Origin of the sequence: Lysobacter gummosus (assembly GCF_001442805.1) — a bacterium.
Lineage (GTDB): Bacteria > Pseudomonadota > Gammaproteobacteria > Xanthomonadales > Xanthomonadaceae > Lysobacter > Lysobacter gummosus.
Genome location: NZ_CP011131.1, coordinates 3,267,976 through 3,322,555, shown reverse-complemented (window position 1 = coordinate 3,322,555; position 54,580 = coordinate 3,267,976). Strand labels below are relative to the sequence as shown.

At 66.2% G+C, this 54,580-nt stretch carries 55 protein-coding genes, 1 tRNA gene and 2 pseudogenes (2 of these 58 running past the window's edge); 24 read left to right on the top strand and 34 right to left on the bottom strand.

The genetic code is table 11. The features are described 5' to 3' along the window. Positions 1-245: the beginning of an energy transducer TonB gene (locus tag LG3211_RS13525; RefSeq protein WP_057943298.1), read on the bottom strand. Its footprint begins 421 nt before the window's first position; the window shows 245 of its 666 coding nt (coding positions 1-245); it begins with the start codon at positions 243-245; its stop codon lies off the left edge, out of view. A gap of 172 nt (positions 246-417) precedes the next feature. On the opposite strand from LG3211_RS13525, the gene serS reads away from it, so the two are divergent. Next, a complete protein-coding gene (gene serS, locus LG3211_RS13520; protein ID WP_057943297.1) occupies positions 418-1,710 on the top strand; it encodes a serine--tRNA ligase in 1,293 nt (430 codons plus the stop codon). 286 nt (positions 1,711-1,996) lie between these two features. Here serS and LG3211_RS13515 read toward each other — a convergent pair whose 3' ends face one another. Beyond that, positions 1,997-2,575: an FMN-dependent NADH-azoreductase gene (locus LG3211_RS13515; protein WP_057943296.1), complete on the bottom strand. Its 579-nt coding sequence runs from the start codon at positions 2,573-2,575 to the stop codon at positions 1,997-1,999. A gap of 120 nt (positions 2,576-2,695) precedes the next feature. On the opposite strand from LG3211_RS13515, the gene LG3211_RS13510 reads away from it, so the two are divergent. The 6 genes and pseudogenes from LG3211_RS13510 (at position 2,696) to LG3211_RS24905 (ending at position 7,696) form a co-directional block, all read left to right on the top strand. After that, complete coding sequence (locus LG3211_RS13510) at positions 2,696-3,709, top strand: LysR family transcriptional regulator (protein WP_083512526.1); 1,014 nt, start codon at positions 2,696-2,698, stop codon at positions 3,707-3,709. A gap of 69 nt (positions 3,710-3,778) precedes the next feature. After that, a tRNA-Ser gene (locus LG3211_RS13505) sits at positions 3,779-3,868 on the top strand. Positions 3,869-3,937: 69 nt separating this feature from the next. Beyond that, positions 3,938-4,685, top strand: a pseudogene (locus LG3211_RS27070) (transposase); the annotation flags it as partial. 81 nt (positions 4,686-4,766) lie between these two features. Further along, positions 4,767-5,111 (top strand): annotated as a pseudogene (locus LG3211_RS13495) (phage portal protein); the annotation flags it as partial. A 247-nt stretch (positions 5,112-5,358) separates the two neighbouring features. Next, positions 5,359-6,500 (top strand): IS3 family transposase gene (locus LG3211_RS13485; RefSeq protein WP_148648703.1). Its coding sequence is split into 2 segments (ribosomal slippage): positions 5,359-5,596 and positions 5,596-6,500, totalling 1,143 coding nucleotides; the frame shifts between segments, so codons are not numbered across the junction. Positions 6,501-6,596: 96 nt separating this feature from the next. Continuing rightward, positions 6,597-7,696 (top strand): IS3 family transposase gene (locus LG3211_RS24905; protein ID WP_148648896.1). Its coding sequence is split into 2 segments (ribosomal slippage): positions 6,597-6,858 and positions 6,858-7,696, totalling 1,101 coding nucleotides; the frame shifts between segments, so codons are not numbered across the junction. On the opposite strand, the gene LG3211_RS24900 is transcribed toward LG3211_RS24905, so the two are convergent. The 10 genes from LG3211_RS24900 to gcvA all read right to left on the bottom strand — a co-directional run bounded on the left by LG3211_RS24900 (position 7,657) and on the right by gcvA (position 15,066). After that, entirely contained in the window at positions 7,657-7,911 is a 255-nt protein-coding gene (locus tag LG3211_RS24900; protein WP_083512524.1) for a phosphoribosyltransferase family protein, read from the bottom strand. The genes LG3211_RS24905 and LG3211_RS24900 overlap by 40 nt on opposite strands. Before the next feature lie 113 nt (positions 7,912-8,024). After that, positions 8,025-8,675 carry an aquaporin gene (locus LG3211_RS13470; protein ID WP_057943294.1) on the bottom strand — a complete coding sequence of 217 codons (651 nt, stop codon included), beginning with the start codon at positions 8,673-8,675 and terminating at the stop codon, positions 8,025-8,027. Continuing rightward, entirely contained in the window at positions 8,672-9,175 is a 504-nt protein-coding gene (locus LG3211_RS13465; protein ID WP_057943293.1) for an arsenate reductase ArsC, read from the bottom strand. The genes LG3211_RS13470 and LG3211_RS13465 overlap by 4 nt, the downstream gene beginning before the upstream one ends. A gap of 21 nt (positions 9,176-9,196) precedes the next feature. After that, positions 9,197-9,517 (bottom strand): ArsR/SmtB family transcription factor, encoded by a 321-nt coding sequence (locus LG3211_RS13460; RefSeq protein WP_057943292.1) that lies wholly within the window; start codon positions 9,515-9,517, stop codon positions 9,197-9,199. Between the two features lie 222 nt (positions 9,518-9,739). Next, positions 9,740-10,753 (bottom strand): saccharopine dehydrogenase family protein, encoded by a 1,014-nt coding sequence (locus tag LG3211_RS13455; RefSeq protein ID WP_057945476.1) that lies wholly within the window; start codon positions 10,751-10,753, stop codon positions 9,740-9,742. Between the two features lie 507 nt (positions 10,754-11,260). Further along, positions 11,261-12,022 carry an ABC transporter permease gene (locus tag LG3211_RS13450; protein ID WP_057943291.1) on the bottom strand — a complete coding sequence of 254 codons (762 nt, stop codon included), beginning with the start codon at positions 12,020-12,022 and terminating at the stop codon, positions 11,261-11,263. Continuing rightward, positions 12,019-12,834, bottom strand: a complete 816-nt coding sequence (locus LG3211_RS13445; RefSeq protein WP_187313014.1) for an ABC transporter ATP-binding protein — start codon at positions 12,832-12,834, stop codon at positions 12,019-12,021. The genes LG3211_RS13450 and LG3211_RS13445 overlap by 4 nt, the downstream gene beginning before the upstream one ends. Continuing rightward, positions 12,831-13,181 carry a DUF1048 domain-containing protein gene (locus LG3211_RS13440; RefSeq protein ID WP_057943290.1) on the bottom strand — a complete coding sequence of 117 codons (351 nt, stop codon included), beginning with the start codon at positions 13,179-13,181 and terminating at the stop codon, positions 12,831-12,833. Before LG3211_RS13440 ends, LG3211_RS13445 begins: the two co-directional genes overlap by 4 nt. A gap of 14 nt (positions 13,182-13,195) precedes the next feature. Further along, entirely contained in the window at positions 13,196-13,513 is a 318-nt protein-coding gene (locus LG3211_RS13435) for a PadR family transcriptional regulator (RefSeq protein ID WP_057943289.1), read from the bottom strand. Positions 13,514-14,121: 608 nt separating this feature from the next. Continuing rightward, the gene (gene gcvA / locus LG3211_RS13430) at positions 14,122-15,066 is read right to left on the bottom strand and encodes a transcriptional regulator GcvA (RefSeq protein WP_187313013.1); all 945 of its coding nucleotides are present in this window, start codon (positions 15,064-15,066) and stop codon (positions 14,122-14,124) included. Between the two features lie 136 nt (positions 15,067-15,202). On the opposite strand from gcvA, the gene LG3211_RS13425 reads away from it, so the two are divergent. Both LG3211_RS13425 and LG3211_RS13420 read left to right on the top strand, forming a co-directional pair. Beyond that, a complete protein-coding gene (locus LG3211_RS13425) occupies positions 15,203-16,027 on the top strand; it encodes an MBL fold metallo-hydrolase (protein WP_057943287.1) in 825 nt (274 codons plus the stop codon). Continuing rightward, complete coding sequence (locus LG3211_RS13420; RefSeq protein WP_148648894.1) at positions 16,024-16,899, top strand: MBL fold metallo-hydrolase; 876 nt, start codon at positions 16,024-16,026, stop codon at positions 16,897-16,899. Before LG3211_RS13425 ends, LG3211_RS13420 begins: the two co-directional genes overlap by 4 nt. Positions 16,900-16,925: 26 nt before the next feature. On the opposite strand, the gene LG3211_RS26425 is transcribed toward LG3211_RS13420, so the two are convergent. Then, positions 16,926-17,195 carry a hypothetical protein gene (locus LG3211_RS26425; protein ID WP_057943286.1) on the bottom strand — a complete coding sequence of 90 codons (270 nt, stop codon included), beginning with the start codon at positions 17,193-17,195 and terminating at the stop codon, positions 16,926-16,928. A gap of 36 nt (positions 17,196-17,231) precedes the next feature. Here LG3211_RS26425 and LG3211_RS26420 point away from each other — a divergent pair, with 36 nt between their 5' ends. The 5 genes from LG3211_RS26420 to LG3211_RS13390 all read left to right on the top strand — a co-directional run bounded on the left by LG3211_RS26420 (position 17,232) and on the right by LG3211_RS13390 (position 21,063). After that, positions 17,232-17,504 (top strand): helix-turn-helix domain-containing protein, encoded by a 273-nt coding sequence (locus LG3211_RS26420; RefSeq protein WP_057943285.1) that lies wholly within the window; start codon positions 17,232-17,234, stop codon positions 17,502-17,504. Between the two features lie 62 nt (positions 17,505-17,566). After that, entirely contained in the window at positions 17,567-18,295 is a 729-nt protein-coding gene (locus LG3211_RS13405; RefSeq protein WP_057943284.1) for a hypothetical protein, read from the top strand. 75 nt (positions 18,296-18,370) lie between these two features. Further along, a complete protein-coding gene (locus LG3211_RS13400) occupies positions 18,371-19,192 on the top strand; it encodes an AraC family transcriptional regulator (RefSeq protein ID WP_057943283.1) in 822 nt (273 codons plus the stop codon). A gap of 156 nt (positions 19,193-19,348) precedes the next feature. After that, positions 19,349-19,855 carry a GNAT family N-acetyltransferase gene (locus tag LG3211_RS13395; RefSeq protein ID WP_057943282.1) on the top strand — a complete coding sequence of 169 codons (507 nt, stop codon included), beginning with the start codon at positions 19,349-19,351 and terminating at the stop codon, positions 19,853-19,855. A 158-nt stretch (positions 19,856-20,013) separates the two neighbouring features. Continuing rightward, positions 20,014-21,063 (top strand): saccharopine dehydrogenase family protein, encoded by a 1,050-nt coding sequence (locus LG3211_RS13390; protein WP_057943281.1) that lies wholly within the window; start codon positions 20,014-20,016, stop codon positions 21,061-21,063. Between the two features lies 1 nt (position 21,064). Here the strand turns inward: LG3211_RS13390 and LG3211_RS13385 are convergent, their stop codons facing one another. The 11 genes from LG3211_RS13385 to LG3211_RS13335 all read right to left on the bottom strand — a co-directional run bounded on the left by LG3211_RS13385 (position 21,065) and on the right by LG3211_RS13335 (position 29,575). After that, a complete protein-coding gene (locus LG3211_RS13385) occupies positions 21,065-22,396 on the bottom strand; it encodes an ATP-binding protein (protein WP_057943280.1) in 1,332 nt (443 codons plus the stop codon). Beyond that, entirely contained in the window at positions 22,393-23,133 is a 741-nt protein-coding gene (locus tag LG3211_RS13380) for a response regulator (RefSeq protein ID WP_057943279.1), read from the bottom strand. Before LG3211_RS13380 ends, LG3211_RS13385 begins: the two co-directional genes overlap by 4 nt. A 104-nt stretch (positions 23,134-23,237) precedes the next feature. Further along, positions 23,238-23,795 carry a thioredoxin family protein gene (locus LG3211_RS13375; RefSeq protein WP_057943278.1) on the bottom strand — a complete coding sequence of 186 codons (558 nt, stop codon included), beginning with the start codon at positions 23,793-23,795 and terminating at the stop codon, positions 23,238-23,240. A 19-nt stretch (positions 23,796-23,814) separates the two neighbouring features. Next, positions 23,815-24,537 carry a cytochrome c biogenesis CcdA family protein gene (locus tag LG3211_RS13370; RefSeq protein ID WP_057943277.1) on the bottom strand — a complete coding sequence of 241 codons (723 nt, stop codon included), beginning with the start codon at positions 24,535-24,537 and terminating at the stop codon, positions 23,815-23,817. Positions 24,538-24,540: 3 nt separating this feature from the next. Then, positions 24,541-25,332 (bottom strand): alpha/beta fold hydrolase, encoded by a 792-nt coding sequence (locus tag LG3211_RS13365; RefSeq protein WP_057943276.1) that lies wholly within the window; start codon positions 25,330-25,332, stop codon positions 24,541-24,543. Positions 25,333-25,493: 161 nt separating this feature from the next. Beyond that, positions 25,494-25,919, bottom strand: a complete 426-nt coding sequence (locus LG3211_RS13360) for an organic hydroperoxide resistance protein (protein WP_057943275.1) — start codon at positions 25,917-25,919, stop codon at positions 25,494-25,496. 68 nt (positions 25,920-25,987) lie between these two features. Beyond that, positions 25,988-26,644, bottom strand: a complete 657-nt coding sequence (locus tag LG3211_RS13355) for a ferric reductase-like transmembrane domain-containing protein (RefSeq protein WP_057943274.1) — start codon at positions 26,642-26,644, stop codon at positions 25,988-25,990. Next, positions 26,641-27,429, bottom strand: a complete 789-nt coding sequence (locus LG3211_RS13350) for an HvfC family RiPP maturation protein (RefSeq protein ID WP_057943273.1) — start codon at positions 27,427-27,429, stop codon at positions 26,641-26,643. Before LG3211_RS13350 ends, LG3211_RS13355 begins: the two co-directional genes overlap by 4 nt. Then, positions 27,422-28,279: an HvfB family MNIO-type RiPP peptide maturase gene (locus tag LG3211_RS13345; protein ID WP_148648893.1), complete on the bottom strand. Its 858-nt coding sequence runs from the start codon at positions 28,277-28,279 to the stop codon at positions 27,422-27,424. The genes LG3211_RS13350 and LG3211_RS13345 overlap by 8 nt, the downstream gene beginning before the upstream one ends. 67 nt (positions 28,280-28,346) lie before the next feature. Next, entirely contained in the window at positions 28,347-28,772 is a 426-nt protein-coding gene (locus tag LG3211_RS13340; RefSeq protein WP_057943271.1) for an HvfA family oxazolone/thioamide-modified RiPP metallophore, read from the bottom strand. A 116-nt stretch (positions 28,773-28,888) separates the two neighbouring features. After that, the gene (locus LG3211_RS13335) at positions 28,889-29,575 is read right to left on the bottom strand and encodes an HvfX family Cu-binding RiPP maturation protein (protein ID WP_057943270.1); all 687 of its coding nucleotides are present in this window, start codon (positions 29,573-29,575) and stop codon (positions 28,889-28,891) included. Positions 29,576-29,879: 304 nt separating this feature from the next. Here LG3211_RS13335 and LG3211_RS13330 point away from each other — a divergent pair, with 304 nt between their 5' ends. Next, positions 29,880-30,491, top strand: a complete 612-nt coding sequence (locus LG3211_RS13330) for a 3'-5' exoribonuclease domain-containing protein (protein ID WP_057943269.1) — start codon at positions 29,880-29,882, stop codon at positions 30,489-30,491. Between the two features lie 38 nt (positions 30,492-30,529). Here LG3211_RS13330 and LG3211_RS13325 read toward each other — a convergent pair whose 3' ends face one another. Beyond that, positions 30,530-31,159, bottom strand: coding sequence for a LysE family transporter (locus LG3211_RS13325; RefSeq protein WP_057943268.1), 630 nt, complete (start codon positions 31,157-31,159; stop codon positions 30,530-30,532). 65 nt (positions 31,160-31,224) lie between these two features. On the opposite strand from LG3211_RS13325, the gene LG3211_RS13320 reads away from it, so the two are divergent. After that, positions 31,225-32,142: a LysR substrate-binding domain-containing protein gene (locus tag LG3211_RS13320; protein ID WP_057943267.1), complete on the top strand. Its 918-nt coding sequence runs from the start codon at positions 31,225-31,227 to the stop codon at positions 32,140-32,142. A gap of 13 nt (positions 32,143-32,155) precedes the next feature. On the opposite strand, the gene LG3211_RS13315 is transcribed toward LG3211_RS13320, so the two are convergent. Continuing rightward, positions 32,156-33,091 (bottom strand): AraC family transcriptional regulator, encoded by a 936-nt coding sequence (locus LG3211_RS13315; RefSeq protein ID WP_057943266.1) that lies wholly within the window; start codon positions 33,089-33,091, stop codon positions 32,156-32,158. A 230-nt stretch (positions 33,092-33,321) separates the two neighbouring features. Here LG3211_RS13315 and LG3211_RS13310 point away from each other — a divergent pair, with 230 nt between their 5' ends. Next, on the top strand, positions 33,322-34,065 hold the full coding sequence (locus LG3211_RS13310) for an SDR family oxidoreductase (RefSeq protein ID WP_057945473.1): 744 nt from the start codon (positions 33,322-33,324) through the stop codon (positions 34,063-34,065). Between the two features lie 126 nt (positions 34,066-34,191). On the opposite strand, the gene LG3211_RS26415 is transcribed toward LG3211_RS13310, so the two are convergent. Together LG3211_RS26415 and LG3211_RS13300 are read right to left on the bottom strand one after the other, a co-directional pair. Beyond that, on the bottom strand, positions 34,192-35,670 hold the full coding sequence (locus LG3211_RS26415) for a TIGR04222 domain-containing membrane protein (protein WP_057943265.1): 1,479 nt from the start codon (positions 35,668-35,670) through the stop codon (positions 34,192-34,194). Between the two features lie 501 nt (positions 35,671-36,171). Continuing rightward, entirely contained in the window at positions 36,172-36,984 is an 813-nt protein-coding gene (locus tag LG3211_RS13300; RefSeq protein WP_057943264.1) for an isocitrate lyase/PEP mutase family protein, read from the bottom strand. A 479-nt stretch (positions 36,985-37,463) separates the two neighbouring features. On the opposite strand from LG3211_RS13300, the gene LG3211_RS13295 reads away from it, so the two are divergent. Beyond that, a complete protein-coding gene (locus LG3211_RS13295) occupies positions 37,464-38,111 on the top strand; it encodes a response regulator (protein ID WP_057943263.1) in 648 nt (215 codons plus the stop codon). A gap of 142 nt (positions 38,112-38,253) precedes the next feature. Here the strand turns inward: LG3211_RS13295 and LG3211_RS13290 are convergent, their stop codons facing one another. After that, complete coding sequence (locus LG3211_RS13290) at positions 38,254-41,823, bottom strand: Rne/Rng family ribonuclease (protein WP_057943262.1); 3,570 nt, start codon at positions 41,821-41,823, stop codon at positions 38,254-38,256. Between the two features lie 498 nt (positions 41,824-42,321). Here LG3211_RS13290 and LG3211_RS13285 point away from each other — a divergent pair, with 498 nt between their 5' ends. Then, entirely contained in the window at positions 42,322-43,278 is a 957-nt protein-coding gene (locus LG3211_RS13285; RefSeq protein WP_057943261.1) for an RluA family pseudouridine synthase, read from the top strand. Positions 43,279-43,294: 16 nt separating this feature from the next. Here LG3211_RS13285 and LG3211_RS13280 read toward each other — a convergent pair whose 3' ends face one another. Genes LG3211_RS13280 through LG3211_RS13270 form a run of 3 tightly spaced genes read right to left on the bottom strand, consistent with a single transcriptional unit; the run spans position 43,295 to position 44,654 of the window. Beyond that, positions 43,295-43,837: a hypothetical protein gene (locus LG3211_RS13280; RefSeq protein WP_057943260.1), complete on the bottom strand. Its 543-nt coding sequence runs from the start codon at positions 43,835-43,837 to the stop codon at positions 43,295-43,297. Between the two features lie 27 nt (positions 43,838-43,864). After that, positions 43,865-44,305 (bottom strand): energy transducer TonB, encoded by a 441-nt coding sequence (locus tag LG3211_RS13275; RefSeq protein ID WP_237049760.1) that lies wholly within the window; start codon positions 44,303-44,305, stop codon positions 43,865-43,867. 7 nt (positions 44,306-44,312) lie between these two features. Continuing rightward, the gene (locus tag LG3211_RS13270; protein WP_057943258.1) at positions 44,313-44,654 is read right to left on the bottom strand and encodes a 4a-hydroxytetrahydrobiopterin dehydratase; all 342 of its coding nucleotides are present in this window, start codon (positions 44,652-44,654) and stop codon (positions 44,313-44,315) included. A gap of 143 nt (positions 44,655-44,797) precedes the next feature. Between LG3211_RS13270 and LG3211_RS13265 the strand changes: the two genes are divergently transcribed. Together LG3211_RS13265 and LG3211_RS13260 are read left to right on the top strand one after the other, a co-directional pair. Further along, positions 44,798-45,394 (top strand): NfuA family Fe-S biogenesis protein, encoded by a 597-nt coding sequence (locus LG3211_RS13265; RefSeq protein WP_057943257.1) that lies wholly within the window; start codon positions 44,798-44,800, stop codon positions 45,392-45,394. Positions 45,395-45,413: 19 nt separating this feature from the next. Beyond that, positions 45,414-47,150 carry a hypothetical protein gene (locus tag LG3211_RS13260; RefSeq protein WP_057943256.1) on the top strand — a complete coding sequence of 579 codons (1,737 nt, stop codon included), beginning with the start codon at positions 45,414-45,416 and terminating at the stop codon, positions 47,148-47,150. A gap of 338 nt (positions 47,151-47,488) precedes the next feature. On the opposite strand, the gene LG3211_RS13255 is transcribed toward LG3211_RS13260, so the two are convergent. Together LG3211_RS13255 and LG3211_RS13250 are read right to left on the bottom strand one after the other, a co-directional pair. Next, positions 47,489-47,947 carry a c-type cytochrome gene (locus LG3211_RS13255; protein ID WP_057943255.1) on the bottom strand — a complete coding sequence of 153 codons (459 nt, stop codon included), beginning with the start codon at positions 47,945-47,947 and terminating at the stop codon, positions 47,489-47,491. 8 nt (positions 47,948-47,955) lie between these two features. Continuing rightward, positions 47,956-48,345: a c-type cytochrome gene (locus LG3211_RS13250; protein ID WP_057945472.1), complete on the bottom strand. Its 390-nt coding sequence runs from the start codon at positions 48,343-48,345 to the stop codon at positions 47,956-47,958. A 373-nt stretch (positions 48,346-48,718) separates the two neighbouring features. Here LG3211_RS13250 and LG3211_RS13245 point away from each other — a divergent pair, with 373 nt between their 5' ends. The 3 genes from LG3211_RS13245 to LG3211_RS13235 form a co-directional block, all read left to right on the top strand. Further along, on the top strand, positions 48,719-49,876 hold the full coding sequence (locus LG3211_RS13245; protein WP_057943254.1) for an efflux RND transporter periplasmic adaptor subunit: 1,158 nt from the start codon (positions 48,719-48,721) through the stop codon (positions 49,874-49,876). A 75-nt stretch (positions 49,877-49,951) separates the two neighbouring features. Next, the gene (locus LG3211_RS13240) at positions 49,952-53,443 is read left to right on the top strand and encodes an efflux RND transporter permease subunit (protein ID WP_237049759.1); all 3,492 of its coding nucleotides are present in this window, start codon (positions 49,952-49,954) and stop codon (positions 53,441-53,443) included. A 1-nt stretch (position 53,444) separates the two neighbouring features. Next, positions 53,445-54,580, top strand: partial view of an efflux RND transporter permease subunit gene (locus LG3211_RS13235; protein WP_057943252.1) — the beginning only. The gene runs 1,969 nt beyond the window's last position; only the first 1,136 of its 3,105 coding nucleotides appear in the window; its start codon is at positions 53,445-53,447; its stop codon lies beyond the right edge, outside the window.

Here is a 54,580-nt window from a genome sequence, read left to right as displayed (position 1 = left end):
GGGGCGCTTCCGTCGGCGGCTGCGGGCGCTGGCAGCGGCGCATAGAACGGTTGCTCGCTGGTCGGCGGCGCTTGTTCGCCGGCGCGGTAGAAGCCGTCGTTGCGGTTGCGGTTGCTCGACCAGACCCAGGCGAACAGCGCCAGCCCGATCGCGAACGCCCCCAGCACCCACCACCAGGCCTTGCCCGAGGGCAGCCAGGAAGCGAAGTTGAAGGAACGGCGCGGCGCGGGGGAGGGCGTGGACATAGGGCAGGAGGACTCGCGGGTCGGAGGGATCACGGCGATTTCGAGACGCCGTGCATTCTGCAACGAAATGCCGCGCGCTGTCGGCCGCAACCGCCGCGGACCACGCGCGGTTCGCGAAAAAGCCGCGTTGACGCGATAATCTGCGGTTCTCCCCGCCACATCCGGCTAAGTCATGCTCGATCCGAACCTGTTGCGCCAACAGCCCGGCGAACTCGCCGCCCGCCTGCACGCCACCCGCGGCTACGCCCTGGATCCGGCGGCGCTGGTGTCGCTGGAAAGCGAGCGCAAGATGGTGCAGGTGCGCACCCAGGAGTTGCAGGCTTCGCGCAACAAGCTCTCCGGCGAGATCGGCAAGCGCAAGAGCAAGGGCGAAGACATCGCCGACCTGATGGCGCAGGTGTCGAGCATGGGCGACGAGCAGAAGCTCGGCGAGACGCGCCTGGATGCGATCAAGGCCGAGATCGAAGCCATCGCCCTGGGCATTCCCAACCTGCCGCACGATTCGGTGCCGCTGGGCGCGGACGAAACCGCCAACGTCGAACAACACCGCTGGGGCACGCCGCGCGAATTCGATTTCCAGGTCAAGGACCATGTCGAACTCGGCGCCCGCCACGGTTGGCTCGACGCCGAAACCGCGGCCAAGCTGTCGGGCGCGCGCTTCACCGTGCTGCGCGGCCAGTTGGCGCGCCTGCATCGCGCGCTGGCCCAGTTCATGCTGGACCTGCACGTCGAACAGCACGAGTACGAAGAAACCAACGTCCCGCTGCTGGTCAATCCCGATTCCATGCGCGGCACCGGCCAGTTGCCCAAGTTCGAGGACGATCTGTTCGCGACCCTGGTCGGCGAGGGCGAATCGGCCAGCAAGCGCTATCTGATCCCGACCTCGGAAGTGCCGCTGACCAATATCGTGCGCGACGAGATCGTCGAAGACTCCGTATTGCCGCTGCGCATGACCGCGCATTCGATGTGTTTCCGCGCCGAGGCCGGCAGCGCCGGCCGCGATACCCGCGGCATGATCCGCCAGCATCAGTTCGAGAAGGTCGAACTGGTGACCATCGCGCGTCCGGAAGACAGCTACGCCGAGCACGAGCGCATGACCCGCTGCGCCGAAGTGGTGCTGGAAACCCTCGGCCTGCCGTACCGGCGCATGCTGCTGTGCACCGGCGACATGGGCTTCGCCGCGACCAAGACCTACGACCTGGAAGTGTGGCTGCCCAGCCAGAACAGCTACCGCGAGATTTCCTCGTGCTCCAACTGCGAGGCCTTCCAGGCCCGCCGCATGCAGGCGCGCTGGCGCAACCCGGCCACCGGCAAGCCCGAGCCGGTGCATACGCTCAACGGCTCCGGCGTGGCGATCGGCCGGGCGATGATCGCGGTGATGGAGAACTACCAGAACGCCGACGGTTCGATCACGGTGCCCGAGGCGCTGCGGCGTTACATAGGCGGGGTCGAAACGCTGGCTTGAGCGGGACAGGTTCGCGGCCCCTCACCCCGGCCCTCTCCCGCAAGTGGGAGAGGGAGCTCTTCGGAGGTTTTCGTTCGCGCTTGCTGTTCGACCGCTCCGGTCGCGTCGTACTACTCCCTCTCCCGCTTGCGGGAGAGGGCCGGGGTGAGGGCCGCGAGCCCATACCGCGGCCACAAAAAAGCCGGGCCCGTCAGGACCCGGCGAATGCCGGCGTGGGGGGAGGGAACGCCGGACTTGGGAGCTACACGGTAATCACGGGTGTTGCGGGACAGACACGGATGAAGCCTCATGCCGCCTTGCGTTGCGGCAGCGGGATGGAAGCGTGCGCCGCAGCGAGCGCGTCGGCACGATGCTGAGGCGAGTAAGACACACCCTCGGCACGCACGAACTCGACATCGGTCACGCCGATGAAACCGAGGACGTGACGCAGGTAGGTCTCCTGGAAATCGCTGGGCTGGCCGGTGTGCAAACCGCCGCGGCCGCTGACGATGATGGCCTTCTTGCCCTTGGCCAGCCCCTCGGGGCCGTCGGCGGTGTAGCGGAAGGTCCTGCCGGCCACCGCGACCCGGTCGATCCAGGCCTTGAGCGTGGAAGGAATGCCGAAGTTGTACATCGGCGCGCCCAATACAATCACGTCGGCGTCCAGGAATTGTTGCAGGATGCGCTCTGATTCCTCGGTTTCGGCCGGATCGACCTTTGCCAGGGAACGACCGGTAAGATGCGGAACCGGGTCGGCGTCCAGATCGCGGTAGTCGATGCGCAGCCCCGCCACCTCGTCCTGCCAACGCGCCGCTACGGCTGCGGACAGCTCACGGGTCACGGAATTTGCGCCCAAGGCGCTGGAATCGATGTGCAGCAGCTTCATGGTGGGCCTCGGTAGGCTGGAAGGCGGGCGGTGCCGCGTTGGAGCAAAGTCTGGATCGTTGCGGTAATGGGATAAAGCTGGTTCAATACCACCAACTGTTCTACTTTTGGAACTATCGTCATGCACGATCTCAATGACCTCTACTACTTCGCGATGGTCGTGGACCACGCCGGTTTCGCCGCCGCCGAGCGCGCGCTGGGCATTCCCAAGTCGCGCCTGAGCCGCCGCATCAGTCAGTTGGAAACCGATCTGGGCGTGCGCCTGCTGCAGCGTTCCACCCGCCGCTTCGCCGTGACCGAAGTCGGCAACAGCGTGTATCGCCACGCCCAATCGATGCTGGCAGAGGCCCAGGCCGCGCGCGAAGTGGTCGATCGGCTCAGTGCCGAGCCGCGCGGGGTGATCCGGGTCAGCGTCCCGGTCGGTCTCGCGCAGCAGCAGATTCCAAAGCTGCTGCCCGAATTCCTGGCCAAGTACCCGCAGGTTCGCGTGCAATTGCACGTCAGCAACCGGCGCGTGGACATCATCAACGAAGGCATCGACGTCGCCCTGCGCGTGCGCTCCAAGCTCGACGACGACGGCAGCCTGGTCATGCGCAGCTTCGGCCAGATCCAGGAATTGCTCGTCGCCAGCCCCAAATACCTGACCCGCATGGGCCGCCCGACCAATCCGGACGAACTGGCCGATCACGTCACCCTGAGCATCAGCGAAGACGACGCCCGCCAGCGCTGGGAATTGCACGGTCCCGACGGCGAAGTGCGCAAGGTCGAACTCAAGCCGCGCGTGATGGGCTTCGACTTCCCGATGCTGATGGCGCTGGCAGAGCAGGGCGTGGGCATCACCCTGCTGCCGGAAACCGTCTGCGCCGAAGCCGTGCGCCGGGGCGAGCTGGAAGTGGTGCTGCCGAACTGGCGCCTGCCGCAGGGCATTTTCCACGCCGTGTTCGCCTCGCGCCGCGGCCTGCTGCCGGCGGTGCGGGTATTCATCGACTTCCTGGCCGAGAAGGCGCCGTCCCTGGTCGAATCCGCGCGTCTGCAATGCAGCGACATCAAGGGCGGCCAGCCGTGCCCGGACAGCGTCGCCCACCGCGACGGCAAGAAGCACGACAAGCCGGTGAAGATTTCCGCTCCGGCGTGAGAGAATGTCCCGCGCCCGGTGCAAGGCCGGGCGCGCAGGGTGCCGCCCGCGAGCGGCAACGCGTTCTACGGAGAGATGGCCGAGTGGTTTAAGGCAGCGGTCTTGAAAACCGCCGAAGGGTCAAACCTTCCGTGGGTTCGAATCCCACTCTCTCCGCCAGATTGAGCTGACCTGAAAAAACTGATCCAGATCGATTGTTCATAAACTATGACCAAGGAGATTTGGACCATGCCTAAGAAGCGCTTTAGTTCCGAAGAGATCATCCACAAGCTGCGAGAAGCCGAAGTGCTGTCGGCTCAAGACCGCACGATCGCCGAGATTAGTCGCCAGTTGGGTGTGACCGAGCAAACCTACTTCCGTTGGCGCAAGGAGTACGGCGGCCTGAAGGTAGACCAGGCCAAACGCCTGAAGGACCTGGAGATGGAGATGGAGAATGCAAGGCTGCGGCGTGCCTTGTCGGACGCGGTGATCGATAACCAGATCCTGCAAGAGGTAAGCAAGGGAAACTTCTAAGCCCGATGCGTCGTCGTCAAGCTGTGGCTCACGTGCACGTGCACGAGCACCTGGGCTACGCGGAGCGACGGATTTGCCGGGCATTGCATGTCACCCGCTCGTCGGTTCGCTATGTTCCGCAGCCACGCAGCGATGAGTCTTCGCTCACGCAGGCGCTGATCGCATTGGCCAGCCAGTACGGCCGCTACGGCTATCGGCGCGTGCATGCCTTGGTGAGAGCGCAAGGCTGGTCAACGAGTCGATCGCGAGTCGAGCGTATCTGGAAGCGCGAAGGACTGAAGGTGTCGACCAAGCAACCCAAGCGCGGTCGGCTCTGGCTCGCCGATGGCAGTTGTCTTCGCTTGCGGCCCGAGCATCCTCATCACGTCTGGAGCTGGGATTTCGTGATGGAGCGAACCCATGATGGGCTGTGTTGAAGATATTGGTGTTGATCGATGAGTACACGCGGCAATGCCTAGCCTTGTAAACTAACTTTACATCTGGACCAGTTAACGCAGGCCAGTCATTGAATTCGCCGGCTTCCTCTGCGAGCGATACGCCTTTCGCCGATGCAAAGGGCGTCGGCAACTTCCGAAATCTGTTCCTGTACTCGCCGAATGGAAAGAAAGACGGCGTGCAGGTCATCCCGATCAGCGAGGTTGCGGCGAAGGACGAATTTCTAGGCATCAAGGGTGCGACCCGCGATGACGTGCTCACCGCGCATCGCGTGCCGTCGCAACTGCTAGGAATCGTGCCGAACAACACGGGCGGATTCGATGACGTGGAAAAGGCAGCTCGCGTATTCGCGCGAAACGAGTTGCTGCCGCTGCAAGCTCGCTTCCGTCGCATCAACGATTGGATCGGCGACGAGGTTGTGCGTTTCTTGCCATACGATCTGGGTGACGCATGACTGCTGGGTCAGCACATGAGAAAGGCCCCGGCATTTGCCGGGGCCGATTTCTCTAGTATTTAGACAGCAAATTTCATCTCTAACATGCGCGCGAAGAAATCTCCTGCTACAGCTCAATGGTCACAAATTTTGTCCGCATTGCGGACATTTCTCTTTCGCAAATGGCAGCAGCACGAGCGATCCCTGAATCGCCCAGGGTTTCGTAGACATCTCGCAGCCATAAACTATGGCTTAAGTGGAGGTGGTTATGAGCGCGAAGCGATACACCGATGAGTTCAAGATCGAAGCGGTCCGTCAGATCGTGGAGTACGGGCGGCCGGTGGCCGAAGTAGCCGAGCGCCTGGGCGTGTCGGTGCACAGCCTGTACGGCTGGCGGCGTCAGCAAGGCAAAAGCGATGTGGTTCGTCGTGTGGAAAAAGATCAGAACGCGGACGTGCGACGCCTGAAGGCAGAACTTCGGCGCGTGACTGAAGAACGAGACATCCTAAAAAAAGCCGCCGCGTACTTTGCCAAGGGGTAAAGGTGAAGTACGCCTTCATGAAGCAGCACGCCGACGAGTTCGGCCTGGCCGCAATGTGCCGTGTCTTGGGCATAAACCGCAGCGGTTACTACGCTTGGCTTCACGCGCCGGCCAGTGCGCGTGCACGCGACGACCAACGTCTGTTGGGATTGATCAAGCACAGTTGGTTGGAAAGCGGCTCGATCTACGGCCATCGCAAGATCACCACGGACCTGCGCGAGTTGGGTGAAACGTGCAGCAAACACCGCGTTGCGCGTTTGATGAAGCAAGAAGGGCTGCGCGCCATGGTGGGCTACGGCCGGCGGCCGCGGCCGTTGAGCGGGCCGATCGGCGCCGTCGCCAACAACGTGCTGGCGCGTGAGTTCACAGCGCAAGAACCCAATCGGGCCTGGGTGACCGACATCACCTACATTCGCACCCACGAAGGCTTCTTGTACTTGGCCGTCGTGCTCGATCTGTTCTCCCGCAGGATCGTGGGCTGGGCCACGCGTCCAACGCAGCACTCCGATCTGGTGCTGCAGGCGCTGCTAGCGGCGGTGTGGCGACGCAAGCCCGCGCCTGGTTTGCTCTTGCACTCGGATCAAGGCAGTCAGTTCACGAGCGAAGACTGGCAGAGCTTTTTGAAGGCCCACGGCATCGTGTGCAGCATGAGCCGACGCGGTAACTGTCACGACAACGCCGCGATGGAAAGCTTCTTCCAGTTGCTCAAGCGCGAACGGGTTAAGCAACGGATCTACCATACCCATGACAAAGCACGAGGCGATGTGTTCGATTACATCGAGCTGTTCTACAACCCCAAACGACGGCACAGTTCCAACAATGGCCTGTCCCCGATAGAGTTTGAAAGGCGGTACGCACTAAACGGCTGACGACTGTCTACAAAAACCTGGGCGATTCACCTCCCCGTAAACTCACTCCAGCAATAACTAGAGGTCTCCAGGCAAACTAGCCCAAAGGAGACTGAAATGCGCAAGAGCAAGTTCACTGAGAGCCAGATCGTCACGACGCTGAAGCAGGTCGAAGGCGGGCGCCAAGTCAAGGATGTCTGCCACGAGTTGGGCATTTCCGAAGCAACGTACTACGTGTGGAAGTCCAAGTACGGCGGGATGGAAGCGGCGGATGTGCAACGGCTGCGGGATCTGGAAGCCGAGCACAACAAGCTCAAACGTATGTACGCCGAGCTGGCGATGGAAAACCATGCCTTGAAGGATGTCATCGCAAAAAAGCTCTAGCCTCGGGGCATAAGCGCCCGCTGGCCGCGTGGTTGATGGAGTACCACGGTTGGAGCGAGCGCCGGGCTTGTACGGCGATTGGCCTGTCGCGATCGACGGTGCGGCGCCCGGATCGCGACGAGCAGGTCATTGCGTTGTTGGCGGAGTTGGCTGAGCGGTTCCCGGAGCGCGGATTCGACAAGCTGTTCCAGTTGATCCGGCGCCGAGGGCAGCCTTGGAACCACAAGCTGGTGTGGCGGGTGTATTGCCTGATGCAACTTAATCACCGACGTCGCGGCAAGAAACGACTGCCTAACCGGCATCCTTTGCCGCTGGTAGCCGGCGAGCAGATCAACGGCAGTTGGTCGATCGACTTCATGTCCGACGCACTATGGGATGGCCGCCGCTTTCGCACCTTCAACGTCATCGACGATTTCAGTCGCGAAGCCTTGGCGATCGAAGTCGATCTGAATCTGCCGGCTACCCGAGTCATCCGCACCCTGGAACGCATTGGCGCCTGGCGCGGTTATCCCCGCAAGTTGCGCTTGGACAACGGCCCGGAGTTCATCGCGTTGGCGCTGGCCGAGTGGGCTGAACGCAAAGGCATCACCTTGGACTTCATCGAGCCCGGCCGCCCGATGCAGAACGGTTTTATCGAACGCTTCAGCGGCAGCTACCGACGCGGTGTGCTGGACATGCACGTATTTCGAACCCTGAGCGAGGTTCGCGAACACACCGAACAGTGGCTTTGCGACTACAACGGCGAGATTCCCCATGACAGCCTGGGCGGCCTAACACCCGTCGAGTTCCGAGTTCACAACGACCCGGCGACCTCTAGTTTTGGGTGGCACTGATTTATGGGGAGGTGACACCACTTGCCGACACCGGCGAACCATTCCGGGGTGGCCGCGTAGACGGCTTCATCGGCTTCGGCCCGGAACTCGTCGCAGGTTTCCGGTGCTCCTGCCGGAACCGCGACGATCAGCCGCGTCGGCTGCCGCTTACGCAATGCGACGACGGCGACGCGCGTGCTCGAGCCCGTCGCCATGCCGTCATCAACCAGGATCACGGTTTTTCCGATGGCCTGGGTTCCGGTCGCGCCGCTGCGCGAGCAGTTGCGGAAAGCCGCTCTGCGTCAGGCATGCGAAACGATTCGACTGAACGATTGGCAGGCCTTGGACGCTAGACGCGATCTGCTGTGCCTACGAGCTTGTTGATTGCCGCGCCCAGCGTCGCTCCCAGGATCTGAGCCGCGATAAAGGCCGGCACGTCATCCGGCGCAATGCCCGCGAAGCTGTCGCTGAACATGCGCCCGAAGGATGCTGCGGGATTGGCGAAGGATGTGGAGGAGGTGAACCAGTAGGCCGCCCCTATATATGCAGCCACCATCGCAGCCACCCGCGATGAAGGCGCCCGCAGCACCACGAGCAGCAGTCCTGCGGTCGCGACGATCTCGCCAAGCCATTGACCCAAGCCGGTCCGCGCTTTCGTCGAGAACTCCAGCAGCGGCAGATCGAACATCGCGTTCGCAAGCCATGCGCCGCACGCAGCGCCCAAGAGCTGAACCACGATGTAGCCCGGCAGCAGGGGCCAGGAGAGTTCGCCGCGCATGGCCATGACGGTGCTGACCGCCGGGTTCATGTGGGCGCCGCTTACGGGACGGAAGAGCTCAATGAGAATGTAGAGCCCGCCGACCGTAGCCAACGTGTTCGCCATCAACGCGACCGCATCGTTTCCGCCTGCCAGGCGTTCGGCCATGATGCCCGAGCCCACGACCGTGACCAGCAGCAGGCTCGTAGCCAGAAATTCCGCGAACAGACGCTGCCGGATCATTCGGCGCCGACGCGCGCGATTTCACCCAGCTTCGCCTGTGCGGCCAGGCGATCCAGGCTTTGCAGCGGGAGCGAAAGCAGCAATTCGATGCGACGGCGAAGGGTGGCGAACGCTGCGGTGTAAGCGTGGCGGCGATCTTCTTCATCCCCCGTGGCCGCCACAGGATCGGGCACCCCCCAATGGGCCAGCGCGGGATGGCCCAACCAGATTGGGCAGGCCTCGCCAGCGGCGTTGTCGCAGACCGTGATCACGATATCCATATGGGGTGCGCCATCCGCGGCGAATTCGTCCCAGCTCTTGCTGCGAATCTGGCTTGCGTCATATCCAATGGCTTCGGCAAGCTGCCGGGCCATCGGCTGGACCTGGCCGCTGGGATGGCTGCCGGCGCTGTAGGCTTTGAATCGCCCTTTCCCCAGCACATTGAGGATCGCCTCGGCCATGATGCTTCGCGCGGAATTGCCGGTGCACAGAAACAGGACGTTATAGATCTTGTCGGTCATTTCGCTGCTCTTGGATGCGGTTCAACGAAGCTTCTTGCCGGCGGCGGGAGCGCACGACTTTCCGCCACAGCAGTTCTTGGTCAGGAAGCCGATAAGGCCATTCATGCGGTCGTAATCGGCGCGTATCCGGATAACTCTGCCCTCGCGCTCGTCGGTGACCAGGCCCGCGGCGCGCAGCTGGTTCAGATGTGCGGTGAGAGTCGCGGGCGGCAGATCGAGTTGATCGCGCAGTTCGCCCACGGCCATGCCGGCCGGACCGGCTTGCACGAGCTCGCGATAAGCGGCAAGGCGATGGTCGTGGGCGAGCGCACGAAGCGCCTGTATGGTCTGGGTCGTATTCATATTTCTATATTTCCGGAATATAGGAAGTATTTCAAGCCTTTGTTGCAGAAGAATGACTGCTTTAGATCGAGGGCAGGGCCACGACTTCGCGCAGCGCTTCGCGCTGGCGAGGTCCCGGAGATACCGCGAATGCGTTGATCGACTCCCGCCCGCGGGGCGGATTTGGCTCGTTACCTTTTATTCCGGCGTTCGCTTCCACCTGCCGCCGGAGAGCGATGACTATCAACATCCTTCAAGGCGAAGATCGCGGATCGAGGCAAGAAATTCGTGGGCCACGAACGCCTCTGCCGGGGCGGCGACGCCGATCTTCCTGCATCGCCCGTCGCTTATGCGTTGGAGCGCCTCAACTACCAGCGGCGCGCTGATCGCGTAGATGTCGCGTCCATGCGCAATTGCGCGACGTGTCTGGCCATTCCGGCGCACCAGGACATCGACGGCGAAGACCTGCGCCGAACGTCCGCGCGCATCGGTCGATGTCGGTGGCGGCGTACTGGGATCGCGCAGGTCGTTGAGCGGCGTGAGGTTCATATAGGACTGCACCTTATCGCTGCGCATATGCCGCGAGATCGTGATGATCTCCGAGAAGGGCAGCGCCACCATCTGTTGCGTTGCGAACGGTGCGCAGAACGTCCATTCGCGCGATGGCGGTGGATCGGCGAGCGGTTCCAGTTTTCCGTCCGTAAATACCAAACGCGAACCGTGGGCAGGGCGTCTCGGCGCGCGCGTGCCTGCCGTCGGGTGCCAGCGGTCCAAGGCTACGCCGATCTCGATCGCGTCTGCATCCGGCCAATCCTGCATCGCCGTTGTCGCCAGCAAATCCGCCAAACCGCCGTAGAACGCCATCGCTGGAATCACTGTGATCCCAGTATTCCTCGCTGTTTCAGAAAAACGCTCGAAGATGCCAAGCGCGACCGCCTGCTCGGCGCATACATCCAGGTAGTGGACGCGCGCACGCAGCGCTGCTTCCAGCATGGGCACTGCGGTGTCGAGAAATGGCCCGGCGCAGTTGATGACGCCGAAGGCGCCGACCAGGGCACGGTCGAGCGAGGATGGATCCATGACCGACGCCACGCGCCGTTCGAGTTCGGGAAACGCGCTGCCCATCTCGTCCAGCTTGCCTGCATCGCGTCCGGCCAGTATCGGTGTCCATCCACGTTCGCACAGTTCGGCGACAACAAAGCGGCCGGTATGTCCGTAGGCACCGTAAACGGTGACGTTGCGATTCGACCTCGTCATGCAGTGCTCCGCGGCGGATGGTGTCTTGGCCAATGGAACCATCCGCTATCTGTATCGGCTATCGGAATCTTTAGCTAAACCGTTGAATCCGAAGGCACGGATGCAGAACTTGAACCGCCCATGATTTCGTGGGCAGTCGGGCTGATTCGGAACAGGGGAAAGCGTTGATTGACCCAGGACCAAGCTCAACGATATTTCTTGCGTGTCGATAAGGCAGGCTCCACCCGAGCTTGGGTGGGTGCTCCACAAGACCAGAGGCTACCGTCGCAGCGACAGCTTGCGGCTTCAACGAAGACTTCGGATGAAATTTTAAATCTTTGTTCGCGTTTTTTCAGATACTTGGCGGAATGTTGCGGATCAACATGGGTCGGTCCGTTCGGCCACTGTTTCCATCAATGAATTTTTACGCGATCGATCTTTCTTGGTTTATTGTATTGATTCGTGGCGAGCCTATTTTCCATCCGTTCACTTGGGGGTAGGGTGGAAGAAAGCCAGTCCGATACGTCCTCAGGTGATCTTGCGCCGGTACGCCGTCATCGCGAAAACGTACGCCAGAACGAGGGTGCCGGAGCACCATGCGAGAGCGATCCATATGTCGTTGCCGACCGGTCGTTGCGCAAACAGATCCTGGATCGTGTTGACGATTGAAGTGACCGGCTGGTTCTCGGCGAAGACGCGCACGGGACCCGGCATGGTATCGGTGGGGACGAACGCCGAGCTGATGAACGGCAGGAAGATAAATGGGTAGGAGAATCCGCTGACACCGTCGACGGACTTCGCCGACAGGCCGGCGATGATTGCGATCCAGGTGAGCGCCAGGGTGAATAGCGCCAGGATTCCCGCAACGGCGAGCCATGCCAGCGGGCTTGCCGAAGTGCGGAATCCCATGGCCACGGCCACCAGCACAATGATCGCGAGCGAGAGCCCGTTGGCGAACAGCGAGGTCATGACGTGGGCCCACAGCACCGACGATCGTTGGATCGGCATGGACTGAAATCGCTCGAATATTCCGCTCTTCATATCGATGAACAACCGAAAGGCGGTGTAGGCGATGCCCGACGCGATTGCGATCAGCAGGATTCCAGGCAACAGATAATTGACGTAGTTATCCGTGTTTTTCCTGAGCGCGCCGCCGAACACGTAGACGAACAGCAGCATGAGGGCGACGGGCGTGATCGCGGTCGTGACGATCGTGTCCAGGCTGCGGGTGATGTGGCGCATGGAGCGGCCCAGCAAGACGGCCGTGTCTGCGAAGAAGCGCGTGCTCATGAGTGGCCCTCACTTGGTTCGTCCTTGTCGTTGTTGCCCACGAGTGCGAGAAAGATGTCCTCCAGAGTCGGCTGTCTTTCGACGTACTCGACCTTCGCCGGCGGGAGCAGTCGCTTCAGCTCGGCGAGGGTGCCGTTCGCGATGATGTGCCCCTGATGAAGAATGGCGATCCGATCGGCGAGTTGCTCCGCCTCATCGAGATACTGCGTGGTGAGCAGAACGGTGGTCCCTTGCCTGGCGAGCTCCTTGACGATTTTCCACACTTCGATGCGCGCTTCGGGATCCAGGCCGGTGGTCGGCTCGTCGAGGAAGATCACTTTCGGCCGCCCGATCAGGCTCATGGCGATGTCGAGGCGCCGGCGCATGCCTCCCGAGTACGCAGACACCTTTCGTGATGCCGCATCGGCGAGATTGAAGCGCGCGAGAAGATCATCCGCCACCTGCCCGGGGTCATCGAGATGGCGCAGTTTCGCGACCAGGACGAGGTTCTCGCGACCGGAGAGGATTTCGTCGACCGCTGTGAACTGTCCGGTCAGACTGATGGATTCGCGAACCTGGAACGGGCTCTCGGTGACGTCGAATCCATTGATGGTGGCTGTGCCGGCGTCTGCTCTGAGCAGCGTGCACAGGATTCTCACCATCGTGGTCTTTCCCGCTCCGTTGGAGCCGAGCAGGGCGAAGATGCTGCCTGGGGCCACCTCGAAGTTCACGTCGAGCAGGACCTGCAACTCCTTGTAGGCCTTCGCCATGCCCTGCACGCGGATCGCAGGCTCGCGGTCGCGCGTTGTTGCCATCTTTGCCAGGATAGTCATGTGGTTTTCTCTTCTCTCGCCACGCTGTCGATGGCGCTGGTCAATCGTTCCTGTTCGCGGACGATCCACTGACCCACCGGATAGTTCCGACGAAACGCCTCGGCGAATTCCACAGGGTCTTCCCCGACGATCGCGCGGATCGGGGTCCGGTTCGCCGCGCTCTCGTCGAACAGATCGGCAAGATCCTCCAGCATCGCCAGCAGTTCCTCGCCCTTTCCAGGCCCGAAGTACATCAGGTACCGCTCCAGCGCCTCGATGGCGGTGTGGTAATCCGCAGGAAGCTGTTGCGTGCGCGTCTTGTAGCGCCGGTAACGTTTCTTCTCGTCGATCATTCGTGCGATAAACATGTTCGTGCCTCTCTTTATCTGAGTTGTTCGAGCCGTTCGGACAGAAAGCGCCATGTTCTCCAGAACTCTTCCAGTTCCTTCCCGCCCTGAGCGTTGAGCGAGTACACCTTGCGCGGCGGTCCTTTTTCGGAAGGACGTTTCTCGACGTCGACAAGACCCTTTTGCTCGATTCTTATGAGCAGCGCATACACGGTGCCCTCGGCGATTTCCGAGAAGCCTTTGGCCCGGAGCAAGGTCGTGATTTCGTACCCGTACGCCGGCTTCCCGGCCAGGAGGGCAAGGACGATGCCTTCCAGCGTCCCTTTGAGCATCTCCGTCATCTGTTTGCCCATCGGATACCTCTTTCTACTAAGTGATACTACTTACCAGTAGATAGTAATGCTAAGTAGATAAAATGCAAGCCCCCGGCGGCGGCGCCTCGAAGGCGCCTGCCGTCGCGCTGTATCGCGTCGGTGGTCGTGGGCTGGGCTTGACCTCAAGCAACTTGAAGGGCTGCCGCGCCTGCCGATCGGCTGGAAGCGCCAGCCGCCGACCACATTCGACCGGGCGTTGACTGTTCATTGGGTGCTCGCGGATTCCAGCAACGATTCGCCAGGATCACAGCGCTGGATCAGCGGCCCCCGCGGCGCTCCAGGCGTGGGGAGCGCGTTGAAGCTTCAGCGGCATGCATCGACGCAGCGGGAGGCATGCGTGCGCGGCAAATCTCCAACTAGCGTTCGCTTCCGGTCTATTCCGTTGAAAAATTCGGGTGAATCGGCCATCTGATGCTGATGCACTGACGTGCCATCGATCAGGCGGAAGTCGGCGCGATGACGGGACGTCAGGACGCAGGGCAAGCGCCGCTGTTCTATGCCTTCCACCTGGAGGATCACGTTCGCGCAATGCGATGCAAAGGTTCGAGGTAGAAACGCCGCGACTCGCTCGCGGCGATGACATCAGTTCAACCTGCGCCCACGCCGATCGCGGTTTGCGAATCCACGCCCGCCGCTTCCTCGCGCAGCCAACGGCAGAAGGCATCGACAGCCGGATTGCCATCGCCGCCGTCGGGCGGGCGCACGATCCAGAACGCATACGCGTTAGCGAGGACGTGATCGAATGGCGCGATCAGCCGCCCGCGCTGCAAATCCTCCGCGACCAGCGGACCCACGCCGAGGGCGACGCCATGTCCGGCGATCGCCGCTTCCTGAGCCAGATAGATGCTGGAGAAGACCGGGCCGCGCGTGGCGTCCATGCGCGTAACGCCCGCCGATTCCAGCCACGCGGCCCAATCCGGCACGCCGGCGCGGCCGACGGCGCTTTCGTCGTGCAGCAAGGTATGCCGCAGCAGTTCGTCGGGCTGCGTCAGCGGCGGACGGCTGTCGTCCGGTCGCGATGGCGCGCAGATCGGGAACACCGGCGCGTCCAGCAAATGTTCGGTGCGCACACCGGTGTAAGCGCCGGGTCCGTAGCGCAGGGCGATATCGATGCCGTCGCGGAGGAAATCGGCTTGCTCGTTGCCGGTTTCGATGCGCACCTTGACCTCGGGATGATCGCGATGGAATCGATGCAGCCGCGGCGCGAGCCATTTCGCCGCGAACGATTCCATCGTGCTCACGCGCAGGTCGGCGTGGGCGGGCGCGGTGGCCCGGTCCAGGGCCAGGTTGATCAGCCCGAACAACTGAGTCAGCGACGCGGCCAGCGCCTCGCCCTGCGCGGTCAGTTCGACCGCGCGATGGCCGCGATGGAACAGCTTCACGCCCAGGTGCGCCTCCAGGCGCTTCACCTGATGGCTGACCGCGGCCGGGGTGACGAACAGCTGCGCGGCTGCGGCCTGGAAACTCAGGCATCGCGCCGCGGCTTCGAAGGCGCGCAAGGCGCTGAGCGGGACAGGGTGGAAGGACTTCACGATCGCATCGAGCCTGCGGGTGCCGGAGCCGGCATCCTATCAAGTTAGTTTTCCTAATGCGGTGCGGAAAACATCTCGTTTGTCAGCGTTGCCGGCGCTGGAAATGATGGGGCCACCGAAACGGCGGACGCGCATCATGAAATTCGAAGAACTGGCCGGCGACGTGCTGATGTTCGTCGGCGACGACCACGAGTCGGTCGCCACCGCGATCCTCGACGGCGAGCACGCGCTGCTGATCGATTCGCTGGGCAGCCAGGACGATGCGCGCTGGCTGCGCCGGGTGCTGTGCGAGGACTTGCGCAAGACGGTGCGGGTGATCGTGGCGACGCATTTCATGAGCGATCACATGGCCGGACTTTCGCTGTTCCCCGACGCGCTGACCATCGCGCACCGTCATCATCGCCATACCTTTCTTTCGCAGAACCGGCGGGTCGATGCGTTCTATCGCGAACCGCGGGCGGTGTTCGACAGCGCGATGAGCCTGCGCTGGGGCCGGCATGAGCTGAGTCTGATCCATAACCCCGGCAAGACCATGGACCACATCAGCGTGGACGTTCCCGGCGCCGATCTGGTCTGCGTAGGCGACAACATCGTCGGCAATATCGTCTATCTGTCCAAGGCCGATCCGGCGTTGATTCGCGCCGCGATCGGCCGTATTCGCCAGTTCGGCCGCGGCACCGTCGTCGGCGGGCATATGGGCAAATTTCCGGCGGACGTGCTCGACAACGCGGTGCATTATCTGGACCGATTGCAACACCATGTCACGCAACTGCGGCTCGATTTCGCCGCGGACGAAGCCGATGCCCGCATCGCCTCGATTCCCATCGAAGCCTGTCTGGCGCCGCCGGTGGAAGCGTGCGCGTTCGAGCGCGAATGGCATCGGCGCAATCTGGACGTCGTCATCGCGCAGTCGGTGTTCGCCTTCGACGCGGCGCTCGCGGCGCGGGCGGTGCAGGCATGAACCGCGAAGATGCGATGTCCGGCCGCGGCATCGGGCGCCGGCAATTCCTGTGCGGCTGCGCCGGCTTCGCGGCGGCGAGCTTGCTGCCCGGCAAGGTGTTCGCGGCCGGCAACGGCAATGAACTGAAAATCCAGCGGCTGGCGTGGGCCGGCATCCGCCTGCAATTGCCGCAGGCGACCTTGTTCATCGACCCGTTGATGAATCCCGACGCCTGGGGCGCCGCGCTCAAGGATCGCTTGATTCCGGTCGGCGATGCGGTGGGCGATACCTATGTCGCGATCACCCACGCGCATCCGGATCATTTCGATCCGATGGCCGCGGCGCAGGCGCTGAGCAAGGGCGGGGCGCTGGTGTTTCCGGCCGGAATCCAGCCGCAGCCCATGCCCGAAAAAGCGCGGGCGCGGCCGAGCGCGTTGTGGGAGCCGCAACTGCTCGGCGACTTCACCGCCACCGCCGTGCCGGCTTCGGACGGTTACGGCGATCCGCAGGTGTCGTGGGTGGTGTCGGCCGGCGGTCGCCGCATCTTTCATGGCGGCGACACGCTCTGGCACGGGCACTGGTGGCGAATCGCGCGCCAGTTCGGCCCGTTCGATGCGGCGTTTCTGCCGGTCAACGGCGCGCGTTTCGGTTGGCGCAAGCCGGTCAGCGGCCTGCCGGGCGTGCTGACGCCGGAGCAGGCGGTGGCGGCCGCGACCATCCTCGGCGCGCGCCGTCTGATTCCGATCCACTACGGCATAGCGGGCATGGACGAGGAGTATCGGGAGTTGGACGATCCGATCGGCTTGTTGCGCAAGGCTGCACGCGCGAAGTCGGCTGCGGCGATCGCGATACAGCCGATGGCGCCGGGAGAATGGTTGGACTGGGGTTCCTGACGCGCGTCAGCGAGGCGACGGCGCGCTCAAGCCATCGGGTCCTGCCAGACGACAGTCTCCGCGCGCCCGTCGGCCACCCAGTCGGCGTAGCGCTGCTCGACCACGTGGCGTCGAAATTTCATCGCCGGGGTCATGATGCCGTTGCCGATGCTCCACGGCTCGCCGACGATGCACAGGCGAGCGATCTTTTCGTGATTCTCCAACTGCGTGTTGACCCGTTCCATTTCCGCGCGCAGCAATCTCTCCGCGGCCTGCGGGCTGGGACGGTCGCAGGCCAATGGATTCAGTTTCGCCACGACCCGGGAGTTGCAATCGGTACCGAGCGTGTCAACATGATTAGCATCAAGGGCCATCAGGGAACGATGCGCGTCATCACACCCCTGCCAGCATGCAGCGCCGCCGAACGCCGCCGTGGCTTCCAGGAACTGCTCGACGACGCGCGCCAGCGCGACGCGATGCGGATGCTGGCCGACCCGGATATCGACATCCAGCGCATCGCCGCGGCGCCGGGCTATCAGGAACCGCCATCGTTCATCCGCGCGTTCCAACGCTGGACCGGCACGACGCCGGGTCAGGCGCGCGAAGCCTTGCAGCGGCGCGACTGAGCGATGAGGCGGGGCGATAACGAGGACGAAGGCGACGTGTTGGCCGAGGCGACGCAGGGACGATGAAGACCGGACACAAACTCGCCGCGGCCGTCGCGGTTTTGCCTTTGTCGCTGTTGATGCTGCGCATCACCGGCAGCCCCTGGTGGCTGCTGGGATTGCCTTTCAGCTTTTGCGCCGGCTGGTTGTACGCCAGCGATCTGCATGCCGAGTTGGTGCGCGCCACCGACATGAAGGTCTGGTCGTGGCGGCGACTGCTGCTGCAACTGCCGCAATACGTCATCGCTACGGTCTTCGCGCTGGGCGGCGTCGCCGGATTGGCATGGCTGCTGTGGACGCTGTGGCAGGGCGGCGACATCGGCCTGAAACACGGCCTGCTCGGGCTGGCGGGTTCGGTGATCGCGATACTCGGCGGTGTGGGCATGTTCATGCAGGCTATTCGCGGCCCGCCGCCGACGGTCAAGGAATGGTTCAAGGTCAGTTTCGACGACACGCAGGTGCGCATACGCGCCCGGCCGCCGCGCGAGCCGGAGGTGGATGTGAGCTTCGCCTGGGCCTCGATCGTGCGGGTGATTTTTGAGGATGGCGGGCTGGGCGGCAGCGATATTTTCTTCATCTTCACCGATGCCGCCGAGAAGCCCTTCGTCGTGCTGACCGAAGGCGAGGGCGGTCCGGAGTTTTCCGGCGCCTTGTGCGGGCGCGGTTATTTTCCTCCGGATATCTTCATGCAAGCCATGAGGTCGAGCGACGGAGGCTGCTACGTCTGGCCGCCGCTGGAAACCACGCGCTGAGCGATCGCCGCTTCAACGGCCGCGGCGCGGTAGGATGCGAAGGAACCGTCCTCCCACGCGCCACCCCGTTGGCCCATGCCCGAACAGATCCGCTACCTCGCCACCGCGTTGACCGGCATCGATGCGATGAGCGCGGTGACGGCGCGCGCTTATCCGCGCCATGTCCACGATCAATACGGCATCGGCGTCGTCGATGCCGGCGGCCACGCCTCCGCCAGCGACCGCCGTCAGGTCGAGGCCGGTCCGGGGCAGTTGATCTTCGTCAACCCTGGCGAGGTCCACGACGGCCGCGCGATCGGCGGGCGGCCGCGGGCATGGCGGATGCTGTATCTCGATCAGCAAATGGTCGATCAGGCCCGGATCCAGATCGCCGACGGCGCGCGGCGGCCGTTGACCTTCGCCGCGGCGGTGTTCGGCGATGAACGCGTGCGGCGCGTGTTCGAATCGGCCTATGCGGTATTGACCGGATCGGCGGCGATAAGCGGATCGGCCGCGGCGATGGCGCGCGAAACCGCATTGCTGCGTTTGCTCGCCGCCAGCGACGTCAACGCGACCACGCCGGCGCGGGCGGCTGCCGGCGCCACCGCACCGGTGCGACGCGCGCGCGACCGCATCGAGGCCGAACCGGCGGCGGAACTGTCGCTGGCCGAGCTGTCCGCCGAGGCCGGCGTCAGCCGCTATCAATTGATTCGCGGCTTCGCGCGCGAGTTCGGCCTGACCCCGCATGCCTACATCGTGCAGCGGCGCATCGCCCTGGCGCGGCGGCTGATCCGGCTCGGCCACTCAGCGGCCGACGCCGCGTTGCAGGCCGGTTTCTGCGATCAAAGTCATCTCAACCGTTGTTTCGTGCGCCAGTTCGGCGTCACCCCGAATCGGTACGCGCGTCGCCTGGGCTGAGCGCGCACTTTTATCCAAGACCGCCGGCGCGGCGTTGCGGACAGTAGGGCTCCGATCACACGAGCCCGTACTCATGCGCAACCGCCGTCCCCATCCCAATCTCCATTCCGCGCCGTCCTTCCATCCAGCCCCGCGCGCAGCGGCGGGGAGCCGGCGATGAATCCGATCCGTCCCTGCCGCGCCGACGAAGAAGAGGCGATCCTCACGATCATCAATGCCGCCGCCGAGGCCTACCGCGGCGTGATCCCAGCCGACCGCTGGCATGAGCCGTACATGCCGGCGCGGGAACTGCGCGAGGAGATCGCCGCCGGCGTGGCGTTTTCCGGTTACGAACACGAGGGCGAACTGCTTGGCGTAATGGGCATCCAGCCGGTGCGCGACGTCGATCTGATCCGTCACGCCTATGTGCGCCCCGGCCGCCAGCGTTCCGGCGTGGGCGCGGCGCTGCTGCGGCATCTGCGTGAGAACGCCCAGCGCCCGGTCCTGGTCGGCACCTGGGCCGATGCCGCCTGGGCGATCGCGTTCTATCAGCGCAACGGCTTCGTGCTGGTGCCGCAGGCGCGCGCGGCTGCGTTGCTGCGCAGTTATTGGGATATCCCCGAGCGACAGATCGATACCTCGGTGGTGTTGGAGCTGGCGTCTCGCGATGAGGTTGGTCGATAGGCTGCGCGAGGCGGCGGTCGGCCTGCGTTCGATGGAACAAACGCTCAACCGCCAGATCGCCAGCGCAGCTCGGACGAGGAACTAAATATTTCGACAGCGCCGCCGCCCGCTCTGGTGTCTTCTATGCTTGTCCTTTTTACCGGCTCCCAGAGAACCCAATGTCCATCGATCCCGCGGCTGCGCAACATCCCTCGAACTCCCGGCGCGTAAGCGTATTCGGCGCTTACGGTCATACCGGACGGTTCACCGTCGCGCATCTGCTCGCGCACGGGTGGGAGCCGATCCTGGCTGGCCGCGACGCGACCAAGCTGGCCGCCCTGGCGCAGGATTTCCCCGGGCTGGAGCAGCGGGTGGCGACCGTCGATGATCCGGCTTCGCTCGATCGCGCGCTGGAAGGCGCCGTCGCCGTGCTCAACTGCGCCGGGCCTTTCAGCGAATCGGGCGGGCCGCTGATCGAAGCGGCGTTGCGCGCGCGCATCCACTACCTGGACACCGCGGCCGAACAGCAGCCGGTGATCGCCGCGTTCGAGCGCTATCACGATGCGGCAGTGCAGGCCGGCGTCGCCGTGATTCCGGCGATGGCGTTCTACGGCGGCCTCGCCGATCTGCTCGCCACCGCGGCGGTGGGCGATGAAGCCGGCGCGGACGCGATCGATATCGCCATCGCGCTCGACAGTTGGCACCCCACCGCCGGCACGCGCCTGACCGGGCAGCGCAATACCGCGCGGCGGCTGGTTATCGGCGGGGGCGCGTTGCAGTTTCTCGCCGATCCGGCGCCGACGCGCGAATGGACTTTCGCCGCGCCGTTCGCCAAGCAGGACGTGGTCGCATTGCCCTTCAGCGAAATCCCGCTGATCGCTCAGCACCTGCGCGTGGCCGAGGTGCATTCGTATCTCAATCTGACGCCGCTGAAGGATCTGCGCGATCCGGCCACGCCGCCGCCGATGGCGGCCGATGCGCACGGCCGCTCGGCGCAGCGCTTCGCGATCGAAGTGGAGGTCCGCGGTGGCGCTAGGCGGCACCGGGTCGCCGCGCAGGGGCAGGACATCTACGCGGTCACCGCGCCGCTGCTGGTCGAGGCCCTGGAACGCATCGTCGATGGCCGGCGCCGCGGCGACGGCGTGATCGCGCCCGGGCAGGCCTTCGATGCGGCCGATTTCCTGCGCGCGCTGGCGCCGGACTACCTCGGCCTCAGCGGCCTGGATTGAATCAGGCCTTCGCCGAGGGCAGCGACAAGGTGGCGCGCAAACCGCCGCCTTCGCGGTTTTCCAGGACCAGCTTCGCGTTCAACGACAGCGTCAGCTGTTGAGCGATAGCCAATCCCAGGCCGGCGCCGCCGCTGTCGCGGTTGCGCGAGGCCTCCAGGCGATAGAACGGTTGCAGCACCGCGTCGAGTTCGAGCTCCGGAATGCCGGGGCCGCGATCCAGCACGCTGACGGCGATGCCGCCGTCGGCGGCGCGCACGACTTCCACCTCGGCCGCGCCGGCGTACTTGACGGCGTTGTCGATCAGATTGCCGATTACCCGGCGCAGCGCGTGCGGGCGGGTAAAGATCGGCGCGCCGACGCATCCGGCCAGGACTACGTCCTTGCCGGTGTCCTGGTAATCGAACACCAGACTGTCGAGGAACGCGTCCAGATCGAGCTTGAGCGGCGGCTCGGACGCGCCGTGGGCGCTGCGCGCGTAGGCGACGCCTTCGCGCACCAGGTGCTGCATTTCGTCGAGATCGTCGATCAGCTTGGCGCGCAGCGGCGATTCGTCCATGGCTTCGGTGCGCAGCTTCATGCGCGTGATCGGCGTCTGCAGATCGTGCGAGATCGCCGCGAGAATCTGCAGACGCTCGCTCAGGTAGGCGGCGATGCGGTCCTGCATCGCGTTGAACGCCGACACGGCCTTGGCCACTTCGGTCGGGCCGCCTTCGCGCAGAGGTTCGCTACCGCCGCTGGGGCTCAGCGATTCGGCGGCGTTGGCCAGCCATGCCAGCGGCCGCGTCGCCAGCCGCACCGCCAGCCAGGTGATCAGCAGCAGCAAGCCCAGTTGGATCGCCAGTACGTACGGCAGCCATTGCGCGATCGGCATCGTCGAGGGCGCGACTTCGATCGTCAGCGGATGGCCGTCGCCCAGGGTCAGGTGAACCTGGATGCGCTCCGGGCGCCGCGAGACGGTCTCGGCGCGCACGGGATAACGCGGGCCCAATGCGGAGCCGATCAGGCGGGTGATGTTCTGCGCGCGTTCGCTGAGTTCGGCGCTGCCGGACTCGCCGGAACTGAGCACGTAGCGGTAGGTGCGGCGGGTGAGGTGCGGAAGGAATTCCGCGCGTTCGGCGGCAGGGATGCGGTCGAGCACGGCGACCGAGGTGATCACGTCCTGCTCCAGATTGCCGAGCATCATCGAGGTGGCAGTGACGTAGCGCTCATAGAACAACAGGCCGAACGACAATCCGTGCGCGAGCAGCAGGCCGGCGAACAGGATCAGGTACAGCCGCGAAGCGATGCTGCGCGGCAGCCATTTCGATGGCGTTTGGGCGGCCGCGGCGTTCATGCCTCGTCGCCGACCAGGGTGACCGGCATCGAGAACACATAGCCCTCGCTGCGCACGGTCTTGATGTAGGTCTGCTCGCGCGCGCCGTCCTGCAGGCGCTGGCGCAGTCGGCTGACCAGCAGGTCGATGGAGCGGTCGAAATGCTCCGCGTCGCGGCCCTGGGTCAGGTTCAGCAGTTGATCGCGGCTGAGCACGCGCTGCGGATGATCGAGAAACACCCGCAGCAGACGGAACTCCGCGCCGCTGAGCGCGATGACCGTATCCTGCTCATCGAGCAGATGACGCGCGCTGGTGTCCAATCGCCACTGGCCGAACGCGATCAGCCGACTGGCTTCGCTGATCTGCAGGTTCGGCGGCAGCATGCGGGTGCGACGGATCACCGCATTGATCCGCGCCAGCAACTCGCGCGCCGAGAACGGCTTGACCACGTAGTCGTCCGCGCCCATTTCCAGGCCGATGATGCGATCGGTGGCGTCGTCGCGCGCGGTCAGCATCAACACCGGGATCGAACGGTGCTTGCTCGCGCGAAGATTGCGGCACAGCACCAAGCCGTCTTCGCCCGGCATCATCACATCCAGCACGATCAGATCGACCGCGTGGGTGTCGAGCACCGCGCGCATTTCCCGGCCGTCGGCGGCCACGGTGGTGCGCAGGCCGTTCTTTTGCAGATAGTCGGCGACCATTTCGCGGATGTCGCGATCGTCATCGACGATCAGGATGTGATCGAGCTGTTTCATGCACAAATCCCGCCGGTGGAAAGGACGCCAGGCCCGGACTCGGCCTGTTCGCGATTATGCCCCAGCAAGCGCAGGCGTCGCGGCGCGTGCGCTGTGACGCCGGCTCAGCGCGCCTGCAGCAGTTGCTGGATCTTGGCCTCGGTCTGGGCGTAGCCGCCTTCGCCGAAGTGCTCGTAGACCACGTGGCCGTCGCGATCGATCAGATACAGCGCCGGCCAGTAGCGGTTGCGGTAGGCGTTCCAGGTGGCGAAGGCGTTGTCCTGCGCGACCGGGTACTCGATGCCGAAGCGCTTCACCGCCGCATCGACATTACGCGCGATCTTCTCGTAGCCGTATTCCGGCGTATGCACGCCGATCACGGTCAGGCCGGCGGGTTGATAGCGCTGATGCCACTGCTTCACGTAGGGCATGACATGGATGCAGTTGATGCACGAGTAAGTCCAGAACTCGACCAGCACGACCTTGCCGCGCAAACCGGCCATGGTCAGCGGCGGGCTGTTGATCCAGCGGTCGATGCCTTCGAACTCCGGCGCCTTGCGCGCGGGCAAGGTCTGGGTGCCGTGCACCGGCTCGGCGTGAGCGCCGGGCGTGCAGGCGCCGGCGGCGAGGCACAGGCACAGCGCGCAGAAGACGGGTTTGAGCAGGCTCAGGGTCTTGTTCATGGTGAATTCCTTCGTGAAGTCAAAGTCCGGTGGACACAGCGGGAAGCCATTGCGTGGCCCAGGCCGAGAAGACGACGTCGTACTGCAGCAGTTGCAGCACCGCGACCGCGACGGCGATGGCGCCGAAGGCGCGGCGGATCGGCAGCGCATGGCGGTTGAAGAACGCCAGGCGCGACGACACCCAGTGGCCGCCGTAAGCGATGGCCAGCAGCGGCACGCCGGCGCCCAGCGCGTAAAGGCCGAGCAGGGCGGTGGCCTTGGCCGGCGCCTGCGCCGAGGCGGCCAGGGCCAGCACCGAGGCCAGGATCGGCCCGGCGCACGGCGTCCAGACCAGTCCGAGCGAGGCGCCGACCAACAACGCGCCGCCCTTGCCGGTGCGCGGCACGGTCTGCGCCGAGGTCCGCGCGATGCGAGTGGACAGCCGCTGCTGCACCTGCGCTGCGAGCCAGTCGAACGGCGCCGACCACCAGCAAGCCAATCCGGCCAGCAGCAGCAATACGATGGCGGCGTTGCGAATGCCGTATTGCAGTTCGCCGGAGAACGCCGACAAGGCGCCGATGGCGATGCCGCCGGCGGCGAAGCTGGCGGTGAAGCCAGCGATGATCCACATCGGTTCGGCGCGGCTGCGTCCGGAGGTGGCCGCCAGCACGATCGGCAGCACCGGCAGGATGCAGGGCGAGGCGATGGTGGCCAGGCCGGCGACGCCGGCCAGGGCGTATTCGGCGATGCCGTGCGCGAACATGGCTCAGCCTCCCTCTTGCACGCTGTCTTGCGTTTTGACGCCGGCCGCTTCGAGAATCGCGAACGCCACCTCGCGCGGTTGCGACAGCGGCGCGACATGGCTGGAGCCGGTCGAGCTCACCTGCGCGTGGATGCGCTGCGCGGTCGCGGCCTGCAGTTGCGGCGCGAGCATGCGGTCGTTGCGCGCGATCACGTACCAGCTCGGCTTGGTCCGCCACGCGGCCTGCGTGACCGCTTCGCCGAACGCGCTGGCCTTGATCGGCGCCTGGGTGTTGAACAACAGGCGCGACTCGCGCGGCTTGAGGTCCGGTGCGAAATCGCGCGCGACGCCGGCTTGGCTGAGCCACAGGAATCCGTCGCGGTTCTGCAGGCTGCTCAGTCCGGGCGGAACCGGAAAATCGCGACCCTGATCGGCGCTGTTCTGGCCGACATCGGGGGCGAACGCGGCGACGTAGACCAGCGCGCTGACCTGCGCATCGACACCGGCCTGGGTGATGACGGTGCCGCCCCAGGAATGGCCTACCAACACCACCTTGCCCGGCGCGGCCTTGATCGCGCGACGGGTCGCGTCGACATCATCCTGCAGCGAGGTCAACGGGCTGTGCACCGCGATCGACGGCACGCCCCAGGAATTCAGGATGGCGATGACCTTGTTCCAACTGGCGCCGTCGGCGAAGGCGCCGTGGACCAGGACCACGGTCGCAGGCGCGCTTGCGTCGCTTTTTTCCGTGGCGGCGCTGGTGGTGGAGAGCAACGATGCGCAAGCCAGGGCGCTGAACAATACGGTGCGGAGCATGGGGAGAATCTCGTTGGGAGTGAGCGGCTATTGCAGCGGCGCGGCGTATCGGCGGTGTTTCGCGGCGGCCGGTTTTTGTAAGCGAAGCTGTCGTAAGCGGCGCGGTTACATTGGCTTACACAAACCCGCGTGCGCGGTGCGCACGCGGGGCCGGCGTGGAGTCAGACGATCTCGAACTCGACATCGACGTTGCCGCGGGTGGCATGCGAGTACGGGCAGGTCTGATGCGCGGCTTCGACCAGCTGATGCTTCCGCGCGTCGTCCAGGCCCGGCAGGATCACGGTCAACTTCACCGAGAGCAGGTAGCTGGCGCCGCCGTCGGTCTTGCCCAGGCTCACCGCGGCGTCGATGGCGGCGTCGGCCGGCAGCTTGATGCCGAGCCTGGCGCCGGCCAACTGCATCGCGCCGATGAAGCACGCCGAATAGCCGATGCCGAACAACTGCTCGGGATTGCTGCCCGGCCGGCCCGAGCCGGGCGTGCTGAGCTTGACGTCGATGGCGCCGTCGCTGGAGCGGCCGCTGCCGTCGCGGCCGCCGGTGGTGTGGGTGTGGGCGGTGTAAAGCACTTGTTCGGTTTGCTTGATCATGGCGATGCTCCGGGAGGATGAGCGGCGACGTGGGATCGGGTCGCCGGAGGGTTGAGTGACGTGAGTTGCTACGCGGCTTCGGTTGGGTACTGAGCGGCGCCGCGCGTTGCGGTCTGACGGCGTTTGTTGGCTTGCGCAAGCTTGCCGACCTGGCGGATCGCGATCGCCGCCAGCAGGATCCCGAACGGGATCGCATAGGCCGAATCCATCGGGATGCGCTTGAAATACGAGGAAGCGAACACCGCCGCGATCACCCACATGCCGGTGGTGTGCAGGCGTTTCCAGGCAACGGCGCTGAGGCGGCGCGCCACCGGTTTGAACGAGGTGACGGTCATCAACACGATGAAGAGGTAACCGACCGAGCCGGGCACATTCGCGAAACCGGTGCGGCCGGGCCAGAACTCCGGCGCGAGCCGGCCGTAGCTGTAGATCGCGATGGCATGCACCAGATGCGAAAACGCGAAGGCCAGGCCGATGTAGCGGCGTTCGCGCAACACGGCCTTCGACCACGGCGCCGGCACCAGGGCGACGAAGGCCGAGGCGGTGAAGGCGATCAGGAATAGGGTGAACGAGGTGCGGGCCGTGGCGCGGATGAGGCTGCGCACGCCTTCGACCGGATCCGCATGCGCCCACAAGATGGCGGCGGACATGGCCAGGATCAGCGCGGCGATCACGCCGAACAGTTTCCAACCGCTGGTCAGCGGCGTCGTGGTTTGCAGGTTCATGGGTCGCTCCGAGTGGAAGTGAAAGAAGGAGGCGGCGCATCGTCCGCGGCGGTGCCGAGCACGATTCCTTGCTCGCGAAGCCGTTCCAGCAAGGCCAGCCCCTGCGCCTGCAGTTGGTCGGCGTCGCCGCCGGTTTCCTCCGCCAGCGCGTGCAGGTGACGGCGGCCGGACCAGCGATGGTTGTGCAGCGACTGCAGCAGCCGATAAGTCAGCGGCGCGATCTGCGCGAACCGCACTTCGTGCCCGGCGTCGCGATGCACCAGCAGCAAGGTCGGCAACTGCGGCGGTGTGCGCGGTTGCAGGTGCGGGCCGATCAGGTTCACCGGCCAGCGATAGCCCAGCGCCAGCGCTTGCGGCGACAGCAGCGGCATCGCGTCGAGCAAGTCGCCGTCGGCGCGATGCGCCGATGCGGGCGTGTCGCTGAGTTGCAGATCGATCTCCACCCACTCGTAATGCGCCAGTTCCGCCAGCCATGGCGCGTCATCGCGCAAGGCCTCGTAGTGCTGCACGAAGGCGACGAACTCGGCGGCGATGCGGGTGAACAACGGCGTCTGGCTGCGATGGTCGGCGTAGAACGCTCGCACCAGCGCGCGCCAGCGGGTTTCGTCCAGGGTCTGGCGGATCACCGGGAAGCTGCCGGCGAGCAGGGATTCGATCGAGCCGAAGAACAACTCGCGATAGATTCGCAGGCGGCGCTCTTCGATACCCGGCGGCGGCGCGTGCCGGGCCGGATCGCGCAGGTGGCGGGCAAGGGTGTATTGCTGTTCGCGCAGACGCTCAGTCATGGCTGGCCTCGCGGCGGTCGGCCGAGCTCATCGCCGCGGCCTGCATCGCGCGGATGCGATCGGTTTCGGCCAGCAGCTCGCTCAACGGCGGGAAATTGAAATCGCGCTCCAGCAGGGTCGGGCGCACGCCGAAACGCGCATAGGCCTGTTCGAGCAGGGACCACACCTCGCCCTTGACCGGCGCACCGTGGGTATCGACCTTCAGATCCTCGGCTTCGTCGTAATGGCCGGCGATGTGCATCGAAGCGATGCGCTGCGCCGGCAGCCGGGCCAGGAATTGGCCGGCGTCGTAGCCGTGATTGCAGGCGTTGACGAAAAGATTGTTGACGTCCAGAAGCAGATCGCAATCGGCTTCGGCCAGCACCGCGCGGATGAAGTCGGCTTCGCTCAGCGCCTGATACGGCGCGGCGTAGTAGGAGACGTTCTCCACCGCGATGCGCCGGCCCAGCAGATCCTGCACTTGGCGGATGCGGCCGGCGACGTGGTGGATGGCTTCGTCGGTGAACGGGATCGGCATCAGGTCGTACAGATGGCCGTCGTCGCTGCAGTAGCTCAGGTGCTCGCTGTACAGGCTCACTTGGTGGCGATCGAGAAATTTGCGAGTGCGAGTCAACAGCACCGTATCCAGCGGCTGTGTGCCGCCGAGCGAGAGCGACAAACCGTGGCAGCTCAGCGGAAAGCGCGCGGACAACTGCGCCAGCGCTTCGCCGAAGCGGCCGCCGACGCCGATCCAGTTGTCGGGCGCGCATTCGAGGAAATCCACGGCGTGCTCGTCCATCGTCAGCAGTTCGGGCAACAGGCCGCGGCGCAGGCCGAGACCGGCGTGGGTGGAAGCGTGGAAGTCGTTCATCGCGGCATCTCGCATGGAAGAAAAAGGCGCCCCTTCCCGGGGAGGGATAGGAAGGGGCGCAAGACGGTCAGGCCTGACCGCCGCACTTGCCCTCGCCGCACTTGCCTTCGCCCACCGACTTGCCGGCGGCCTTGCGCGCGGCTTCGACCGACTTCAGGGCTTCGGGCAGGGAAATGCTGCCGTTCTTGTCGGTGTCGATCTGATTGAACTCGGCGGCACGCTTGGGCGCGGCGGCGATGAACTCTTCGCGCGAGACCTTCTGGTCGTGATTGGTGTCGGTCTTGGCGAAGCTCTCTTCGCCGCATTTGCCTTCACCGCACTTGCCTTCGCCGGCCTTGGCGGCGTGGCCGGCCGAGGCGAGATAGCCCTGGGCCAGCGGCTGCACGGCGAAGGCCGAACCGCTCAGGAACATGCCGCCGGCCAGGGCGACGCCGATCAGGCCGAGGCTGTGGTTGCGGGTCGAGGTGCGGGTGGTCGAGTCGTTACGGGACATGGTGTTTCTCCAAAGATCGCGGCGATGCCGCAGGGGTGGGCGCCGCATGCGCGGCGAGGGGAAGCGAGTCGGTGCAGCGGCGGTCGAAGCCGCGGGATGCGATGGACGGCGGCGGCTTAACGAGCCGCGGCGAAGGCCTTCGTCATCGCGCCCGAATCGGCAGCGCGGCCGGGCTTGAATGCGATCAGGGCGACGCCGACGGCGGCCATCGCGCCGCCGAGCCAGGGCAGCAGCAGGCTCAGCGGCAAGCCGAAGGCCAGTGCGGTCACGCCCCAGGCGCGGCGATCGAAGCCGCTGTTCGCGCGGGCGGTTCGCGCGGCGCTCAGCAGATGATCGAGGCTGAGGTGGCCGCCGCCGTTGAGGATCAGCGGCAGCAACATCACCAGATACAGCAGCGGCAGCTTGTAGTTGCCGTGGCCCTGGTCGCTGATCGCGTAGCCCTGCCACAGTTCGCTCAGGCTCGACCAATCGCTGGGCCAGTGCACGGCGTAGATGGCGACCACGGTCAGCACCCACAGCGCGAAGGCCGCGTAGCGCGTGCCCAGTCCGAACAGCAGCGCAATGCTGGCGCTCAGTTCCAGCCAGGTGGCCAGGGTCCAGTTCACATCGGGCCCGAGCAGCGAGAACGGCAGCGGAAACTTGTCGCCCAGATCGGCGAACCAGTTCTCGCCCAACCACTTCTCGCGGCCGGCTTCGAAGAATTCCCAAGCCAGCAACACGCGCAGACCGGTCGGCGCGAGCCAGCGGCCCACCGCATCGATGCGCGGGGTGAGGGAGGAGAGGGTGGAAGGCAGATACCGCATGGTTCGCTCCTGAAAGGCCGGCCCGGTTGGGATGGGGCTATTTCGGGGCGTCGCGGTATCGTCAGGGTGTCGGCGCAGGCGGGGATTTGTCAGCCAAACGCACGGATGGGGTGGTTGGATACATTCGGATACAAAGCTCGGCCGAGGGTGACGGCGCAGTAGTTGCGGATGGCTGCGGTTGCGGCCTGATCAGGTCGGGTCTGGCCGGCCGACATGCTCGATCATCGACGAAGCGCAGGCATAATCCTGAGCAGCGCCGCTTTTCGACGGCCGCGATCGCTCCGCTTGCAGGGATACACGATTCATGGCGAAGGAAATCTACGTATCCACGGATATCGAATCCGACGGGCCGATTCCGGCGGCGAATTCGATGTTGAGTCTGGGGTCGGCGGCGTTTACCGCCGACGGCGAACTGATCGCGACGTTCTCGGCCAACCTGCTTGAGCTGGAAGGCGCTGCGGGTGATCCGAAAACGCTGGCGTGGTGGGCCGAGCAACCGCAGGCCTGGGATGCAGCGCGGGTTGATGCCCGGCCACCGTCGGATGTGATGACGCAGTACCTGGCTTGGCTCAGGGATCTGCCGGGCAAGCCGGTGTTCGTCGCCTATCCGGCCGGTTTTGATTTCAGCTTCGTCTACTGGTACCTGATCCGTTTTACTGGCGAGAGTCCGTTCAGTCATTCCGCGTTGGACATGAAGACCTTGGCGATGGCCGTGCTCGATCTGTCGTATCGAGATACCAGCAAGCGCGCGATGCCGCGACATTGGTTTTCCGATGATCCGCATACGCACATCGCCCTGGATGATGCGATTGAGCAGGGGCGGCTGTTTTGCAAGATGCTCGCCCAGCTAAAGGCCGACAGCGCGGCGCTGAAGCAATTCCGCGCCGAGGCCGCGCGTTCGGCCGACCCGGCGTGAGCGCGGTCGGCGATGCAGTCCCGGATCAGCGGTCCGAGTTACCGGCGCAAGGCCGATCCGGCCAGTAAACCGCCGAAACCGATCAGCAGCGCACCGAAGGCGCGATCGATCCCGTGCCGCCAGCGCAGCAATCCGGCGCGGACCGCGCCATGCGAGAACAGCAGCGCGACCAGGGCGAACCACAGCACATGGGTGGCGCTGACGAAGGCGCCGTAGCCGATCCGCTGCGCCAGCGGCGTCGCCGGTTGCACCACCTGCAGGAACAGGCTGACCACGAACACCGTGCACTTGGGATTTAGCGCGTTGGTCAGGAAACCGGTGCGCAATGCGGCGGCGTCGGAGATCGCCGGCGGCGGCTCGGCGGGCAGGCCCGCGGCTGGCGCCGGTTCGGCGCGCGAGCGCAGCATCTTCACGCCCAGGTAGATCAGGTACAGCGCGCCGAGAATCTTCAGCGCCGCATACAGGCGCAGCGATTGCTGGATCACCAGCCCCACCCCCAGCAGGGTGTAGGCCACATGCACCCAGACCCCAAGGCCGATGCCGAGCGCGGTCAGCACGCCGGCGCGGCGCGACAGCAGCAGGCTGTTGCGCGAGACCATCGCGAAATCCGGCCCGGGGCTGATCACCGCCAGCACGGTGATGGTGACTACCGCTATCAATTCCTGCATCGGGGGGCTGCGCCGGAGTTCGGGGATAAGGCTAAATTAGAGGCGCTGGATCGAGGCCGCAAACCATGAATGATCACAAGCCTGGTGAGGAAAACTCACGCTATCGGCGCGGCGAGCTGCCGCCGCTGGGCGCGCTGCGCTGTTTCGAGGCAGCCGCGCGCCTGGGCAGCTTCACCCGCGCCGCGCAGGAGTTGCATCTGACCCACGGCGCGGTCAGCCGCGCGGTGCGTTCGATCGAGGACGCGCTCGCGGTCGAGCTGTTCCAGCGCCGCAGCCAGCGCGTATTCCTGACCGCGGCGGGCGAGCGTCTGCGCGATGCCACCGCCGCGGCCTTCGACGTACTCGCCGCCACGGTTCGCGAACTGCGCGAGCCGCCGCGCAAGCCCGCGCTGGTGCTGTCGTGCGAGCCGACCTTGCTGATGCGCTGGCTGATTCCGCGCCTGCCGGCGTTCCAGGCCGCGCATCCGGGCATCGGCCTGCAACTGGTCGCCGGCGGAGGTCCGGTCGGGTTCGGCGAGATCGATCTGGCGATCCGCCGCAACGATTTCGATTGGGGCCGGCGCGTGCACGCGCAGTTGCTGTTCGAAGAACGGGTCGGCCCGGTGTGCAGTCCGGCCTATCGCGCGCGGCATCTGCGCGGCGAGGGCCGGCGCGCGCAGTGGGACGAATCGGCGGTGTTGCTGCACAGCGCGACCCGACTCGGCGCCTGGGCCGATTGGGCGCGGGCGGCGCGACGGCGCGTACCGGTCGTGCAGACGCAGGCGTTCGAACATTTCTACTTCAGTCTGCAGGCCGCGGCGGCCGGCGTGGGCGTCGCGATCGGGCCGTGGCAACTGGTGCGCGACGATATCGAGGCCGGTGTGCTGGTCGCGCCGCAGGGGTTCGCCGCCGACGGCAGCGGTTATCACCTGCTTTCGCCGCAGGCGATAAGCGAAGGCTCGCCGGCGGCCGCGCTGCTGGCGTGGCTGCGCGCGCAGGCTTGAGCAGCGGCGCGGCTCAGTTCTGCGCGAAGCCGGCGCCTGTGCTCGCTGCGGAGCCCTGGAAACTGGGCGGCAATTCGCGCAGGCGGGCCACGTCGCGCAACGGCGGCGCGCCGAACAAACGGCTGTATTCGCGGCTGAACTGCGACGGGCTGTCGTAGCCGACCGCGTGTCCGGCGCTGGTCGCGTCCATCGCCTCGCCCAGCATCAGTCCGCGCGCCTGTTGCAGGCGCAGTTGCTTCTGGTACTGCAGCGGGCTCATGCGCGTCACCGACTTGAAGTGCGCGTGCAGCGCCGAGGCGCTCATGCTGGCGTGCGCGGCCAGTTGCCTCATGTCGAAGGGTTCGCGGTAGTTGCGCTTGATCCAGTCGATGGCGCGGGTGACGTGGCGCAGCCGGCTCTCGCCGTGGGCGATCTCGCGCAGACGCGTGGCCTGTTCGCCCTTGATCAGGCGGTACAGGATTTCGCGCTCGATCAGCGGCGCCAGCATCGGAATGTCGTCGGGCTGGTCGAGCAGGGCCAGCAGCCGCACCGCGGCATCGAGCAGATCCGGCGTCGCATCGCTGAGCATGAGGCTGGGCCCCGGCGCGCTGTCGGCCGGCTCGGGCAGACCCGATTCCAGCCACAGCGCGCTCAGCACCGCCGGGTCCAGGTCCAGGCGCAGGCACAGATAAGGTTCGTCCTCGCTGGCCTGGGCAATCTGGCCGAGGATCGGCACGTCCACCGACACCACCAGATAGCGGCGGCGGTCGTATTCGAAGATGCGGTCGCCGAGCATCACCCGCTTGCTGCCCTGGGCGACGATGCACACCGCCGGGCGATGCAGCTCGTGGATTGCATCGACGCGGCGGCTGGAGCGGATCAGTTGCACCCGCGGCAAGGCGGTCGGGTGCAGGCCGTCGATGCCGGAGTTTCGATCAATCGCCTGAGCCAGCCGTTCTACCGCTTCCATCGCGCGATGCCTGTTGAATAGGCCGAAATCCGGGGTTTTACCGAGGATTCGGCGGGGTGGGGATGGCTGCGATGATCCGTCCGTGCGGCGGGCGCGGCAAGGGCTGGAGCCGGGTTATGGAGGATCGTGCAAGAACCGGCCGCGATCGTTCTACCGCGGCCGCGGCCGCCATCCGCACAGTGGCGACCAAGCCGGACGACCCGCGTCCGCCCCAAGCGAAGGATTTCGAGATGAGCACCCACCCCAACGTGCAAGGCAAAATTGTATTGATCACCGGCGCCAGCAGCGGCATCGGCGAGGCGACCGCGCGGCTGCTCGCCGAGCGCGGCGCGAAGGTCGTGATCGGCGCGCGCCGCACCGAGCGCCTGCAAGCCTTGAGCGAAACCCTCGCCGCCGCCGGCGGCACGCTGCGCTATCGCGCCCTGGACGTGACCGACGCGGAGGACTTCGCCGCCTTCGTGCGTTATGCGCAAGCCGAGTTCGGCGCCATCGACGTGTTGGTCAACAATGCAGGCGTGATGCCGCTGTCGCCGCTGAAGGCGCTCAAGCTCGACGAATGGAACCGCATGATCGACGTGAACATCCGCGGCGTGCTGCACGGCATCGCCGCGGTGCTGCCGGCGATGCAGGCGCAGGGCCACGGCCAGGTGATCAACGTCGCCTCGCTGGGCGCGCACTACGTCGTGCCGACCGGGGCGGTGTACTGCGCGACCAAGTTCGCGGTGTGGGCGATTTCCGACGGCCTGCGCCAGGAACACCAGGACATCCGCGTCACCACGATCTCGCCCGGCGTGGTCGAGTCGGAACTGGCCGACACCATCACCGATCCGGACACTGCGCAGGGCATGCGCGAATTCCGCCGCATCGCCATCGGCCCGGATTCGATCGCGCGCGCGATCGGCTTCGCGATCGAGCAGCCGGCGGACGTGGACGTCAGCGAGGTGATCGTGCGGCCGACGGCGGGATCGTTCTGAAGCCGTAGCCTCGACACGACGGGTCCGCGCTGGTGTCGCGGACCCGTCGATCGATTGGAATGATGCGCAGGGCAGCGGCGATTGCTCGGCGAAATCTACAGGTTTCGGTCGCCGTGGCAGACGGCATCAACCGCCGCCGCAGCCCCCGCAACCGCCACAGCCGCCGCCGCAACCTCCGCCGCCGCCGCCATCGCCTCCACCGCCACCCCCGGCTCCGTCGCCGCCGCCTGCGTTGCTTCCGTGCGGGGCACGAACCTGGTGATAGTCGGCCAGCGGTGTGCCGATCAAGGCGATGGGGCCGGCGAGGGCGACGTAGGTCATGGCGTCGCCGGGTTCGCTGCGCTGGCGCTGGCGTGCGCGGAACAGCTCCCACTCGCCGGCATGGCTGAGCAGTTCGTCCGGCTTGGACGGCAATCGGGTCAGGGTGATCAACACCGTGAGTATCGTCAGCACGGTCAGGAATCCGACCGGGTGGTCATTGCTCAAGCCGATATCGATCTTGATCAGGCCCAGCAATATCAGCGCGGCCAGCGGCGCCATCGAGTACACCTTCGCCTTGTGCTGCTGCTCCGGCGTGTTGGTCAGGCCCGAGTCCTGCAACTGCCGGTGCATGTGCTGGTGGCGTTCGCGCAATGCCAGCAGGATGCTGGACAGAGCCTTGCGCGTGCGCACGACCTCATCCAGCGCCTCGCGCAGAATCGCCGGCAGCGCATCCAGCTCTTGCGGCGACAACTCACGCGGCCGCAGCCATACCCGCCCGGTGCGGCGCGCCTTGTCGACGCGGTCGCGGTCGAACTCGAGCGTCACCGCATCGCGTTCCAGCAATTCGGCGACGATGGTATCGGCGACGCGTTCCGCGCCACCGGCCAGATAGGCCAGCTCCCATCGGTCGGCCTTGCGCGAACCGCGATCGCCGCGATCCAGCGCGCGCCGCCGCAGCCAGGCGCCGAGCCGGTAGGCGGCGAACATCAGGGTGAGGTACCACAGCAGGAATCCCGGCCCGCGCCAGTGCAGCGGATTGCCCTGCTCGTAATAGGCGGCGATGAGCAGATAGGCGATGCCGGCGATCAGGCTCAGGCGCAGCATCCAGGACAGGCCGTGCGCGGGTTCGCGCGCGACGGCGCGGCCGATGGCCGGTGCCGGCTTGGGGGCGGGTTCGATTTGCGGCGCGGGCCAGAATTTTTGCGGCGGCTGGCCGAAGTAGCGTGTGTAGCTGCGCACAGTGTCGGCGTACTGGCGCTGGTGGCGCCGATCTTCCGAGACACCGCCGCGTGAAGGCACGTGGTGCAGCCAGCGCTTGAGCGTGTGCCGGCAGAAGCTCAGATAACGCTGGGTGTCGGTGATGTGTGCGTGCCACACCTCATCGACGAGCTTGCTCGGCGTGACCGGGTGTCCGGCGCTGATCGCGAGAAAACAGAAGTGCCGGTATTCCTCGATCGCGGCCTGCGCGTCGGCGATATCGAGTTGCGCGTGCGTGGCGACGCGCAGGGCGAATTCCTCCGAGTCCGGCTCGTCGAAACGATAGTCGCGCAGCCGTTGCCACAATTGCTGTTGAGCCGGTGTCCATTGCGCGTTGTCCGTCGCCGTCGTGTTCGGATCGTTCATGACAATCCTCCGCTAGTCCATCCATTGAACCGCTGTGCGATCGCTGCGCGGCGGTGCGGGTTTTGCGCTCGCCGTGCCAGCTTGGCCGGCAAGCTACGCGTCGCGCGGTTGCGGGGAAATAGCCGGATCGGGCTAGCCGCTGGCCTGGATCGATGGCGAAAATTTAACGGGTAAATCGCATCATCGCGATGGATCGGATGCGCTGAGTAGGAAGATCTTGCAAACGCGCGCGGCTCTTGAGGGAGGGCTTCAGCCTCGATGCTTTTCGATCAGATGGCCGGATTGTGGAAAAGTCTGGCGATTTGATCGAAAAGCATCGGGGCTGAAGCCCCTCCCATTGCAGCCGGTCACTGTCGGCTCGCAGCGACTCCATGAGCCCACACGATGCCGACCATCATGACCACCTCGTGGTTCTGCTCGCTCTGGGTGGCCGCCGGGCTCGTACAAAGCCGCTTCCGCCCGCGCGAAGTCACAGGCGGAAGCGCTCACCCCACGACGGCTTCAGCGATCCTGAAACAACGCATTGACCTGCGAATACGCCATCGCCTCGGCCGAGAGCGGCTTGCAGTCGCCGTCGCGCAGAAAACCGGCGGCCAAGGCGGCCATGCGCGCATACATCGACTGGGCGATGTCCGAGCCGGCGCTCAGGCGACGCACGCCCCAGCGCTGCAGTTCGTCGGCGCCCGGCAGCGCGCTGCGCGCGAGCAGGTTCAAGGGCATGCCGGCCTCGGCGGCGATCGTGCGCACCGAGGCTTCATCGGTCAGCCCGGGCACGAACAGGCCGTCGGCGCCGGCGGCGCGATAGCGCGCGGCGCGGGCCAGGGTTTCCTCCACGCGCCGTTCCGGCGGCGCCAGGCCGCGCAGGTACACGTCGGTGCGCGCGTTGAGGTAAAGCGCCACGCCCAGGCGCGCGCTGGCGCGCTTGATGTGTTCGATCTTCGCGCACAGCAGCTCCGGATCGGCGCCGCCGTCTTCCAGGTTGATGCCGACCGCGCCGACATCGATCAGCCCGGCCACGGTCTCGGCGACCGCGACCGGATCGTCGGAATAGCCGCCTTCGGCATCGACGGTGAGCGGCACCCGGATCGCGCGCGCGATGTCGGCCACGGTCGCGACCAGGCGCCGCACCGGCAGCACGTCGCCGTCGGGATAGCCGTGCGACCAGGCGACTCCGGCGCTGGTGGTGGCGATGGCGGATGCGCCCAGGCTTTCGATCAGGCGCGCGCTGCCGGCGTCGGAGGCGTTGGCGAGCAGCAGCAGGCCGTCATGGTGGAGGGCGTGGAAACGGGTGGCGAGGTCGGTTTGATGGTTCATGGCCGGTGGGCTCAGTGCGATAAGGCGGGCAGGATGCCACGCCGGCGCGGTCGCGACTCGCCGTTTTCGGCACTCGACGTGCGCCCGGATTCGCGCCGGCCGCGGGCCTGCGGGAGCGGCCACGGTTCGCGGCCCGGACTGGTCCGCGATGACGTGCCGGCCCGGTGCCGCTACCGCTAAAACGACAGCCAACACCGGTTTCCGGCCATTCGTGCGGCCGATCCGGTCGCCGATGCCCAGCTGAGATACCATTGGCCCGCGCCTGTGGTAGCAACTCAGCCTAGCGATTGCCGAGTTGTGACGCAGTTCATCAGTTGCGATCGCCATCGTCGCCGATGCACGCTTTTTTGCGGGAACAAATCTGCCGTTTATGCGGACCCGGGGCGTCGCCGTTGAGTCAATAAATATCAATGCCTTGCGCGGCCCTATGCTGCCGCGTAGCCTCGCGAGCGTGGGCTGAGCGTGTTTCTGGGGACGTTATGACCATCCGTGTATTCATCGTGGACGACCATGCGTTGGTGCGTACCGGCATGCGCATGATTCTGTCGGCGGAAACGGATATCGAAGTACTGGGCGATGTCGAGAGCGGCGAGGAAGCCTTGCCGCTGGTGCGCAAGCTCAAGCCCGATGTGGTGCTGTGCGACCTGCACCTGCCCGGCGTAAGCGGCCTGGAAGTGACCGAGCGCATCGTCAAGGGCGACCACGGCACGCGCGTGATCATCGTTTCGGTGCTCGAAGACGGGCCGATGCCCAAGCGTCTGCTCGAAGCCGGCGCGTCGGGCTATGTCGGCAAGGGCGGCGACGCCAGCGAACTGTTGCGGGCGATCCGCGACGTGGCGCGCGGCAAGCGCTATCTGGCCAGCAACATCGCGCAGAACCTGGCCCTGGCCAATCTCGACGGCGGCGCTTCGCCGTTCGACGAGTTGTCGCCGCGCGAGCTGGAAATCGCGCTGCTGCTGGTGCAGGGCTTCCGCCAGGAAGAAATCGCCAAGCGGCTGAGCCTGAGCGCGAAGACCGTCAACACGCATAAGACGCGTTTGTTCGAGAAGCTCACCATCACCGACAGCATCGCCCTGGCGCGACTGGCGGCGCAGTACGGATTGGCCGACCCGGCGCATTCGCTTTGACTGAGTAAGTTCGCGGCCCGATCGCCGCGGAAAACATCGACTGCCGCGTTTCATGCGGACAAAAAAAACCGGCCGCTCGCGCGACCGGTTTTTTTTATTGCCGGCGATCGGTCGCGCGAGGCGACCGACCGATGCCCGGGGATCAGGCGCGGCGTTCGTGCTGCCCGTCGTCCGGACCGCCGTCGTGCTCGCCGTCGCCGGTCTTGCCTTCTTCGTCCTGCGCCGTATCGCTGGCGGCGTCGGCGTTGACCGCGGCCGGATGGGGCAGGGTGTCGAACAGACCGCCGGTACGCGGCGTCAGCGGCGAGGCCTGTTCGGAGGCGATCGGTTCGATCTCCGCCGTGGGCGCACTGGCGACGGGCGTCGCGAACGCCGTCGGAGCGGTTTCGATCGGCGCGACCACGATCGGTGCGGCCGGCTGGACCGGCAGGCCGATCGCGGCTTCCACCGCCGGCGAGACCGTGGCGACGTTAGCGGCAGAGGCTTCGGCCTCACCGGGGTTCTCATCGCGCGGCGTTACCGCCGGCTCGATCACCACCGGTTCGATCACCGCGGTTTCGACCACGGTGGGCGACTCGACCACGACCGGTTCGACCACCGTCGGCTCGATGCGCGCCGACGGCTCGACCTTCTCCGGCTGCGCCGGGGCCGATTCACGCGGCTGCGCGGAGGCTCCGCTGCTGACCGCGGCGATGGCCGGCTTGGCATGCTCGACCGCTTCCACGGCGGCCTGGGCCGGCGTCGCCGCCGGAACGTCGGCTGCGAACGACGACGCGGGCTGGGCGAAGCTGCTGGCCGGCGCCGTGAACGAGGTGGCGACGGCGGCCGGGGCCGGCGTGGCTACCGTTTCATGGCGAACCGGTTCGGCCTGCGTGGACGCAGCCGGTGCGGATTCGACCTGGGCGGACACGGCCGGAGCCGGTTCCGCTGCAGCCGATTCCACCGCGACCGGTTCGGCCGCAAACACGGCGCGTTCGGTCTTCACCGGCTTCGCCGCTTCGGCGTCGCCGTGCGCGTGTTCGCCGAAATGCGCGAACGAGGGCTTGCCGTCGGCGGCGCTTTCGCGCGAGGGCACGAAGGTGCTGCTCGCGGCGGCAGCGACCACTGCTGCGGTCGTGGCCGCAGGCGCGTTCTGCGCGCGCGGCGCAGCGGCGCCGGAGTCGTCTTCGAAGTCGAACTCGGGCTGCGAGCGGTGCGCGGCGGCCGGAGCCGCGGCGGGCTCGGCGCCCATGTCGTCTTCGTCGTCGAAGCCGTTCTCGTCCTGACCCTGGCCTTCGCCCGCGGCGCCGGCTTCACCGTTGCCGCGACGACGACGACGGCCACCGCGACGGCCGCGACGGCGGCGACCGCCGCCTTCGCCCGTGCCATCGGCCTGTGCGGCATCGCCTTCGCGCGATTCGACGGTGGCGGTCGCGGTTTCGGCGACGGCGGCCTCGGTCTTGAGCGTGGTGTCGTCGCTTACCGGCGGCGTCGCGAGCGGCGCGGCGACTGCAGCAGCGGCAGCCGCGGGCACGGCGACAGCGGCGGCGGTTTCGGCCGCTGCATCCTGACGCGGCGGCTTGGGCTCGTTACGCGGCGCGCGCGGCGCCTGGCCGTTGCCGGCATTGGCCTGCGCGTTGCGTTCCTCGCCTTGCGGCTTGGGCTGCGGCGGCGGATTCTGCTGCGCGTTCTGCGGCTTGGGCTGCTGCGCCTGCTTGGGCTGCTGCGGTTGCGGCTGCTTCTGCTTGGGCTGCTGGGCCTGGCCGTTCTGCGCGTTGGCCTGCACCTGCACCTGCGGCTTGTCGCGGCGGGCCTGCGGCTCGCGGTCCTGGCGCGCTTCGTCGCGGCGTGCGCCGTCGCGTCCGCCCTTGCCGTTGCGCTCGTTGCGATCGTTGCCGCGGCGCTGGCCGTTGCCGCGATCGTTACGCTCGCCGCGGCCGTTGCGACCGTCCTGGGGACGGCCGCCGGCGGGTTCGGGCGTGGTCGCGGCCGGCTGCGGCGCGCCGCGGAAGATCCGCAGGATGCGCTGGACCAGGCCGATCGAGTGGGTCGGCGCGGCGACGGGCGCAGCGACCGGCGCCGGGGCGGGAGCCACCGCCACGGACGCTTCGCGCGGTTCCCGCAAGGGCGCCGGCTGGGTGGGCTTCACATTGGTAACCGCCGGCGCATCCGGAATATTCAGATGCGCCTTGGTCAGAGCATGCACCGGCAGCTTGCGCTGGGTGCCGCGCTGGTAGCTGGGCTTGGTGGTTTCTTCGCCGATTTCGTTCTCGCGCACCCGGGTGACTTCGTAGTGCGGGGTTTCCAGGTGTTCGTCGGCCACGATGACGATCGGCGAGTCGTGGCGCTGCTCGATCTCCATCAGCGCGCGGCGCTTTTCGTTGAGCAGGAAGTTGGCGATCTCGGTCGGCGCCTGCACCAGCACTTGTCCGGTGTTTTCCTTCATCGCGTGCTCTTCCGCCACGCGCAGGATCGACAGCGACAGCGATTCGACGCTGCGCATGCGGCCGTGGCCGTCGCAACGCGGGCACACCAGCTGGCTGGATTCGCCCAGCGACGGGCGCAGGCGCTGGCGGCTGAGTTCGAGCAGGCCGAAGCGCGAGATGCGCCCGATCTGCACGCGCGCGCGGTCTTGCTTGAGCGCGTTCTGCAGCTTGTTCTCGACCTCGCGCTGATGGCGGTTGGACGACATGTCGATGAAGTCGATCACCACCAGGCCGCCCAGGTCGCGCAGGCGCATCTGGCGCGCGACTTCCTCCGCCGCTTCCAGGTTGGTGTTGAACGCGGTTTCTTCGATGTCGCCGCCCTTGGTGGCGCGCGCGGAGTTGACGTCGATCGCGGTCAGCGCTTCGGTCTGGTCGATCACCAGCGCGCCGCCGGAGGGCAGGCGCACGGTGCGCTCGTAGGCGTTCTCGATCTGCGATTCGATCTGGAAGCGGTTGAACAGCGGGGTTTCGTCGACGTACTTCTTGAGCTTGCGCAGGTTGTGCGGCATGACCTGCTCGACGAACTCGCGCGCCTCGGCGTACATCTCGTCGGTATCGACCAGGATCTCGCCGATGTCGGCGCGCATGTAGTCGCGCAGGGCGCGGATGATCAGGCGCGATTCCTGGTACAGCAGGAACGGGGCCGGCTTCTTCAGGGCTTCGTCGGTGACGGCCTTCCAGATGCTCAGCAGGTAATCCAGGTCCCACTGCAGCTCTTCCGCGTCGCGGCCGACGCCGGCGGTGCGGATGATCACGCCCATGTCGTCGGGGATGGTGAGCTTGTCCATCGCCTCCTTGAGGGCGGCGCGGTCGTCGCCCTCGATCCGGCGCGAAACGCCGCCGGCGGTGGGCGAGTTGGGCATCAGCACCATGTAGCGGCCGGCCAGCGAGATGAAGCTGGTCAGGGCGGCGCCCTTGTTGCCGCGTTCTTCCTTATCGACCTGGACCACGATCTCCTGGCCCTCGCGCAACAGCTCGCGCAGGCCGGCCTTGTTGTGGTCCACGCCGGGCTGAAAATAGTCGCGGGAGATTTCCTTCAGCGGCAGGAAGCCGTGGCGTTCGGCGCCGTATTCGACGAAAGCGGCCTCAAGCGAGGGCTCCAGCCGGGTGATGCGGCCTTTGTAGATGTTGGACTTCTTTTGTTCCTTGGACGGCTGTTCGATGTCGATGTCGTACAGGTTTTGCCCGTCGACGATGGCGACCCGCAGTTCTTCCGCCTGCGTCGCGTTGATCAGCATGCGCTTCATTGTTGCGTTCCTCGCGCGCTCTACCGCGCGGAACGCCATGGCGTTTCGCAATCTGGGAACACAGGCGCCTCCGTCGCGATCGTCGGCCGCAACGAATGCGGGCCGCCCGCGCGCCGGCGAGGCCTCCACTTCCAGCGCTACATCACCACGGCACGCCGCGGGAGCGCTTCTTACTTATTGAAACTTTCGGGCCGGCGACGCGAACGTCGCACGGGGCGGGGCGGCGGTTTGGACCGGCTCAATCGAGCGTCAGGCCCTGGCGCCGCACAACTTTTGTTCATCGCGATGGTTTGACCCATCGGGCGAAGGCCGGTTCCGCCGGTCCGTCGCTGCTAACATGGCTACCCCGTGGGCAGTGGTTAGACGCGGACCGGAATCGCGAGAGGGGCTTTCGGCCCCGTACCGGGCCGCACGCTTGTCAGGCGTAATGGCTGGTACAACTCCCTGCGAAATCAAAACCTTATCTCGCGTCGCGAGTGTAACAGATAACGCTTCGGGATGACCCAGTCAGCAAACTCCGCCAATGCCGGTGCTCGTACCGTGCGCGTGCCCGATGACCGCGATGGACAGCGGCTCGATAATTTCCTGCTCGGCCAACTCAAAGGTGCTCCCAGGTCCTTGATCTACAAGCTGGTGCGCTCCGGCCAGGTACGCGTGAACGGGGGGCGGGCCAAGGCCGAGCGCAAGCTCGAGGCCGGCGACGAGGTGCGCATTCCGCCCGTCCGTCTCAGTGAGCCGGGCGACAAGCCGATGCCGCCGAAAGGTTTCATGGACGCCCTGGACGCGGCGATCGTGTTCGAGGATGCGCGCCTGCTCGCCCTGAACAAGCCCTCCGGGGTCGCCAGCCACGGCGGCAGCGGGATCAGCTTCGGCGCGATCGAAACACTGCGCGCCTCGCGGCCGGGCCACACCCTGGAACTGGTGCACCGGCTCGACCGCGACACCTCCGGGCTGCTGATCGTGGCCAAGAAGCGCTCGGCGCTGACCGAGATGCAGGCCTTGATGCGCGAGGACGGCGGCATCGCCAAGCGCTATCTGGCGCTGCTGACCGGGCGCATGCCCGACGGGGTCATGAGCGTGGACGCGCCGCTGCACATCGGCCTGCGCCAGGGCGGCGAGCGCCATGTCCAGGTCCATCGCGACGGCAAGCCTTCGCTGAGCCACTTCAAGGTGCTGGAACGGCGCGGCGGGCAATCGTATTGCGAGGTGCGGATCGAAACCGGCCGCACTCACCAGATTCGCGTGCATGCGCAGCACATCGGCCATCCGGTCGCCGGCGACGACAAATACGGCGAGGCCGAGACCAACAAGCGCCTGCGCGATCAGGCCGGCCTGCGCCGCCTGTTCCTGCATGCATCGACCCTGGAGTTCGCGCTCGACGGCGGCCGCGAGCCGTATCTGCTCAACGCGCCGCTGGCGCCGGAGTTGATCGAGGTGCTCGACCGCCTGGGCTAAGCGGCCCGGCGGCGGATCATTTCAGGGTTTTCTGCCGGCGTTTGTGGGCGTGGCGCTCGTCGCTTTCGAACCAGCCCAGGTGGGTGCCGTCGTCGTCGTCGTCCACGATCCGGCCGTCCTTGACGATGACGCCGATCAGATTATTGGCGACGGTGTCGAACTTGATCTGGGCGAAACGCGCGGCGTGGCCGTCGCTGATGTGAATCTCGGTGAGCCGGGCCTTGCGCCAGGCGTCTTGCGGCGAGGCCACGCCGAACTCGCGCAGGTGCGCCTGCAGCGAGGTTTCGCCGGGTTCGATATCTACGCCGTAGTCGGCGACCTGGAAGGAAAACAGGCATTCCTCCCAGAGCAGCGATTCGATCGTCGCCAGCGCTGCCGGTTCCAGCCGCAGCACGTCCTCGACGGTGCGGGCCATGCCCTGAGTGACGGCCGATTCCGCGCCGTCGGCGGGGAACAGGACGAAGTCCACCGGCCGATCGAACATCGGCACATGCAACTCGAACTGCCCGAGCCCGATGTCGTCCCAGCGCACGAGCGCGGCGAGCCGTCGCTGATCCATGCCGCTGTCCTGCGCCGTGCGGCCCGCTTACAGGCCGCTGGGCGCCTGTCCGCAATGCTCCGGCCGCGACGGCGGCGCGTGGAAGGTCACCGGCACCTGGATGTCGGTGGCGACCGGCTTGCCGTTGCGGGTGGCCGCTTCGAAGCGCCAGCTCTGCACACCCTTGACCGCGGCATCGTCCAGCGCCTTGGTCTGGCTGCTGGTGAGCACGTTGACCCGGGTCGGCTTGCCTTCCACGCCGACGGTCAGCTGCAGCACCACTTTGCCGCCGATCTGGTCGCAGCCGATTTCCTGCGGGTATTGCGGTGGCGGCGTATCCACCGCGCGCAGCGGCGTGGACGGGATCACCGCTTCCTCGGGAGCGCGCTGGCCGCAGCCGGCGATCAGCGCCGCGATCAGGCCGGCGGCCAGCGCCGGAGCCAGGCGCGGCGAAACGGTGTCGAACATGCGGCGAGCAGTTGCGTTCATGGCGTGATCAACCTGTCAGGGCTTCGGCCTTGGCCGCGCAGATGAAGTCGTTTTCGCTCAGGCCACCGACGTCGTGAGTGGAATAGCGCACCACGCAGCGGTCGTAGTGGACGCCGAGGTCGGGATGATGATCCTCGCGATGGGCCATGAAGGCCAGTGCATTCACGAACGCCATGGTCCGGTAGTAGTTGTCGAAGCGGAAGGTCTTGGTGAGGGCGTGGCCGTCCTCGGCCAGCTCCCAGCCGGGCACTTCCGGCAGCAGTTCGCGCACGCGCGCTTCGCTCAGGCGGTGCTCGCTGCCGCGCAGGGGCGTGCAGTGGGCCTGGGGCAGGGGGATGAGGTCGTTCATGCGGATGACTCCTGGCGGCCTGGCGCGGGCGCCGCGGCGTTGCGTTTGCGCCGGCGCGACACCATATGAACGGAATCGTATCGCCGACGGTCGTAGGATGCGTGCACGGCATCAGGCCGCACCGACCCCGCTAGAATAGCCCGATGATCAATATTTCCGAATCCGCCCAGACCCATTTCCGCAAGCTGATCGAGCGCGAGGCCCTGCCGGGCCTGGGCGTTCGCCTGTCGGCCGTTCACGCGGGCACGGCGCGCGCCGACGTGCGTCTGGAATTCGCCGAGCCGGCCGATCTGGCCGGCGACGAGTGGGCGGTGGATTGCGACGGCTTCACCCTGTGGCTGCACGCCGACAGCGTGAAGTACCTCGATGGCGCCGAGATCGATTACGAAAACAAGGCCACCGGCGGCCAGCTGCAGATCCGCGCGCCCAAGATCAAGGGCGAAGTGCCGGCCGAGTCGGCCTCGCTGGTCGAGCGCGTGCATTGGCTGGTCGAGCACGAGATCAATCCGCAACTGGCCCAGCATCGCGGCAACGTCTCGGTGCAGGAAGTCACCGCCGACGGCGTGGTGGTGCTGCGCTTCGGCGGCGGCTGCCACGGCTGCGGCATGGCCGATGTGACCCTCAAGCAGGGCATCGAGACCACGTTGATGAGCAAGGTGCCCGGGGTGACCGCGGTACGCGACGCGACCGACCACGACACCGGCCACGCGCCGTACATGCCGCGCGATACCGCGGCCTGACCCCGGCGCGGCGCAGCCTATGCCCACCGCCGCATCGATCATCGAAGCCCTGCAGCGCAAGCTGCGGCTTTCGCTTCGGCGCGAATCGCCTCCGCCCGGGCAGTTTCCGCCGGGCTGGCAGTCGTGGCTGGATTCGCTGCGTCCGCAGCCCGGCGAAGTCACCGGCGCGACCTGCGATGCGATGGTCGCCGCGCTGGCGCAGCGGCCCTTGGCGCAACCGCCGCGGCGGGTAGAGTCGCTCAATCGCTGGCAAGCCTTCGCGACCTTGTGGCGCCAGCAATGGCAGCCGCCGGCGCGCGAGGAGCGCGGCCTGCGCTGGGCCGCGGGCGTGGTGTCGCTGCTGTGGCATCTGCTGTTCGGCGGATTGCTGGTGTGGCTGATGTATCTGCAGTATTTCGCCACCCGGCCGCCGCCGCAGGGCGAGACCGTCACCATGGTCGAATACATCGGCGAGGGCACGCCGAAGGAACCCGGCGGCGGTCAGCAGCAACCCAGCGATCAGCCGCAAACCGAACCGGCGCCGCAGCCCACGCCGCAGCCGCAGCAACAAACCGCGCAGGCCGCGGTGCCGCCGCCGCAGGTCGAGGTCAGCACGCCGCCGACGCCGGAACTGCAGGCGCAGTTGCCCGACGTGCCGCAGCGCGACGTACCCGAGCCGCAGATCCCGCCGCCCACCGTCGAGCAGCCGGTGATGGTGAGCAAGGACGTGCCCGATTCCCCGCAGATCTTCGTGCTGCCGCCGACGCGCAAGCGCGTGGAGGAGACCCTGCGGGTGCCGCAGATCGAGTCCGCCGCCCAGCCGGTGCGCACAGTCGATGTACCCGCGCCGGTGCAGCCGCCGACGCTGGAAGTGCCGCAGCGCGATATCGCATTGCCGACCGTCGCGGCCAAGCCGCGCGAGATCGCCGTGCGCGAAGTGCCGGCGCCGCTGCCGCAACTGCAGGTGCGCGAGTTGCCGACGCGGCCGATCGAAACCCCGCAACTGCGCAGCGCCACGCCGCAGGTGCGCGTGGCCGAGATTCCGACGCCGTCGATTCCCGCTCCGCCCGCACCGGCGGCGACATCGGCGCCTGCGCCTGCGGCCGCGACCGCGCCGAGCGCGACAGCTACGACTTCGACACCGACGCCGGCTACGTCCACGGCCCCGGCCAGCACCGCCGCGCCCAGTCCCAGCGCGGCCAGCGCTGCGCCGGCCGCGCCTTCGCGCCCGCCGGCGGCGACCGCCGGGGCCGGGCCCAAGCCGACCCCGGCGCCGGGCACCTGGTCGGCGCCCAAGCGCGGGGACGATTGGGGCGATTCGGCCCGCAACCGTCCGGGCGCACAGAGCGGCGACACGCCTGGCCTGTACAACAGCGACGGCAGCCCGCGTCTGGCCGATGCGCCGGGTTCGGCCTCGCCGGGCAAGCCGCCGGGCACGATCACCGAAGAGATCAAGAACCTCGATCGCGCCGGCACCTGGCTGCGGCGCAAGCCCACCGATTACGAGCCGACCAGCCTGGACAAGTACTGGCGTCCGAACGAAACCCTGCTGGCCGAGTGGGTGCGGCGCAGCGTGCAGACGGTGATGATTCCGATCCCGGGCACGAGCAAGCGCATCCAGTGCTCGGTGGTGCTGCTGATGGCCGGCGGCGGTTGCGGCATCAACGATCCCAACCTCAACGACCAGCCGGCGCAGGCGCGTCCGCCGCCGGATATTCCGTTCAAGAAGCATCTGCAGGAAGACAACGGCAGCGTGCGGCCGCCGCCGGGTGGGTAACCGCGGCGTCGTACGAAAGCGCTCGGCCCTAAGTCCGGCTGCTTTCGTCGTGAAGCTCCTGCGTTGCTTGCGGGCGCGGGCAATCGCGGAAATCTATGCAGGAGCATTCGCGCCTGCGGCGCTCATCCCCTCACCCCAGCCCTCTCCCGCAAGCGGGAGAGGGAGTCCAAACAGCGCCGTCGTTTCCTGATCTGTCTCATTTCCTAATCTGTCCTGTCCACGGCCCGCGCGACTCCGATGCAATCGGGCCGTCCCAATCGCAAGACCCCAGACACAAAAACGGCCCGCAAGCGGGCCGTTTTCTTGACCTGAAGGCGCGGACAAGCCGCGCCTGCGGCTCAATGGATGCCGTGCAAATCGCGCAACTGCACATCCTTGTCGCGCGAACCGAAGTACGCGGCCAGATCGGCGATCTGCTGATCGTTCAGATTCTTGGCCTGGCTCGACATCAGCGCGTGCTCGCGGTCGCCGTCGCGGTACATCTGCAACGAGTGGGCGATGTAATCGTGGTACTGACCGGCCAGACGCGGGTAGGTCGGGTCGATCGGCGCATTGCCTTCGGCGCCGTGGCAGCTCACGCACGACTGCTTGGTCGGGCTGCGCTCGCCGTCGCTGGCCAGTGCCTTGCCGTGCTCGACGTTGCCGGCCGGCAGGCCCGAGGACGAGGAGGTGTGGCCTTCGTTGCGATCGGCCGAGGAATGGCCGGCCGGGACTTCACCGCCGCCGGAGCAGGCGGACAGGGCGAGAGCGAGCGTGGCGATGGCGAGGCCGTTCTTGAGGAAGCTGGGATTCGTCATGGGGCGGCTCACTTGGCGCTGGAAAGGAAGGCGGCGATGTCGGCGATGTCCTGGTCCGAGAAGCTCTGGGCCTGGGCCTGCATCGTCGGGTGCTTGCGCGCGCCCTTCTTGTATTCGGTCAACGCGTTGACCAGGTACTCCTGCGACTGACCGACGATCTTGGGAACGTGGTAGTTCGGATAAGCGTTTTTATAGCCGGTAACGCCGTGGCAGCCCTGGCAGGTATAGGTGAGCTGGTGGCCGGTTTCCGGATTGCCCTTGATGGCCGGGGCGGCGGCGGGAGCAGCGGCGGGTGCGGCCGTTGCGGCGGGAGCCGGGGCCTTGGCGGGGTCCTGCGCGGCCGCGGTGGCGGCGAACAGGGTCAGGGCAAAGCAGGCGGCGATCGTCAGCGGTCGCATCATGTCGTAGTCCGCAATCTCGAGTGGCTAGCGAAAGGTGTGGCTGGCTCTGCGGGGCCGAAGCCGCGCACAAGTCCGCGAGTATAGCTGGCGAGACGATTGCAACGAAGTCGTCCATCGACGCATCCATACTGACGCCGGTCCCGGAACGCGCCGCAAGCTCGACCCAAGGCCGACTGGAACCCATGCAGAACGGGCACGCAAGCGTCGAGCGACGGCGCTCGCGCTAACCGTGCCTCAGAATAAATGCATGGCTCCAGTCATCATGACCTTCGGCGGATGTTGGCTTTCCGGGTCGGTGATATACCTATATACAACACCGGCATACGACCGGTAACCGACGAATATTTCTAGAACACTGGGGTCGTCTCGAATGCGTCAACTCACCAACAACCGCAACAGCGGTCCGGCAGTGCGCGGCACGGTGGCCTTGGCCGCCCTGGCCCTGGCTTGCACCCTCGGACTGTCGGCCTGCAAGGGCGGAGCGGGCGCCGCCGAGGCGCAGGCCAAGGAGGCCAAGGACAAGGTATCCGATGCGGTGCCGGTCGAGGTCGCGCAGGCTTCCCGGCGCGCGATCGCCGCCAGCTACACCGGCACCGCGCCGCTGGAGGCGCGCGCCGAATCGCAGGTGGTGGCCAAGACCTCCGGCGTTGCCCTGGACGTCATGGTCGAAGAAGGCCAGCTGGTCAAGGCCGGGCAGGTGCTGGTGCGGCTGGATTCGGCCCGCGCCGAGCAGCAGGCCGCGCAGACCAGCGCGACCATGCGCAAACTGGAAGCCAACTACGCCCGTGCCCGGCAGATGGCCGAGCAGCGCCTGCTCAGCGCCAACGACGCCGACCAGCTGCGCTACGACCTGGACAGCGCGCGCGCCGCCAATCGCCTGGCCACGCTGGAACTGTCCTACGCCAAGGTCGAAGCGCCGATTTCCGGTGTGGTCGCCTCGCGTTCGATCAAGACCGGCAACTTCGTCCAGATCAACTCGCCGATCATCCGCATCGTCGATACCTCGCAGCTGGAAGCCACGCTCAACGTCCCCGAGCGCGAACTGGCCACCCTGAAGGCCGGCCTGCCGGTGCAGATGCTGGTGGACGCCATGCCCGGCAAGGTATTCACCGGCACCGTCGCCCGCGTCGCCCCGGTGGTGGACTCGGGCAGCGGCACCTTCCGCGTGATCTGCTCCTTCGAAGGCGGCGGCGTGCTGCAGCCGGGCATGTTCGGCCGCCTGCGCATCGACTACGACAACCGCGCCGACGCGCTGGTGGTGCCGCGCGCGGCGCTGCTGGACGACGAAGGCGATCCGGCGGTGTTCGTGGTGCGCGGCAAGAAGGTCTCGCGCGTGCCGGTCAAGCTGGGCTATCTGGACGGCGCCTGGGCCGAGATCCGCTCCGGAGTGAAGCTCGGCGAGCAGGTCGTGGTCGCCGGCAAGACCGCCCTGCGCGAAGGCACCGAGGTGCTGCTGATCAACACCAAGCCGGCCACGGTCGCCGCCGCGGACAAGCCTGCCGCCGACAAGCCCGCTTCCAAGCAATAAGCGCACCGCTTGCGGTCCGACGCGGCCGGCCTACGGCCGCGTCCTTCGAAACTCTTTTGAACGTGGGGACTGACTGTGGCTCAGCTTCCGGACACGACGTCCTTTAACCTGGTGGAGTTTTCCACCCGTCGCCGCGTGACCGTGGCGATGGTGACGATCACCTTCCTGCTGTTCGGCGTGATCGCGCTCAACAGCCTCAAGGTCAATCTGCTGCCCGACCTGAGTTATCCGACTCTCACGGTGCGCACCGAGTACACGGGCGCGGCGCCGACCGAGGTCGAAACCCTGATCACCGAGCCGCTGGAAGAAGCAGTCGGCGTGGTCAAGGGCTTGCGCAAGCTGAAGTCGGTTTCGCGCACAGGCCAGAGCGATGTCGTGCTCGAGTTCGCCTGGGGCACCGACATGGACCAGGCCAGCCTGGAGGTGCGCGACAAGATGGAAATCGTGCAGCTGCCGCTGGAGGCCAAGAAGCCGGTGCTGCTGCGCTTCAATCCGTCCACCGAGCCGATCCTGCGCATCGCGCTGTCGACCAAGGGCGGCAATAAAGTCAGCGAGAGCGAGGCGATCCGCCAGCTCACCGCGCTGCGCCGCTACGCCGACGACGATCTGAAGAAGAAGCTCGAGCCGGTCGACGGCGTCGCCGCGGTCAAGGTCGGCGGCGGCCTGGAGGACGAAATCCAGGTCGATATCGACCAGCAGAAGATCTCCCAGCTCAACCTGCCCATCGACACCGTCATCCAGCGCCTGAAGGCGGAGAACATCAATATCTCCGGCGGCCGCCTGGAAGAGGGCGCGCAGCGCTATCTGGTGCGCACGGTCAACGAATTCGCCAGCGTGCCGGAAATCCGCGAGATGCTGGTGACCACGCAGAAGGCCGGCGGCAACGCCGCGGCCGACGCGGCGGCGGAAATGGCGCGCGTCGCCGCGGCCTCCGGCTCGGCCGACGCGATGGCGGCGGCCGCTTCGGTGCAGAGCGCGAACTCGGGCGACCAAAGCACCGCAGCCGGCGGCAAGCCGGTGCGGCTCAAGGACATCGCCGACGTCCGCCAGGGCTACAAGGAACGCGAGGCGATCATCCGCCTGGGCGGCGTGGAAGCGGTGGAACTGGCGATCTACAAGGAAGGCGACGCCAACACCGTGTCGACCGCCGACGCGATTCAGGCGCGGCTGGCGCAGATCAAGTCGCAGATTCCGCCGGACGTGGAACTGACCACGATCGACGACCAATCGCAGTTCATCCGCCACGCCATCAGCGACGTCAAGAAGGACGCGGTGATCGGCGGCTTCCTCGCCGTGCTGATCATCTTCCTGTTCCTGCGCGACGGCTGGAGCACGTTCGTGATCGGCCTGTCGCTGCCGGTGTCGATCATCGCCACCTTCTTCTTCATGGACCGGCTCGGCCTGAGCTTGAACGTGATGTCGCTGGGCGGCCTGGCGCTGGCCACCGGCCTGGTGGTGGACGATTCGATCGTGGTGCTGGAGTCCATCGCCAAGGCGCGCGAACGCGGGCTGGGGATACTCGAAGCGGCGGTGGTCGGCACGCGCGAGGTCAGCATGGCGGTGGTCGCCTCTACCTTGACCACCATCGCGGTGTTCCTGCCGCTGGTGTTCGTGGAAGGCATCGCCGGGCAGTTGTTCCGCGACCAGGCCCTGACCGTGGCGCTGGCGATCGCGATTTCGCTGATCGTGTCGATGACCCTGATTCCGATGCTGAGCGCCTTGCGCGGCCGGCCGGCGCTGGGGTTCCAGGAAGAACCGCCGCATCCGCGCTGGCAGCCCAAGAACGGCGTGCTGCGAGTGCTGGCGTGGTTTCCGCATGCGATCGTGGTGGCGGTGCGCTCGGTGTTCTTCGGCCTCGCCTGGCTGGTGGTGCGGATCTGGCGCGGCGTCGGTGCGGTGGTCGGCCCTGTCATGGGCAAGGCCAGCGATATCGCGATGGCGCCGTATGCGCGTGCCGAACGCGGCTATCTGAAGCTGCTGCCGGCGGCGATGGGCCATCGCGTGCTGGTGCTGGGCCTGGCCGCGCTGGCGTTCGCCGCGACGCTGGCGGCGGTGCCGCTGCTGGGCGCCGACCTGATTCCGCAGCTCGCCCAGGACCGCTTCGACATGACCGTCAAGCTGCCGCCGGGCACGCCGCTGCGCGAAACCGACAAGCTGGTGCGCGAGATCCAGGAAAAGCACGCGAAAGACCCGGGCATCCACGCCTGGTTCGGCGTCAGCGGCAGCGGCACGCGTCTGGACGCCAACCCGACCGAGAGCGGCGAGAACATCGGCAAGATCACCGTGGTGATGGCCGACGGCGGCAGCAAGCAGATCGAAGCGGAAGAAACCGAACGCCTGCGCCGCACCATGCAGGGCCATCCGGGCGCGCAGGTCGATTTCGCCCGTCCGCAGCTCTTCAGCTTCTCCACACCGCTGGAAATCGAACTGCGCGGCCAGGATCTGGAAACCATCCAGCGCGCCGGCCAGCAGATGGCCAAGATGTTGCGCGGCAGCGAGCACTTCGCCGACGTCAAATCCACGGTGGAGCAGGGCTTCCCCGAGATCCAGATCCGCTTCGACCAGGACCGCGCCGGCGCGCTTGGCCTGGCCACGCGCGACATCGCCGACGTGGTGGTCAAGAAGGTGCGCGGCGACGTCGCCACCCGCTACAGCTTCCGCGATCGCAAGATCGACGTGCTGGTGCGCGCGCGCGAATCCGATCGCGCGTCGATCGAAAGCATCCGCCGTCTGATCGTCAATCCCGGCAGCAACCGTCCGGTGACCTTGGAATCGGTGGCCGAGGTGATCGCCACCACCGGCCCCAGCGAAATCCACCGCGCCGATCAGGTACGCGTGGCGATCGTGTCGTCGAATCTGCGCGACATCGACCTGGGCGGCGCCATCGCCGAAGTCGAGAAGCTGGTGCGCGAGCAGCCGCTGAGCCCGGAAGTGCGCATGCACATCGGCGGCCAGGGCGAGGAACTGCAGCAGTCGATCAATTCGCTGTTGTTCGCGTTCGGCCTGGCGATCTTCCTCGTTTACCTCGTGATGGCTTCGCAGTTCGAATCGCTGCTGCATCCGTTCGTGATTCTGTTCACCATCCCGCTGGCCCTGGTCGGCGCGGTGCTGGCGCTGTTGCTGACGCGTTCGGCGGTGTCGGTGGTGGTCTTCATCGGCTTGATCCTGCTGGTGGGCTTGGTGGTGAAGAACGCCATCATCCTGATCGACAAGGTCAACCAGTTGCGCGAGCACGGCGTGCCCAAGCGCGAGGCGCTGATCGAAGGCGCGCGTTCGCGACTGCGTCCGATCATCATGACCACGCTGTGCACCTTGTTCGGCTTCCTGCCGCTGGCGATCGCGACCGGCGAGGGCGCCGAAGTGCGCTCGCCGATGGCGATCACGGTGATCGGCGGCCTGCTGGTGTCCACGCTGCTGACCTTGGTGGTGATCCCGGTGGTCTACGATCTGCTAGACCGCCGCGGCGACGAGTACTACCGCAATCGCGTGCGCAAGGCGCAGCGCGAAGCCGAAGCGACCAAGGACCGGATCGGCCACGACAACGACCCGCTGGCGGAGGCGCACTGACATGAGCAGCGTTGCCGAGATCAGCATCAAGCGGCCGATCACGACCATCATGCTGTTCGTGTCGATGTTCGTGATCGGTTTGATCGCGGCGGTGCGGCTGCCGCTGGAGTCGCTGCCGGACATCTCCGCGCCGTTCTTGTTCATCCAACTGCCTTACGACGGCTCCACGCCGGAGGAAGTCGAGCGCACCATCATGCGTCCGGCCGAGGAAGCGTTGGCGACGATGACCGGCATCAAGAGCATGCAGGGCAACGCGACCGCCACCGGCGCCTCGATCTTCCTGCAGTTCAAGGATTGGGACCGCGATATCTCGATCGCGGCCTCGGATGCGCGCGAGCGCATCGACGCGATCATGGACGATCTGCCCGACGGCTTTCAGCGCTACTTCGTGTTCAAGTGGTCCAGCTCCGACCAGGCCGTGCTGCAGGTGCGGCTGGCCGGCGACATGGACCTCAGCCGCGAATACGACCTGATCGATCGCGAGTTCAAGCGTCGCCTCGAACGCATTCCCGGCGTGGCCAAGGTCGAGATCGGCGGCGCGGCGCCCAACGAGGTCGAGATCGCGATCCTGCCCGATCGCATGGTCGCGCACGACGTGGATCTCAACACCCTGACCAGGAAACTGCAGGCGCTGAACTTCTCGATTTCCGCCGGCGAGATCGAAGACGGCGGGCGCCGCCTGCGGGTGCAGCCGATCGGCCAGGTGATCGACCTGGAACAGTTCCGCAACCTGGTCATCAACACCTCCGGCCTGAAGCTGCGCGACATCGCCGACATCCGCCTCAAGCCCGCGCGCCTGGACACCGGCCGGCGCCTTGACGGGCGTCCGGCGATCGGCCTGGACATCTTCAAGGAGCGCAGCGCCAACCTGGTGGAAGTCTCCAAGCTGGCGCTGGCCGAGGTCGAGGCGATCCGCGCGCAACCGGCGCTGAGCAATATCGAAATCAAGGTGGTGCAGAACCAGGGCGAGGAAGTCACCGACTCGCTGCTCGAACTCGGCGAGGCCGGCGCGATCGGCCTGTTGCTGTCGATCGCGGTGCTGTTCTTCTTCCTGCGGCATTGGCCGTCGACGCTGATGGTGACCCTGGCGATTCCGATCTGCTTCGTGATGACCCTGGGCTTCATGCACTTCGTCGG

What these genes read in the sequence shown, in the direction of transcription:
- LG3211_RS26420 (WP_057943285.1), top strand. Translation starts at nt 17,232, where the DNA reads ATGATTAGCATCAAGGGCCATCAGGGAACGATGCGCGTCATCACACCC.
- LG3211_RS13510 (WP_083512526.1), top strand. Translation starts at nt 2,696, where the DNA reads ATGCACGATCTCAATGACCTCTACTACTTCGCGATGGTCGTGGACCAC.
- LG3211_RS13285 (WP_057943261.1), top strand. Translation starts at nt 42,322, where the DNA reads ATGACCCAGTCAGCAAACTCCGCCAATGCCGGTGCTCGTACCGTGCGC.
- LG3211_RS13325 (WP_057943268.1), bottom strand. Translation starts at nt 31,159, where the DNA reads ATGCAGGAATTGATAGCGGTAGTCACCATCACCGTGCTGGCGGTGATC.
- LG3211_RS13465 (WP_057943293.1), bottom strand. Translation starts at nt 9,175, where the DNA reads ATGACCGACAAGATCTATAACGTCCTGTTTCTGTGCACCGGCAATTCC.
- LG3211_RS13445 (WP_187313014.1), bottom strand. Translation starts at nt 12,834, where the DNA reads ATGACTATCCTGGCAAAGATGGCAACAACGCGCGACCGCGAGCCTGCG.
- LG3211_RS13275 (WP_237049760.1), bottom strand. Translation starts at nt 44,305, where the DNA reads ATGAACGCAACTGCTCGCCGCATGTTCGACACCGTTTCGCCGCGCCTG.
- LG3211_RS13450 (WP_057943291.1), bottom strand. Translation starts at nt 12,022, where the DNA reads ATGAGCACGCGCTTCTTCGCAGACACGGCCGTCTTGCTGGGCCGCTCC.
- serS (WP_057943297.1), top strand. Translation starts at nt 418, where the DNA reads ATGCTCGATCCGAACCTGTTGCGCCAACAGCCCGGCGAACTCGCCGCC.
- LG3211_RS26415 (WP_057943265.1), bottom strand. Translation starts at nt 35,670, where the DNA reads ATGAACGATCCGAACACGACGGCGACGGACAACGCGCAATGGACACCG.
- LG3211_RS13330 (WP_057943269.1), top strand. Translation starts at nt 29,880, where the DNA reads ATGGCGAAGGAAATCTACGTATCCACGGATATCGAATCCGACGGGCCG.
- LG3211_RS13365 (WP_057943276.1), bottom strand. Translation starts at nt 25,332, where the DNA reads ATGCTCCGCACCGTATTGTTCAGCGCCCTGGCTTGCGCATCGTTGCTC.
- LG3211_RS13280 (WP_057943260.1), bottom strand. Translation starts at nt 43,837, where the DNA reads ATGGATCAGCGACGGCTCGCCGCGCTCGTGCGCTGGGACGACATCGGG.
- LG3211_RS13380 (WP_057943279.1), bottom strand. Translation starts at nt 23,133, where the DNA reads ATGAAACAGCTCGATCACATCCTGATCGTCGATGACGATCGCGACATC.
- LG3211_RS13515 (WP_057943296.1), bottom strand. Translation starts at nt 2,575, where the DNA reads ATGAAGCTGCTGCACATCGATTCCAGCGCCTTGGGCGCAAATTCCGTG.
- LG3211_RS13315 (WP_057943266.1), bottom strand. Translation starts at nt 33,091, where the DNA reads ATGGAAGCGGTAGAACGGCTGGCTCAGGCGATTGATCGAAACTCCGGC.
- LG3211_RS13250 (WP_057945472.1), bottom strand. Translation starts at nt 48,345, where the DNA reads ATGCGACCGCTGACGATCGCCGCCTGCTTTGCCCTGACCCTGTTCGCC.
- LG3211_RS13345 (WP_148648893.1), bottom strand. Translation starts at nt 28,279, where the DNA reads ATGAACGACTTCCACGCTTCCACCCACGCCGGTCTCGGCCTGCGCCGC.
- LG3211_RS13420 (WP_148648894.1), top strand. Translation starts at nt 16,024, where the DNA reads ATGAACCGCGAAGATGCGATGTCCGGCCGCGGCATCGGGCGCCGGCAA.
- LG3211_RS13310 (WP_057945473.1), top strand. Translation starts at nt 33,322, where the DNA reads ATGAGCACCCACCCCAACGTGCAAGGCAAAATTGTATTGATCACCGGC.
- LG3211_RS13360 (WP_057943275.1), bottom strand. Translation starts at nt 25,919, where the DNA reads ATGATCAAGCAAACCGAACAAGTGCTTTACACCGCCCACACCCACACC.
- LG3211_RS13260 (WP_057943256.1), top strand. Translation starts at nt 45,414, where the DNA reads ATGCCCACCGCCGCATCGATCATCGAAGCCCTGCAGCGCAAGCTGCGG.
- LG3211_RS13245 (WP_057943254.1), top strand. Translation starts at nt 48,719, where the DNA reads ATGCGTCAACTCACCAACAACCGCAACAGCGGTCCGGCAGTGCGCGGC.
- LG3211_RS13435 (WP_057943289.1), bottom strand. Translation starts at nt 13,513, where the DNA reads ATGGGCAAACAGATGACGGAGATGCTCAAAGGGACGCTGGAAGGCATC.
- LG3211_RS13350 (WP_057943273.1), bottom strand. Translation starts at nt 27,429, where the DNA reads ATGACTGAGCGTCTGCGCGAACAGCAATACACCCTTGCCCGCCACCTG.
- LG3211_RS13335 (WP_057943270.1), bottom strand. Translation starts at nt 29,575, where the DNA reads ATGCGGTATCTGCCTTCCACCCTCTCCTCCCTCACCCCGCGCATCGAT.
- LG3211_RS13470 (WP_057943294.1), bottom strand. Translation starts at nt 8,675, where the DNA reads ATGATCCGGCAGCGTCTGTTCGCGGAATTTCTGGCTACGAGCCTGCTG.
- LG3211_RS13265 (WP_057943257.1), top strand. Translation starts at nt 44,798, where the DNA reads ATGATCAATATTTCCGAATCCGCCCAGACCCATTTCCGCAAGCTGATC.
- LG3211_RS13340 (WP_057943271.1), bottom strand. Translation starts at nt 28,772, where the DNA reads ATGTCCCGTAACGACTCGACCACCCGCACCTCGACCCGCAACCACAGC.
- LG3211_RS13295 (WP_057943263.1), top strand. Translation starts at nt 37,464, where the DNA reads ATGACCATCCGTGTATTCATCGTGGACGACCATGCGTTGGTGCGTACC.
- LG3211_RS13460 (WP_057943292.1), bottom strand. Translation starts at nt 9,517, where the DNA reads ATGAATACGACCCAGACCATACAGGCGCTTCGTGCGCTCGCCCACGAC.
- LG3211_RS13385 (WP_057943280.1), bottom strand. Translation starts at nt 22,396, where the DNA reads ATGAACGCCGCGGCCGCCCAAACGCCATCGAAATGGCTGCCGCGCAGC.
- LG3211_RS13390 (WP_057943281.1), top strand. Translation starts at nt 20,014, where the DNA reads ATGTCCATCGATCCCGCGGCTGCGCAACATCCCTCGAACTCCCGGCGC.
- LG3211_RS13370 (WP_057943277.1), bottom strand. Translation starts at nt 24,537, where the DNA reads ATGTTCGCGCACGGCATCGCCGAATACGCCCTGGCCGGCGTCGCCGGC.
- LG3211_RS13255 (WP_057943255.1), bottom strand. Translation starts at nt 47,947, where the DNA reads ATGACGAATCCCAGCTTCCTCAAGAACGGCCTCGCCATCGCCACGCTC.
- LG3211_RS13290 (WP_057943262.1), bottom strand. Translation starts at nt 41,823, where the DNA reads ATGAAGCGCATGCTGATCAACGCGACGCAGGCGGAAGAACTGCGGGTC.
- LG3211_RS13455 (WP_057945476.1), bottom strand. Translation starts at nt 10,753, where the DNA reads ATGACGAGGTCGAATCGCAACGTCACCGTTTACGGTGCCTACGGACAT.
- LG3211_RS13425 (WP_057943287.1), top strand. Translation starts at nt 15,203, where the DNA reads ATGAAATTCGAAGAACTGGCCGGCGACGTGCTGATGTTCGTCGGCGAC.
- LG3211_RS13320 (WP_057943267.1), top strand. Translation starts at nt 31,225, where the DNA reads ATGAATGATCACAAGCCTGGTGAGGAAAACTCACGCTATCGGCGCGGC.
- LG3211_RS13405 (WP_057943284.1), top strand. Translation starts at nt 17,567, where the DNA reads ATGAAGACCGGACACAAACTCGCCGCGGCCGTCGCGGTTTTGCCTTTG.
- LG3211_RS13395 (WP_057943282.1), top strand. Translation starts at nt 19,349, where the DNA reads ATGAATCCGATCCGTCCCTGCCGCGCCGACGAAGAAGAGGCGATCCTC.
- LG3211_RS13400 (WP_057943283.1), top strand. Translation starts at nt 18,371, where the DNA reads ATGCCCGAACAGATCCGCTACCTCGCCACCGCGTTGACCGGCATCGAT.
- LG3211_RS13300 (WP_057943264.1), bottom strand. Translation starts at nt 36,984, where the DNA reads ATGAACCATCAAACCGACCTCGCCACCCGTTTCCACGCCCTCCACCAT.
- LG3211_RS13440 (WP_057943290.1), bottom strand. Translation starts at nt 13,181, where the DNA reads ATGTTTATCGCACGAATGATCGACGAGAAGAAACGTTACCGGCGCTAC.
- LG3211_RS13355 (WP_057943274.1), bottom strand. Translation starts at nt 26,644, where the DNA reads ATGAACCTGCAAACCACGACGCCGCTGACCAGCGGTTGGAAACTGTTC.
- LG3211_RS13375 (WP_057943278.1), bottom strand. Translation starts at nt 23,795, where the DNA reads ATGAACAAGACCCTGAGCCTGCTCAAACCCGTCTTCTGCGCGCTGTGC.
- LG3211_RS13270 (WP_057943258.1), bottom strand. Translation starts at nt 44,654, where the DNA reads ATGAACGACCTCATCCCCCTGCCCCAGGCCCACTGCACGCCCCTGCGC.